Source organism: Rhodococcus sp. BL-253-APC-6A1W (genome assembly GCF_012843405.1).
Lineage (GTDB): Bacteria > Actinomycetota > Actinomycetes > Mycobacteriales > Mycobacteriaceae > Rhodococcus.
The window spans coordinates 1-56,982 of the sequence record NZ_JABAFB010000012.1; the positions used below are offsets into that span (position 1 = coordinate 1).

Sequence of the window (56,982 nt, forward strand, 5' to 3'; positions counted from 1 at the left end):
CGCCGATGGTACTGCACTCGACAGGGTGTGGGAGAGTAGGACACCGCCGAACACCCGTTTGCTGGAGGCCCCCAACTGTGTTGGGGGCCTTCAGTGTTTGGTATGCAGTTTTTTTCTGTATGCAGTGTTTTGCAAGCCGGCTCAGCCGGAAGGTGTTGTCGAGGGGGCCACGAAATGTGGCCCCCTCGACTGCTTTCAGGCGGGATTACGCCTTGGGCTTCGGCCGGGCGACCGGGCGGGGCAAGGCGCGCGTGAGGCGCGGCGCCCATCCGTGCGACGGCCATCGCTTGAGCCCCAAGCGATCCGGACTGAGGCGTGTATCGACGAACTTGGGCTCGAGGTCCGGATCGGATTCACCGAAGAAGCGGTAGAGAACGGTGCCGCCGTTCTCCTCACTGCGCCCCGCGGCTTCCCACCGCGTCGCCCGGTATACCGCGCGAACGATGTTGTCGGCCACCACGATGATCGGCAAGCCGTCGATGCCGCGCGCTGCCGTACCGGCCGGCCACGGCTTCGATGCCAGGGCGCGAACCTGCGCCGCGTCGGCGTTCTTTGCCTCGTTGATGCGGAGGACGACGCACGGTGTCGGTAATTCCGGTGCGGGAGTCGCCGAATACTGGCGTACAAGTTCGGAGATCGGGATCGCGGTGCGGTCCGCCTCCGAAACATCCGTCGTACCCGCGAGATTGGTGAGAATGCACTCACCCCTGTGCGGCTCGATCAATCCGAGCGCAGCGATCACTGCCTGCGCGGTGACGTCCGCCGTGTGGTCGGCGTCGGACTTCGGGTCGAGCCGGTCGGCCACTACGTAGTGGTCCACGGAGTAACCCGAGTCGTAGATGGCCTTGATACGGCGGAGTGCCGCCTCGGTTTCCGGGGTCGCCGGTGGTGCTTTCTCCCCGGCTTCGGCGAGTTTGTGGGTTTCTCCGAGGGCTGACCAGACCAGAGTGAAGATCCGATTTCCACGTCCGGTTCCGATGTAGACGATGCTGCGATCGCGCGGATCGAGCAGGGCGTAGACATACGCACCGAGCTGGTCGATCACAGGCTGCGGCATCTGCTGGGGAGTCGGGGTGCGGTCGTCTACCTGAGCGACGATCGCGCGCAGCACGGTGAGGCGGAGCGACACGGGCACCCTGCCGGCGGAACCGCCGAACAGTTCGCGGTTGGCCGCATCAACGGTGCCGAAGGTGCGCCCGGCGTGCTTGCTGAGCGCGCCGAGAGCCAGAGTGAACTCTTCGAGCCTCTGGCGGGGATCGTCTGCGGTGTCGGGCAGCTCATTGCTGGTCAGAAACATCTGGATCTCGGGAGATTCCAGCAAAGTTTGGGCAATGTTCAGAGGAACTGTCCACACGGTACGCATGGTGCGACTCTAGGCCAATACCGATGGCCGAGTGCCCCTCCGCGCACAGTCCACAACAGTCGATGCTGCCGGTCCACGCGCCACCGACGACGCCGAGGCCACGTTCGATTCCCCAGGGCCTCTAGCGGCGTCCGGATTGCCCGAACTTGTCGTACGCGGGAAAAGGGGCGCGCCGTCGGCGCGAGGATTTGCGCCGGTCGAGGAGATTCGCGCGGGCGCGGGAACCCTCTGAGGTGCCCAATAACGGCACCGCTGCCTCCCCGCCGACGGTCGTCGCTTAACGTATAGCTCGTGAGCATCCCAGCCTCTGATGCCGCGGGTTCTGCGGCGAGTACAGCGTCGGCATGGCCCGCGCTTCTCACCTGGCGAGCGCTGGACGCGCCCCGTATGGAATCTGTGCGCGTGCAGCTCAACGGCCGCCGGATCAAAGCGTCCGGTCGCATCGTGGGTGGCGCGTGCGACGACCATCCCGCATTCAGCGCGTCCTACGACCTGGTGACCGACGAAAACGGCGTCACGCGCCGGCTGTCCGTGCGGACCACCGTCGCGGCGGGTGAGCGACACATGTCGATCAGCCGTTCCGAAGAGGGCATCTGGATGGTCGACAACGGCACCCAGCACCAACGTTCCACGTTCGGTGGGGCGCTGGACGTCGATGTCATCCTCAGCCCGTTCTTCAATGCGCTGCCGATCCGGCGATACGGACTGCAGTCGGGCTCCGCCGACCTCGAGGTCCCGGTGGTGTACGTGAACCTCGTCGACCTGGGCGTGCAGGAAGCTGCCGTGATGTACAGCAGCGCGTCCGACGGCATCCATGTGCTGTCGCCCGTCTCGACCTCGTCGGTGACCGTCGACGCGGACGGATTCGTCGTGGAGTACCGCGGGCTGGCCGAGCGGATCTAGCCGTCGGCTGTTTCCACCGCGAGCGCGACCGCGAGCGCGGTGGACTCGGCGGGGTGGCTCCCGTGTCCGGCGGTTCCCGCGGTGAGTCCGACCACCTGCAAGCCGATCGGTCTCGTGCCGCCGCCCGGTGCGGGTACCGACAACGCGGGTACGCCGAGGACGCTGAAGGGAATGCAGTGCTCGAGCAGCGGCCTCCGCAGAGCCAGCGGATCGCTGTTCTGGGGTGCCGAACGGATGCCGGTCGTCGCGGTGACCAGCGCGTCGAGTCCTTCCGCTTTCCGCAGGCGATCCAGGACGTCGCGGCGCAGGCGTGAGACCGTCCGTACCGCGCGCACGTACTCGTAGGCGGGCCGGTCCCGCTGGGCTGCCAGTAGCGACGCCGTGGCGGGCTGGTAGCGCTCAGGGGTCGACTCGAACCACTCGCGGTGGGTGTCGTAGGCCTCCGAGCCGGTGACGACGGGATACACCTCGAGAAGCTCCTCGGTTTCCGGGAGCGTCACCTCGACTACCTCCGCACCGAGGTCGGTTAGTGTGCGGCACGCGGCGTCGACTGCTGCCTCGAAGTCCGGGTCGGGGAAGTCCCAGATGCTGCCGCGGAGACGACCGATGCGGAGCCCGGACACCGGGGTCCGCAGGTGCGCGATGCCCGGGATCGCACCCCACGCGAGCGCGACGTCCAGCGTGTCCGCGGCGAGCAGACCCACGTGATCGAACGTCGTCGACAACGGGAATGCCCCGTCGACGGGTAGTGCTCCGTGACCCGGCTTGAAACCGGCGATTCCGCACAAGGCGGCCGGGGTGCGCACACTGCATCCGGTGTCGGTGCCGAGGGCGACGGGGACGATCCCGCGCGCCACCAGAACCGCCGACCCCGACGACGAGCCGCCACTGATGAGCCCGGGTTCGTGCGGATGCGCAGCGGGCCCGGAAGCATTGACGAGACCCGTCGGACCGTAGGCGAATTCGTGAAGGTGGGTCTTCGCGACGATGATCGCGCCCGCCTCCCGCAACTTACGAATGATGCGGGCATCGGTCGTCGCGGGCGGCGCATCGTCGAGCACGGCGCTGCCGCAGCGGGTGGGCATGCCGGCGACGTCGATGTTGTCCTTGACCGCAACTGCGACGCCGTGCAGCGGGCCTATCCAGTTCCCGGCCGCAATCTCCGAGTCGGCGCGTGCCGCAGACTCGAGGGCGGCCGCGTCGTCGCGGGCCGCGACGATGTTGTGCCACGGCGTGCCGTCGAGCGCGTCGAGGTCGGCCAGTACCTGTCGTACGTGTTCGGTCGGCGTCAGCTTGCCGGTCGTGAGCGCGGAGGCGACGTCGCGCAAGGTCATCGGGTCCATACCTCTCCGCGACGCCCGGCCTCGCGGAGCACGGTCAGCCAGTCACCCTCCCCGGGGACGACGCCGGTGACAGAGACGCGCTTCTGCTGGTCGTACCGGGCGCGGGCGTCGAATCCGGCCCGGGTGAGGTCGGTGGTGCTGCCGTCGGCAAGCTGTTCCCGCGCGGCCGACAGCACCTCGAGGGTCTCGTCGAGTGCCACGAGCAACGCTGAGGCGTTGGCCTCGCACATCGCGTCGACGAGTGCCGGAGCGGTCGCTGCCACGCGGGTCCCGTCGCGGAACGAGCCCGCAGCCAATCCGAGGGCCAGATCGCCACCGGCGGCCCCCGCCAGCGCGAGGGCTTCGGCCAGCACATGCGGCAGGTGCGAGATCCGGGCGACCGCCGCATCGTGTTCGGCGGACTCGGCCGGCACGACGACCGAGCCACAGTCGAGCGCCAGGTCCGCGACGGCCTGCCACACCTCGGGGTCGGTGCCGTCGTCGACCGTCACCACCCACACGGCGTCACGGAACAGCTCGACGGTGCTCGCGGCCCAGCCCGACTCGGCGGTGCCGGCCATCGGGTGACCGCCGACGAAACGCCGGGACAGGCCGTGTGCGGCGACGGCGGCCGCCACTTCCGACTTGACGCTGACGACATCGGTGAGCGCGACATCCGGTGCGTGTTCGGCGATCGCCTCGAGGATGCTCCCGACCGCCGGCATCGGGACCGCGATCACCACGATCGCGTTCGCATCGGCAGCGCGCTGGAGCGTCGCGGCCAAGTCCGTGCTCGCGTCGAAACCCAGATCGCGGGCCGCGTGCACGACTTCCGGCGAGCGGTTGTACCCCCATGCGTGGCGGCCGGTCGCTGCCGCTGCGCGGAGAAGCGATCCACCGATCAGGCCGAGGCCGAGGACACATACGGGCGGGGCGAACGTAGCGGTAGGCACCGCTCCAGGTTGGCATATTCGGGCGCGGGCTTCATTCGCGGGACGAGGCAGACTACCGTTGCGCGCATGGCTGCACAACGCGTAGGGAACAAGAGCCCTTCGGTGAGTTCGATCGAGGACCTCGACGGTTTTGCCGTCGCCGTGACGCGTGAAGACGGACTCTGGAAGTGCCGCGCACTCTCGGATGCTGCACTGACGAGCCTCGAGACGGCCGTGACGGAGTTGCGGGAGCTCCGCAGCTCCGGCGCCGTGTTCGGCTTGCTGAACGTCGATGACGAGTTCTTCGTCATCATCCGGCCCGCACCGTCCGGAACCCGGATCCTGCTGTCCGACGCCACGATGGCGATCGACTACGACATTGCGGCCGACATTCTCGACGCACTCAACGTCGACATCCCGGACATCGATCCGGACGAGCTGGACGACGTGGAGCCGTGGGAAGAAGGTGACCTGGGGATCCTCAAGGACATGGGTCTACCGGAACCCGTGCTGTCCGTGATCCTCTCCGAGACGGATCTCTATCCCGACGAACAACTCGAGGAGGTCGCACAGCGCCTCGGGTTCGACGATGTGTGGGCCGCTGCGCTGGACAAACTGCGTTAGATGGGGCCGCGCGACGACGAGAAACTGATTCGGGTCGCGCTGGACGCTGCGACCGCTGCGCCTGCCGGGGACGTTCCGGTGGGCGCGGTCGTGTTCGCGGCCGACGGCACCGAGCTGGCCCGGGCCGCGAACTCGCGTGAGGCCACAGGGGACCCCACCGCGCACGCGGAGATCCTTGCGCTGCGGGCGGCGGCGCGCGTGCACGGAGACGGCTGGCGTCTCGAGGGCACAACCCTCGCGGTCACCCTCGAGCCCTGCACGATGTGCGCCGGTGCGGCTGTCCTGGCGCGCGTCGAGCGGATCGTCTTCGGCGCATGGGAGCCCAAGACGGGCGCCGTCGGGTCGCTGTGGGACGTCGTGCGGGATCGTCGCCTCACCCATCGCCCGCAGGCGCGCGGCGGGGTGCTCGAGGACGAGTGTGCGGCGGTTCTGGAGGAGTTCTTCCACGGCCGGCGCGACCCTCGTCCGGGACTCTGACCTGCCGATTTCAGTCCAGGCGCACCATCCGGTAGAGTCTTTTAGCGGTGGCGTGTCCGAGCGGCCTAAGGAGCACGCCTCGAAAGCGTGTGACGGGTAACCCCCGTCCGAGGGTTCAAATCCCTCCGCCACCGCCATAAAGTCCCTCACCTGCATGCAGGTGAGGGACTTTTTTATTGCGGGGCTGCCGACGTTTCGACCGCGGCGGTGCGAAACCCGGATCCGCGCCAGGTCGGCATCTCCCGAAGGCCCGCCGCGACTTCCAGCGCCGCGCGCCCGCCGAGCCGGGTGGAATCCAGAATCGGAAGCGGCGAGAGGTCAGGAGGCACGAGGAGTGGGATCTCGGTGCAGACCAATGCCACCGCATCACACTCGAAGTCCGCGAGTCGTCCGATCAGGTCGATGAAGGAATCCCTCGTCTCGTCCCGGAAGGTTCCGTGTACCAGTTCGTCGAAGATTGCCGAGTGGACCATGGCCTGATCGTCGTCGGCGGGGCTGACGGCTTGGATGCCTCGCGCTGCCAATTCGCGGGGGTAGAGAGGACCCTGCATCGTGTAACGGGTTCCGAGAATTCCCACGCGTGTGTACTCGGCCCGTTCGGCGGCCGCTGCGACGGTGTCGACCAGGTGAAGGCCCGGAAGTGCGAGGTCGGCTCCTGGAGCCTCGAGCGCGAGGTGCGCGGTGTTGTCGGGACATATGAAGAAGTCGCATCCTGCCCGTGCGAGGCGGTCGACGCTGGTGGCGAGCACCGCGCGCACCGACTCGTAGTCCGACGCCTCCCACGCCGGCATGCAGTGCTCGAACGAGATGCAGTCCATGGTGAGATCGGGGTGCGCCGGCAGGCCCTGCGCGGTGCTGTAGCCGCATATCTCCCGCCAGCAGAGAGACGCGCCCTCCCAGCTGTGGGCCAGGATTCCGATGTGTTTCGGATGAGTGCCTTCCATGAGTTCCACCTTGCCGGAATTGCATCCGGGCGGTCAGGGGCGTCCGAAAAAAAGCCGACGCCGCAGTGGGGGAGCCGCCACTCCTGAATCCCACATGCGGCGTCGATACCACACCCGAAAGGAACCGCGGTGATGCTAACCCGGCAACAGTCACATCGGGCAACTGGCTCCCGTTGACGGCTCGCGGTATCGGTGGGGAAGCTCTGAGAAGGGCGAACAGTGCGGCGCTACTTGCTCGTGGGGACCCACCGCGTCGTCTCGTCGTCGAACCGGATCAACCCGCGCCCGGCGAAGGCGTCGAGCCAGCCACGCATCGGCCACCATCCCCATCGGTCGTGAAAGACGGTGGCGTTGGCCAGGATGTCGTGCAGTCGCTCGACCGGCGGATCCGACACCGGGTGATGCTGATGAAAAGCGTGGGCTCCGCCGACCCAGCGAAGCCCGACGCCGCGCTGCGCCGCGACCTGCCCGAAGTCGGTGTCCTCCCCGCCGTATCCCGAATAGTCGGTACAGAATCCGCCCACGCGGTGCCAGGTCGCCGCGGTGACAGCGAACGAGAGTGACCAGAAGAGCGTGTAGTCCTCACCGGTGACGACGTCACCGGCGCGCGGGTGGGGACGGGCGGGATGCGGATCGATCAGCGCGTCCAGTGCATCCAGGTCGTACCCGCCGACCGGAGGCGGTGGCAGGTAGGTCACCGGACCGCACAGCAACGCCACCTGGTGACGCGGATCGTTGCCGACCTCCTCGTAGCGGCTCACCAGATTCGTGGCCGGGATGCAGTCGACGTCCAGGAACACCAGTAACTCGGCGCCGAGTTCGAGTGCCCGCCGGGCGCCGAGGTTACGGGCTTCGGCCAGAGGCAGACGGCCTTCCGTCGGCTCCATCCACTGCGCGTCCGCACCGGCGGCCCGGGTCAGCGAGAAGACCTCGCGATCGCCCATGGACACGACAACGTGCTGGTCGGGACGCCGGGAACCGCGTGCGAGCGCCGTCATCTGCCTGCGCAGGTGAGTGGTTCGGTGCGCTGCGATGGTCACCACGCCGACTTTCACGTCGGTGCCTCCTCCTCGGCGATCCGGTCGACGATTGCGGCGGCGCGCGCCGCGGCTCCGGAGGTCTGCCAGCGTGCCCACTGCGCGGGGTCCTCACCGCGGGCCCGCTCGATCAACTCCGGCCACCGGTCGGGGTCCGGCCACTCCGGCAACCCCACCGACAATCCGGCGCTGTGGAGGGCGGCCGTCGTGGCGTGCTGCTCGTCGTAGGGACGCCGCTCGGCGACGAGCACCGCGGGGCGCCGAGCCGCTGCGATGTCGGCGACGGTGTTCTGTCCGGCGTGGCCGATCACCACGTCGGCCCGGCACAGCGAGGGCCACGGATCGTCGGCCCAGACGCCCCCGGGAACTCCCAGGCCTTCCCACCGGTACCGGGTGTGGCGACTCTTCCAGGACCGAAAATCACCGGACGACAAGGCCGAACCACCACTCCCGCCCATCACCAGCACGGTGGGACGGTCATCGGAATCGTCCGCATCGGGGGGAGTGCGGCGCCCGTCGAATCGGCTGATGCCACCCACATACGACGTCTTGTGCGCGTACGGGTGCAGCCACTCGGGGTCGTACACCTCCTGCGCCCACGCGGCGATCAAGTGGTCTGCCGAGCGGTAACCGAGAGTGTGCGGTGCGTCGGTGCGGGTTCCGGGCATGGCCATGACCACGACCGGGATGCCGAACAATCGCGCCAGCAACGTCACCTCCACCGACACATCCACCACCATTACCCGGGGCCGGGCGCGCGTGATCCACTCCGCCAGCGCCGCCATCCGTCTGCGCAGTCCGTCGTCGTGGCGGGGAACCCAGTGGAGCAGTCCGTGAGCGGTGGGGTCGACGGCTGCGTCGACAGCCTCGTCGTCGCGGGGTAACTCGACCACTTCGTCGAACACCGCGGCGTTCCGGCCCGGCAGGGTCGCCGACGACAGCGCGGTCACCGGATTGCGAAGGTGCGCACAGATACTCGTCGCGCGGGCGAGATGGCCGTGGCCGTGGTGATGGATGTAGTACCCGATCATCGTGGCCGACCGGCGGACACGGGTTCGGCGGCAGGGGCGACGAGGCGCTGGTACAACGCCACGTACGACTCGACCATCGCCCGTTCGGAACAGTACTCCAGGGCACGTCGGCGAGCGTGACTGCGGGACAGTGCTGTTGCGGCGGGCACGGCAGCAGCCATCGCGTCGGTGTCGCCCGCGGGGACCAGCACTCCCGACCCGGAGTCGACGATCTCGGGAATCCCGCCGCGAGCGAACGCCACCACGGGGGTGCCGCAGGCAAGGGCTTCGGCGACGACCAGGCCGTACGGTTCGTCCCAGCACGGCGTGATCAGGACGGCAGCGCTGTGGCCCACCCGGGCAGCCAGTTCCGTGCGCGGCAGATGTCCGAGGTATTCGACTTCGCCGCCGAGTCGGGGGGCGATGCGGTCGTCGAAATACTTCCGGTCGGAGATCGGTCCCGCAAGGGTGAGCCTGCGGCCGCTTCGGCGCGCGACCTCGATCGCGAGATGTGCGCCTTTTTCCGGCACGAGGCGTCCGAACCACATCAGGTCGGTGCCGCCGGGGCCGACCGGCCAGCCCGAGAGGTCCACCCCGTTGGGGATGACGGTCGCGGGAGCCTCGAGCGCGTGCCGCCACGCGTGCGCCGTATGCCGGCTGACCGCGACGAAGGTCGCCGGGACCTGTGCCGTCGCGGCCAGGGCCGACTCGAGCCAGGGGGTCGGCGGAGTGTGCAGCGTGCAGACCATCGGGATGCGCAGTGCCGGTGCCATCGCCACCGGCAGGTAATGCAGGCTGTGGTTGTGGACGACGTCGAAGGAGTCGGCCAGCGGACCCGCCAGGTTCAGCATCAACGACAGGTACGCGTGGTGGTCCTCGAGGAAGCCCTTCGGTGCCATGGACGGGTCGTGGCGCGCGGTCGCGCTGGGGGAGAAGGACCGGACCTCCAGATGTGAGGCACCGAGGGACTCGTCGGAACCGGACGCCGCGAACAGTGTGACGTGGTGACCGGCTTCTCCGAGGGCACGCGCCAGATGCCAGACGTGGGACTCGAGGCCACCGGCGAACGGCTGGCGGATGGGATACCGGTTCGACGCGACGAGCGCGATGCGCAGCGGTCGGGCGGTCATGCCGAGGCCCGCTCGTAGATGTCGCGTGGGCCGCGGCGAGACGTCGGCGTTGCTCGAGTCGTCGCGGCCACTGTGCCCGCGGAATGTGGTGCCGGCGTTCGTACAGCGACCGGATGCAACGGTCGAGGGAGGCCGGGTCGAACCGGTCCTCGTCCAGGGTGAACACGTCGCAGGACTGTTGCTGACGATAGAAACCGCAGCTCGGAGCAACCACCGCGGTTCCGAGATCGTGGCAGGCCTCCAGCCAGCCCGAATGGGTCCCGAATCGGTACGGGAGCACCGACACCGTCAACTCCGAGAGGTATTGCCACAGTTCGTCGTCGTCGAAATACGGGTGCACCCGGACGTCCACCGCGGGATTCTCCCCGAGCGCCAGCAGCGCGGCTCCCATGTCCGGGGCGTACCAATGGTTGGACGGAACGAAGATCTCGTCGTGCAGATCGATCTGCAGCCGGGCCTCGGGCAGGTCGGCGACCGTTCGAGCCAGCGCGGTCACGACCGGCAGCACATCCATATTGGCTCGCAGGCTCTTCGCATGGACACCGACGACGAACGGGTCCGGCGGGCGGTGCGGCGCGTCGAACCAGTCCCGCTCGAGCACGTGCGGGTGCGGCAGGACCGTCGAGGTCCGTCCCCAGCCGGCCCGGATTCTCGCGGCAGCGCCGGGGGTGAGGGTGATCAGTTCCCGGGCCGCCGGTATCAGCACGTCGAGGTTCTTCAGATGCGCGCCCGGGGTGGGGTGGTGAGGGTTTCTCAGGTCGTGCACGGTGTAGACGAGGGGGATCCGGTGGGTGTCGAGGGCGCCGACGACCTCCTCGAGCACTTCGGGTTCCACCGCGTCGAACCCGAAGTGGATGTGGAAGATGTCGAATTCATCGTGGTGATCGTCGATCCATCCGGGCTCGAGCATCATCGGTGGCCACCATCCACCGGGGACCTTTCGTCCGTCGGCGGGTACCGGGTCGGGCAGCCGGATCACTCCGTCGTCGCCGTCGGGTGACGACAGATGCCGCACGTAGACGTGCGATGCGGGGACCGACGCGACACGCAGTGTTCTCATACGCACCTTCCTCGGGCACGGAGTCGTCGGCCGAACCCGGCCGACCCTCGGTAATCGCCGGGGTATACCCGGTTTCGAGCGGATGACACCGATGTCCGAGCCGAGCGCGTCATCGTTCCGGAATCGTCCATGGCGGCCGCTCGTACCGAGTAGGTTCCTGCTCGGAAGGGGCGCCGATGACTCGAGCCGGCAGCAAGCGCGATCGGGGTCTGTTCCGAGTGAAGTCGGTGGAGCAATCCATCCGCGATACCGACGACCCGGATTCGAAGCTGCGCAAGGATCTCACCGCGTGGGACCTGATCGTGTTCGGTGTCGCGGTCGTCATCGGCGCCGGCATCTTCACCCTCACCGCTCGCACGGCCGGGAATGTCGCGGGACCGTCGGTGTCGCTGGCGTTCGTCCTCGCCGCCATTGCCTGTGCTCTCGCCGCGTTGTGTTACGCGGAGTTCGCGTCCACCGTGCCTGTCGCGGGTAGCGCATACACCTATTCGTTCGCGACATTCGGCGAGTTCGTCGCCTGGATCATCGGCTGGGATCTCATCCTGGAGTTCGCGCTTGCCGCGGCGGTGGTCGGCAAGGGCTGGTCGCTGTATCTCGGCGAGGTGATGGGAGGGCTGTCGTCGAGCGTGATGGTCGGACCGGTCAAGGTGGACTGGGGAGCGGTTCTGATCGTCGTGGTGATCGGCGTCGTCATCGCGTCCGGAACCAAGCTGTCCTCCCGGGTGTCGCTGGTGATCACCTCGATCAAGGTCGGGGTGGTCATCTTCGTCGTCGCGCTCGGGGCGTTCTACATCAAGGCGGAGAACTACACGCCCTACATCCCGCCGGCCGAGGCCGCGGAGACCGACAACGGACTGCACCAGTCGCTGTTCTCTTTCGTCACCGGAGCGGGAGGCAGCACGTTCGGCTGGTACGGCCTGCTCGCCGCGGCGAGTCTCGTCTTCTTCGCATTCATCGGCTTAGATGTCGTCGCGACGACTGCCGAGGAGACGCGGACTCCGCAGAAAGCCGTGCCGATCGGGATCCTCGGTTCGCTCGCGATCGTCACCGTGCTCTATGTCGCTGTGAGTCTCGTCCTGACGGGCATGGTGAACTACCAGGAACTCGAGGGCGACGAGTCGACCCTGGCCACCGCCTTCGCGATCAACGGCATGGATTGGGCGAAGAACCTGATTTCCATCGGTGCCCTCGCAGGCCTCACCACCGTGGTGATGGTGCTGATGCTGGGTCAGACGCGTGTGCTGTTCGCGATGGCACGCGATGGCCTCATGCCTCGTCGACTCGCCCACACGGGCAAGCGGGGAACACCGGTGCGGACGACGGTCGTCACCGTGGTGGTGGCTGTGCTCGCCGGCCTGGTTCCGCTGGGCACCCTCGAAGGGATGGTGAACATCGGCACGCTCTTCGCGTTCGTCCTGGTATCGATCGGAGTGCTCGTGCTGCGCCGTACCCGGGGCGATCTCGAACGCGGGTTCCGGGTGCCGTTGGTGCCGTACGTGCCGATACTCGCGGTGCTGGCCTGCCTGTGGCTCATGGTGAACCTCTCGGTGGAGACGTGGATCCGCTTCGTCGTGTGGATGGCGATCGGGGTCGTCATCTACTTCGTGTACAGCCGACGTCATTCGGTGCTGGCAGGCACTGCTGACCCCGATCCGCCGGTATAGATCCGGGGAGCACAGCGTTCGACCTCTTCTCGCGTTCGACCCCGCACGGCGTTGAAGCCTCAACTACTGTCGGGGCATGCGCAAGCTCGGATGGTCCCTCGCTGCCATTGTCGTGATCGCGATTGTCGGGTTCTTCGTCGCGCCGTGGGTCTACGGCAACTTCATCGCCGAGGACGACGCGCCGGCAGCATCGGTGTCCGAATCCGGTGCCGAAGCCGCCTCCGGTGAGCTGAACGGTTCCTGGACGGTGACTGCGGGGACCGACCCGAACCGCACCGCCGCGGGCTACACCGTCGAGGAGATCCTGCGCGGAGCCGATGTCACCGTGGTGGGCAGTACCGACCAGGTGACCGGCACCGCCACCATCGAGAACGACACGCTCACTGCCGCCGAGGTGACGGTCCGGGTGGACTCGGTCACCACCGACAGTTCCCAGCGCGACGGGCAGTTTCGCGATCGGGTGATGAACACCGGGACCTATCCGACGGCGACGTTCGTCCTGACCGAACCGGTGGACCTGACGGCGCTCCCGACGGATGGAACGGTGACGACCTTGCCTGCGACCGGGACGCTGACGTTGCGGGGGCAGGAGCGACCGGCCACGCTGGAGGTGCAGGTGCTCCGCACCGGTGACGTGATCGTGGCGTCCGGAAGCATCCCGACGGTCTGGGCGGATTACGGTGTGGAACCGCCGAATCTCGGGTTCGTGACCGTCGACAGCACCGGAAGCATCGACTTCCTGATCACGCTCGAGCGGAGCTGACGGTCTCCGAATCCTCCCGGCCGTGTGCGGGAGTCCACCCGGGCGGCCCGAACACGTAACCCATCTTGTCCCGCAGGGCCGTTGCCGAACGCCAGTCGCGGGCGATCGCTTTGTATTCGTGGGTCTGCAATTCCCAGATCTTGTAGGTGCCCACGGGTTTCGTCAGGCCGTACGTCGGCCGGTGTGTCTCCGGCTGGAACGTGCCGAACATCCGGTCCCAGATGATGAACATGCCGGCGTAGTTGCGGTCGAGGTACTCGGGGTCGCAGCCGTGGTGGACCCGGTGATGCGAGGGGGTGTTGAAGACGAACTCGACGGGCCGGGGCAGGGTGCCGACTCGCTCGGTGTGCACGAAGAACTGGTAGACCAGGTTCACGGAGAAGCCGACGAACACCATCCACGGCGGGATTCCCAGCAGCGGAAGCGGCAGCCACATGATGATTTCGCCGCTGTTGTTCCACTTCTGGCGCAGAGCGGTCGCGAAGTTGAAGTACTCGCTCGAATGATGAGCTTGATGGGTCGCCCACACGACGCGGACCCGGTGCGCTGTGCGGTGGTACCAGTAGAACAGCAGGTCCACCCCGACCAGCAGGATCACCCAGGTGTACCAGGCGTCGGCGGGCAGGTGCCACGGCGCGAGGTAGACCCAGATCGCGGAGTATCCGACGAGCGCGAGCACCTTCCAGAGTGCGCTGGTGACGATCGACACCAGTCCCATCGAGAGGCTTGCGCGTGCGTCGCGTACTTCGTAGCCGCCTTTCGGCGGGTGCGTCCGGCCGTCGGGCCCGGGTTCGACGTGTTCGAGCGTGCGAGCCGCAACCCATTCCAGGACCAGGAACAACACGAAAGCCGGGATCGCGAGCGCGACCGGATCGTGCAGGGGCTCGAGCAACGACCCCCAGGAGTCGAAGAGGGTCTCCCGCATGGCATCACTTTCGGTAGGTGTGAACAACGGTTCAATCTACTCGTGATGTGGTGTGTGTCACCAGTAGCCTTGGAATCGCGAACGGCCGTTTCCGCAGTTTGCTGGTAGGAATTGGGGGTTCCGTCGGCAGCGTAGTGAGAGGCGTGGAATGCACATCACCGCGAGGGTCGACTATGCCGTCCGTACCCTCCTCGAACTCGCGGCCAAGGGCGACGGCCGCCCGGTGAAGGCCGAAACCCTCGCGACCGCGCAGTCGATCCCGCACAAGTTCCTGGAGGCGGTGCTCGCCGATCTGCGGAGGGGCGGTCTGGTGTGCAGCAGGCGCGGCCCCGAAGGGGGTTATTGGCTCGCTCGTCCTCCGGGGGCGATCTCGATAGCCGATGTCATCCGGACGGTCGAGGGTCCCCTCGCGTCGGTCCGGGGTGAGCGGCCCGAGGATGTCGTCTACACCGGCGCGGCCGAGAAGTTGCGCGACGTCTGGATCGCGGTGCGGGTGAATCTGCGCGCGGTCCTCGAAGAGGTGTCGCTCGAGGATGTCGTCGCCGATAACCTGCCCGCGTTCGTCGAGGAACTCACTCGCGATCAGGGCGCCTGGGAGCGCCGCCGAGTATGACCTGCGTTACTGCGAGCGCCCCGATGTGGGTAATCGCATAATCTTGCACTCTTCTGCAAACTTACCGAGCTCTGCAATTTCTGTACGGTCGATGGAGTGAGTCTTCCCTCCTCAGGTCTGCGCGACCGCAAGAAAGCGGCGACGCGGGCGGCGCTCGCCGAAGCGGCCGCCGAACTCGCCCGCGAGCACGGTGTGCACGCGGTCACCGCTGATGCGATCGCCGCACGCGCAGGCGTCTCGACACGCACGTTCCACAACTACTTCGCCAGCAAGGAAGAAGCGGTCTTCGTTCATCTCGAGCGTGTGATCGAGGAATGGATCGAGATGTTGCGGCAGCGCCCGGCCGACGAACACATCCTCGATTCCCTCCGGGAATGCGCCGTCGGTCTCGTCACCGACCCGAAGTGGTCGTTCGACGAGATCGGTGCGTGTGTTTCGGTCGTGGAGGAATCTTCGGCACTGCTCGTCCGGGGCATCGAGGTCGAGCGACGGTCGACGCGGATGCTCATCGACGTCATCGCAGAACGCACGGGCACCGATCCGGGCGTGGAACTGTTTCCCAACCTGATCCACCACGTGGCTCTCGGCGCGATCAAGGCAGCGATCGAGATGCATCTCGCGGGAGTCGGCCGGTCGCCCGAAGACCTCATCCGCGACGCCTTCGGCCGGTTGCGTCTCGGTTTCCCGTAACGCGCGAGTACGCCCCACAGCGGTCGACTCGACCCCTCCCTCCGCAAGAAATGTCCGAACGAAAGGGTGCCTCGTGGCGACCTACCTATATCGGATCGGCAAGTTCGCCTACCGGCGAAAAGGCACGGTTCTCTCCTTCTGGCTGGCGATCCTCGTCCTGTTCGGTGTCGGTGCCGCGACGCTGTCGGGTCCGACCACCGATTCCTTCTCTCTGCCCGGTACCCCCGCGCAGAAGACACAGGACCTGATGGCCGAACGCTTCCCGTCGGCCGAAGATCCGATGAATCAGCTCAGCGCCCGGTATGTGTTCGCCGCCCCCGACGGACAAACGCTCGACGAGCCCGCCAACATGCAGGCCATCGACGACGTGCTCGCCGCAGTGCGCGACATCGACCGCGTGGCGCCGCCGGCCAAGGTGGATCCGGCGACCGCGACGCCCGAGGAGCAGGCCGGTGTACTGGCCAACCCGGTTCTCGCCGACGCCGGCCTCGTCGAACAGATGAAGGCTGCCGGTGCGGAACAGGGACTGCCCGAGGACGCCGCTCTCGCGAACGCCGCCGCACTGTCGCCGCTGAGCTCCGACCGCACGGTCGGCTTCGTCACCGTCCCCTTCACGGGCGAGATGAGCGACGTCGACGACACGATGCGTGACCAGATCGCGGCCGCAGCGGACATCGGCCGCGACGCCGGCTTGACCGTGGAGGTCAGCGGGACCGCTGCCAGCGCGGTCGAACTCCCCGGCGGTACCGCCGAACTCGTCGGCATCGGCATTGCCGCGATCGTGCTCGCCTTGACGTTCGGGTCCCTGGTCGCGGCCGGTCTGCCGCTCATCACCGCCCTGGTCGGCATCGGCATCGGCAGCATGGGCATCACCATCGCGACCGGCTTCACCGACCTCAGCTCGATGACGCCGACCCTCGCGATCATGATCGGTCTCGCGGTCGCGATCGACTACTCGTTGTTCATCGTCTCGCGCTTCCGGCACGAACTCACCGTCACCAGCGACCGTGCCGAAGCGGCAGGTCGCGCGGTGGGCACCGCCGGTTCGGCGGTCGTGTTCGCGGGTCTGACAGTCATCATCGCGCTCGCAGCCCTGCAAGTCGTGGGTATCCCGTTCCTCTCCGCGATGGGATACGCGGCCGCCTTCACCGTCTTCATGGCCGTGCTCATCGCCATCACTCTGCTCCCCGCCGTCCTCTCGCTCTTCGGTGAGAAGGCCTTCGCGGGACGCATCCCCGGCCTGAAGGCCGGTGCGGGTGACGACGACAAGCCCGGTGCCGCTCCGAAGTTTGCCGCCGCGCTCGTGCGCCGCCCGCTCGTTCCGCTCGTCGCGGGTGTGGTGCTGCTCGGCGTGCTCGCCCTTCCCGCGACCGGCCTGCGACTCGCCCTGCCGAGCGAAGCCACCGGCGACCCCGCAACCAGCGCACGCCAGGCCTACGACCTGATCGACGAGGGCTTCGGCCCGGGACGCAACGGCCCGCTCGTCGTCGTCGCGGACGCCCGTGAAGCCGAGGTGGACGCACCCGCGGCGTTCGGTGCGGTCGTCGCGTCGCTGTCCGAACACGACGAGGTCGTCAACGCGCAGATCGTGTCGGTCAACGAGGCCGGTGACACCGCGCAGATCCTCGTCACGCCGCGCAGCGGCCCGAGCGACGAAGCGACCATGGATCTCGTCTCGTCCATCCGTGACGACGAGTCCCGGCTGCAGGACGAGTTCGGAGTCTCGTACGGCATCACCGGGCAGACGGCGCTGGAAGGCGACGTGTCCGAGAGCCTCCAGAACGCTCTGGTTCCGTACCTCGCCGTGGTGGTCGGACTCGCATTCATCCTGCTCATGCTGGTCTTCCGCTCCATCCTTGTGCCGCTCACCGCGACGCTCGGCTTCCTGCTGAGTGTGCTCGCGACGTTCGGTGCCACCGTGGCGGTGTTCCAGGAAGGCTGGGGCGGGCTCATCTCCAACCCGCAACCCATCGTGAGCTTCATGCCGATCTTCCTGATCGGTGTCGTCTTCGGCTTGGCGATGGACTACCAGGTGTTCCTGGTGACCCGAATGCGCGAGGAGTTCGTGCACGGCGCGTCGGCGAAGGATGCTGTGGTGTCCGGCTTCGGCCACGGCGCCCGCGTCGTCAGTGCGGCGGCGGTCATCATGATCTCGGTGTTCGCGGCCTTCATCGCGGAACCGAACTCGCTGATCAAATCGATGGGCTTCGCGCTCGCCGTCGCCGTGTTCTTCGACGCCTTCATCGTGCGCATGGTCATCATCCCGGCGGTGATGGCGCTGCTCGGCGACAAGGCGTGGTGGCTGCCGAAGTGGCTCGACAAGATCCTCCCGAACGTCGACGTGGAGGGCGAGAAGCTCACTCGCGAACTCACCGCCGGCGAGGCGGAGACGGAGACAGAAACGGCCCGGGTGTGACGACCCGGTCGGCGGTCACCGGTATTCGTGCCGGTGGCCGCTCCGCCGGTTCCGCGGTGACCGGTCCCGGGCAGGGCTCCGCAATCCGGGATCGTCGCGCCACGCAGGTAGCGTGTTGCCCATGCTGATACAGCTGTTGCGGCGGTTTCTCGCGCCATACAAGGGCGCGCTTGCCGCAGTGGTGCTGCTCCAGCTTGTCGCGACGGGCGGGATGCTGCTCCTGCCGAGCCTCAACGCCGACATCATCGACGAGGGCGTGGCGGCCGGGGACGTCGACTTCATCATGCGTACCGGCCTGGTGATGCTGGCCATCAGCGCCGTCGAGATCAGCGCCGCGATCGGCGCGGTGTACTTCGCCGCGCGGGCCGCCATGTCGTTCGGCCGGGACGTCCGGCTGGCGATCGTGCGGCGTGTCGGCGAGTTCTCGGCGCGGGAGTTCGGCACCTTCGGCGCGGCGTCGCTGATCACCCGCAACACCAACGACGTGCAGCAGGTCCAGATGCTCGTCCTCATGACCTGCACCATCGTCGTGACTTCTCCGATCATGGCCGTCGGCGGCATCATCATGGCGTTGCGCGAAGACCCCGGAACATCGCTGGTTCTCGTCGTAGCGGTACCGGCACTCGTCTTCACCATGGTGGCGCTGATCCTGCTCATGCTGCCCGGTTTCCGGGTGATGCAGAAACGCATCGACGGGGTGAACAGGGTCCTTCGCGAACAGATCACCGGTATCCGGGTGGTGCGGGCCTTCGTTCGCGACGACACCGAACGCGCCCGCTTCGAGCGGGCCAACGACGACCTCACCGCGACTGCGCTGCGCGTCGGACGGGTCAACTCCCTGCTGTATCCGGCGGTCCTGCTGATCGCGAACGCCAGCACCGTCGCCGTGCTGTGGGTCGGTGGCCAGCGCATCGACGCCGGTGAGATGCAGATCGGTTCGATCACCGCGATGATCACCTATGTCGCACAGATTCTCATGGCGGTGCTCATGGCTTCGTTCATCGCCATCATGGCGCCGCGCGCCACGGTGTGTGCGGAACGCCTGCTCGAGGTGCTCGACACCGAACCCACGGTCGCATCGCCGCCCGAACCGGTCCGGCAACTCCCCGCCCGCGTCTCCGTAGAGTTCCGCGCGGCGGGATTCTCCTATCCCGGCGCCGACGCACCGGTGCTCCGCGACATCTCGTTCCGCGCCGAGCCCGGCACCACCACCGCCGTCATCGGCGGTACCGGGTCCGGAAAGAGCACGTTGATGCGCCTGCTACCGCGGTTGATCGATGCAACGGAAGGTCAGGTGCTCGTCGCCGGCACCGACATCCGCACGCTCGATACCGAGGTGCTGCGCTCCCGGATCGCCGTCGTGCCGCAGAAGGCGTATCTGTTCTCGGGCACCATCGCCGACAACCTGCGCTACGGACGGTCCGACGCCACCGACGACGAGTTGTGGCGCGCCCTGGAGATAGCGCAAGCCGCGGACTTCGTCCGGGCCACGTCGGACGGGCTGAACACCGAGATCTCGCAGGGCGGCACGACCGTCTCGGGTGGGCAGCGACAGCGCCTCGCGATCGCCCGCGCACTGGTTCGCCGTCCGTCCATCTACCTGTTCGACGACGCGTTCTCGGCGCTGGACCCGGCCACGGACAGCCGGTTGCGTGCGGCCCTCGAGCCGGAAACCCGCGATGCGTGCGTGCTGATCGTCGCCCAGCGCGTGTCGACGGTGCAGGACGCCGACCGCATCGTGGTGCTCGACAACGGCACGATGGTCGACGTGGGTACGCACCTCGGTCTCCTCGGTCGCTGCCCCACGTACGTCGAGATCGTCGAGTCCCAGAGGATGGCGTCGGTATGACCACCCCGGAGGAGAGCGCGCCGTCGCGCATTCGCACCGTCGCCCGTGTCCTCGGGATGCTGCACCCGCACCGATACGCCGTCTACTCGGTGTTCCTCGCCGCAGTGCTCGGTGTCGTGAGCGTGTCGATCGCCCCGTTCGTTCTCGGTCGCGGCACCGACGTGATCTTCAACGGTGTGATCGGAAAGCAACTCCCCGCCGGCGTGTCCAAGGAAGAGGCGGTCGCGGGGCTGCGGGCGGAGGGACGAGACCAGTTCGCCGACATGGTGTCCGGCATGAATGTCGTGCCGGGTGTCGGGATCGATTTCGGGAATCTCGGCCGGATCCTCGTGATCGTGCTCGCGCTGTACCTGTTGTCGTCGGGCCTGATCTGGATGGCTGCGTACGGTCTCAACGAGATCGTGCAGCGCGTCGTGCGCGACATGCGGTCGCGGGTGGAACGCAAGATCCACCGGCTGCCCCTGAGATACTTCGACACCCATTCGCGCGGCGACATGCTCAGTCGCGTCACCAACGACATCGACAACGTGTCGGCGGGCATGCAGGAATCCATTTCGCAGCTGGTGCTGGCGGTGCTCACGCTCATCGGGCTCGTCGTGATGATGCTGTTCATCTCGCCGGTGCTCGCCGTCGTGGCGATCCTCACCGTTCCGGCGTCGGTGCTCGCGACGGTGATCGTCGCGCGCCGATCCCGCAAGCATTTCGCGTCGCAGTGGGAGGCGACGGGCACACTGAACGGGCAGATCGAGGAAGCGTTCACCGGCCACGAGCTCATCACGGCGTACGGCCGCACCGCGGAGGTCCAGAAGCGTTTCACCGAGACCAACGAATCGCTCTATCAGGCGTCGTACCGGGCGCAATTCGTCTCGGGCCTGGTGATGCCGCTCGTGACGTTCCTCGGGAACGTGGGCTATGTCGTGATCGCCGTCCTCGGCGGGTTGCGTGTCGCCTCGGGTACCGCCACCCTCGGCGAGATCCAGGCCTTGATCCAGTACTCACGACAACTGGTCCAGCCTCTCGCCCAGATCGGCGCGATGGTCAATCTGCTGCAGTCGGCGTCGGCATCGGCCGAGCGGGTATTCGCGGTGCTCGACGAACCGGAGGAGGAGCCGGAACCCCCGGCACCCACGATGCCGTGGAGCCGTCACGGTCTCGTCGAGTTCGAACACGTCTCCTTCTCGTACGTGCCGGATCGTCCGCTCATCGAGGATCTGTCGCTGCGCGTCGAGCCCGGTCAGATGATCGCGATCGTCGGCCCCACGGGTGCCGGCAAGACCACGCTCATCAATCTCATTCTCCGTTTCTACGAAGTGAACTCGGGCCGCATCCTCGTCGACGGGGTGGACATCACCCGGATGTCGCGGGAGGAATTGCGTTCGCGTATCGGAATCGTCCTCCAGGACACCTGGCTCTTCGGCGGCACGATCCGCGAGAACATCGCGTACGGCAATCCGCACGCCACCGAGAACCAGATCATGTCGGCCGCGCGGATGAGTTACGTGGATCGCTTCGTGCGTGCGCTGCCCGACGGCTACGACACGGTGCTCGACGAGGAGAATGGCAGCCTCAGCGCCGGTGAGCGCCAGCTCGTCACGATCGCTCGCGCGTTCGTCGCGAAGCCGTCGATCCTCATTCTCGACGAGGCGACCAGTTCCGTGGACACCCGCACCGAACTGCTCGTCCAGCAGGCGACCGCCCGGTTGCGCGACGAACGGACGAGTTTCGTCATCGCACACCGGCTTTCGACGATCCGGGATGCCGACCGGATCGTGGTGATGGAGGACGGACGTATCGTCGAGCAGGGCACGCACCACGGGTTGCTCGAGGCGGGCGGTGCGTACGCGCGCCTGTACGACGCCCAGTTCAAGGTGCTGGTCGACTGAGATCTCGCCCGAATCCCGCTACCGCAGGACTTCCCGGGCGGTGCGTCGTACAGCCTCGGTGAGCGAGTCGAGAACCGGCGATTCCAGTTTCCATCGCTGCCAGTACAGCGGCACATCGAACGGCCGGCCGGGGTCGAGGCGGACCATGCCCGTCGTGTCGGTGAGCATGGGTTCGGGCAGCATGCCCCAGCCCAGGCCGAGGCGGACCGCGTCGACGAACTCGAGGGCGCCCGGGACATAGTTGCGGGGCGGTTCGAGTCGCGCGCGTGTCACCCTGCGCAATGCGCGGTCCTGCATGTCGTCCTTGCGGTCGAAGCTGAGCATCGGTGCAACGCGCAGGGCGGCAGGGGTGGTCCCGTCGGGAAACCAGTGTTCGGCGAAGTCGATGCTCGCCATGGCGTAATACCGCATGGCACCGAGCTTTTCGGAGGTGCAGCCCTGGACCGGTTCGGGTACCGAGGTCACCGCAGCCATCGCGGTGCCGTCCCGCAGCAGTTCGGTGGAATGGAACTCGTCCTCGCGGTGCAACTCGAACAGCGCGCGGTGCCGTTCCGGCATGCGGGCGAGTGCGCGCAACATCCACGTCGACATGGAGTCGGCGTTGACGACGAGGGACATCGTGACGTGATTGTCGTCACCGGGTGCGAGCCCGAGTGCATCCTCGGTGTCTTCCTCGAGGCGTGAGACCTGCCGGGCCAGTCGCATGATCGCCTCGCCGGCGGTGGTGGCCGTCACGGGGCGGGTGCGCCGCAACAACACCTGGCCCACATGGTGTTCGAGCGCTTTGATCCGCTGGCTCACCGCGGACGGCGTGATGCGCAGGACCGCGGCCGCACCGTCGAACGTGCCTTCGTCGAGTACGGCGGCGAATGTGCGCAGTTGTGCGAAGTCGACGTCCATATGAAGCAACTCTAATGGTACTGAAGAAAAATCACCTGTTCTTCATAGTCTCGGATTCCTACGGTGGACGGCATGCATCTCGTCGTCGCCGGATTCGGCATGGGCATGTCCCTCATCGTTGCGATCGGCGCGCAGAACGCCTTCGTGTTGCGAATGGCCATCGCGCGCCGGCACGTGCTGCCCGTCATCGCCGTCTGTGCGATCTCCGACGCGATACTCATCACCGCCGGCATCGCCGGTATCTCCACCCTGCTGGACCATGCGCCCGGAGCAGTGGACGTGATCCGCTGGGCCGGAGCGGCGTTCCTGATCGTCTACGGACTGCTTGCCGCGCGGCGTGCCCTGCGGCCGGCGGCGCTCGCGGCCGCGCCCGGTGGCGCCGTCACCATCGGGGCGGCCCTGGCCACGTGTCTCGCCCTGACCTGGCTCAATCCCCACACCTATCTCGACACGGTCCTCATGCTCGGATCGGTGGCGAACCACTACGGCAACCCGGGCAGGTGGTGGTTCGGTGTCGGCGCGATCGTCGCGAGCGCGGTCTGGTTCGGCGCGCTCGGTTACGGCGCCCGGCACCTCCAGCGATGGTTCGCGAAACCGAACTCGTGGCGTTTTCTCGACGGTGGCGTCGCGGTGCTCATGCTCGGCCTCGGTGCAGGGCTCGTGACGGCAGGAACGTAGCGACCGGCCACCGGACTCAGGGTTCGGGAATGTCGAGTCCGAAGTTTTCGCGGGTGATGGCTTCGGGTTCGGGTCCGCCCCGCACTCCGGTGTCGAGGTCGTCGATCGCCGCGAGTTCGTCCGCGGTGAGATCGAAGTCGAAGACATGGAAGTTCTCGGCGATCCGCGATGGGGTCACCGATTTCGGGATGACCTGGCGGCCCTGCTGCAGATGCCACCGCAACATCACCTGAGCAGGGGTCTTGTCGTGTGCCCGAGCGATACCGCCGATGACGGGGTCGTCCAGGGTGGATCCGTGAGATCCGTTCCGATAGAAGGTGATTCCTCCAATCGGTGACCACGCCTGCGAGACTGTGCCGTTCTCCGCATCGGCTTCGAGCACAGCGGACTGGCGGAAGTAGGGATGCACTTCGATCTGGTTGACCGCCGGAACGATCGAGGTCGCATCCATCAGCCGGTCGAGATGGTCCGGCATGAAGTTGCTGACTCCGATCGCACGCACCTTGCCGTCCGCGAGCAGTGTCTCGAGCGCCTTGTAGGCGGCGAGGGTGAGGTCGAACTCGCCGGGCAGCGCCTGGTGCAGGATGAGCAGGTCGATCTGCTCGACACCCAGTTTCGCGGCGCTCTTGTCGAACGCATGCAAGGTCGCGTCGTATCCGTAATCGGTGATCCAGACCTTGGTCTCGAGGAAGACATCGGACCGGTCGACCGAGGACCGGGCGACGGCCTGACCCACTTCGCGCTCGTTCAGATACGCGGCGGCGGTATCGATGTGCCGGTAGCCGATGTCCAATGCGGTGGTCACCGCCGCGAGAGTCTGTTCGGGTGGGGTCTGGAAGACACCGAAGCCCAGCGCGGGGATGGTGACTCCGTTGTTCAAGGTGATCAGCGGTGTGCCCATCACTCCACGCTAGGCGCCCGTCACCGTCTCCGGGGTTCGTCTGCCGAAACCGCCACAGCCGGCCGGATCGGTTCGAGATGCGTGAAGACCGTTGTTCCGGGCAGAGCTTCACGGAGATCGGCTTCGAGCCGGTCGAGCAGATCGTGGCCCGCCCGGACCGTCCAGTCACCCGGCACACGCACGGTCAGGTACACGAAGCGCTGCCGCCCGGACTGCCGGGTGCGCGGCGGAAGGATCACGACGGAACCGCCTTGCCGGTACCGCTCGAGGACCGCATCGACCGCGGCGACATCCTCCGGGGGGAGCACGACGTCGAGCATGCCGATGACGGACTGCTTCACCAGCCCGTACCCGATGCGCAGGATGTTGACTGCCACGAGGATTGCCACGACCGGATCGAGCACGTCCCATCCGGTGAGTACGACGAGTCCGACACCGGCGAGCACACCTACCGAGGTCCACACATCGGTCAGCAGGTGATTGCCGTCGGCGACGAGCGTGATCGAGCGGTGCCGCCGGCCCGCCCGGATGAGGGCGAGACCCACGGCAAGGTTGACGACGGACGCGGCGGTGGACAACGCGAGACCGATACCGGGCTGCTCCACCGGTTGCGGATGCACCAGGCGGTCCACCGACGACCACAGGATCGCGGTGGCCGCGACGAAGATCATGGTTCCCTCGACGGCCGCCGACAGGTACTCGGCTTTGCCGTGGCCGAACTGGTGGTTGTAGTCGGCAGGCTTGGCAGCGACCCGCAGTGCGATCAAGCCGACCACCGCCGCGACGAGGTTGACCCCGGACTCGAGTGCGTCGGACAGCAGGCCCACCGATCCGGTGAGCCACGCCGCGAGCACTTTCATCGCGATGGTGACCAACGCGGCGGCGACCGACAGCAGCATGAACCGCATCAGCAGGCGGTTCTCGTCCGCGTGGGTCATGAGGGCGGTGTTCGACCGAACGTCCGTGTTCGACCAGTGATCAGTGCTCGACCAGGGCGAACCTTCGACCTGTGGTTTCCGCGGCGACCAGCTCGACGTAGTTGAATTTCGAATCCGGAACCCAAGGGGTCAGGCCCAGCGCGTCGACAGCCTGCACGTCGCTGAAATGCAGAAGGATATGGGCGCGCCCGTGGATCACGACGCTCCATGCTTCGCTTGCCTCGATGTGGTCGACCTGGAACGCCACCTTGGGATACACGGTCAATTCCGCGAGTTTGCTGCCTTCGGCGCTTCGGAAGTACACCTTCCGGTCGCGCACCGCGTAGTTGACCGGATAGATCTCCGGATAGCCGTCCACCACGACGACGAGACGGCCGACCTTCTCGGTCGCGAGCAGTTCCCAGCTTTCCTCGTCGCTCAGAACGGTGGTGGGTTCGCCGGTATTCGGGCTGTCGCTCACGGCATACTCCTCGAACTCGATGAGTCTTTCCCCTAGCTCACCACGAACGCCGGACGGGTGCACTCGAACCCCGTGACTGTCTGCTCACAGTACGGTGAGAACCGACCGATTTCCGACACCGAGGAGCCGTCATGCAGGTGGCAACCGCGCAGCCCTGGCACACCGCTATGGCTCCCGAGGTGACCGGCGCGCTGGGCGTCGACACGCAACGAGGGCTCTCCACCGCCGACGTGGAGCAACGACTGGCGGAGCACGGACCCAACCTGATCGCCGAGACGGCAGGCACCCCCGCCTGGCGCAAAGTGCTCTCGCTGCTCGCCGACAAGATGACCCTGGTGCTCGTCGTCGCCGCGGTCGTGAGCGCAGTGGTGTCCCGGGAATGGGAGACCCCCGTCGTCATCTTTGCGGTGATCGCGCTCAACACGGTGCTGAACTTCGTGCAGGAATCGCGGGCGGAGAACAGCCTGCAGGCGCTGAAGAAGATGTCCGTGTCCACAACGCGGGTGCGGCGCGACGGCCGCGAACAGTCGTTGCCCCGGGAACAACTCGTCCCCGGCGACATCGTCCTGCTCGAATCCGGCGACTCGGTGCCCGCCGACGGCCGCCTCGTCCATGCCGTGCGACTGCAGGTGGCCGAGGCCGCGCTCACCGGTGAATCGCACCCCGTGGACAAGTCGATCGACCCGGTGGATGCCCCGGACGCCCCGCTCGGCGACCGCACCGACATGTTGTTCATGAACACCGAGGTCACGCGCGGACGCGCGGAAATGGTCGTGACCGCGACGGGTATGGCCACCGAAATGGGCGCCATCGCCACCCTTCTCGGTAGCGCAGGCGTGGAACAGACTCCGCTGCAGCGCCGGATCGGCCAACTCGCCCAGACGCTGACCATCGTCGCGATCGTCACCGTCGCGCTCGTCTTCGTTCTCGGTCTGCTGCGGGGGCAGACGTGGTCGGACCTGCTCGTCACCGCGGTGTCGCTGGCTGTCGCGACCATCCCCGAGGGGCTCACGGCGGTGGTCGCGTTCACCCTCGCCATGGGAGCCTCCCGCCTCGCGGCCCGCGGGGCGATCGTCAAGCAACTCGCGGCAGTCGAGACGCTGGGCAGCACGTCGCACATCGCCACCGACAAAACCGGAACGCTCACCCTCAACGAGATGACGGTGCAACGTCTCCTGATACGCGGGCGCACGTTCCGTGTCACCGGCTCCGGCTACGGGACGGACGGGAAGATCCTCGTCGGCGACGGTCAGCCGGCCCCCGACCTCACCGACGCGTTGCTCGGTATGGGTCTGTGCAACGACGCCACGGTCAACGACGGTGTGCTCGTCGGAGATCCGACCGAGGGTGCGCTCGTCGTGCTGGCCGAGAAGGGCGGCATCGACGTCGACGGTGCGCGCGCCGCACTCACCCGGATAGCCGAGGTCCCGTTCGACTCGGCCTACAAGTACATGGCGACCTTTCACACCGTGCCCGACGGCGGGTTCCGTTGCTTCGCCAAGGGGGCGCCGGGTGCGTTGCTCGAGCGCGCATCCACCGCGCAGGGCGCGGACGGGACGATACCGCTCGACGACGCGGCGCGCCGGAAGATCCGCGACGCCGTCGACGGACTCGCCGGCGAGGGGTTGCGAACGCTGGTGATCGCCGGACGCGACCTCGACGCGGTGCCGCGTGGGGATTCGGATGCGCTCCAGGCACTCGTATCCGACCTCACGATCTATGCGGTGGTGGGCATCGTGGATCCGCCGCGGACGGAGGCGAAAGCGGCGATCGAGGTGGCACACGAGGCGGGTATCGCGGTGCACATGATCACCGGCGACCACTTGGTCACGGCATCCGCAATCGCGGCACAACTCGGAATCGGCGGGAACGCCGCGTCGGGCGCAGACCTCGATGCCCTCGACGACGAGGAGTTGCGTGCCCGGGCCGAAGGGTTCGGTGTGCTCGCGCGGGTGGCACCCGAACACAAGATCCGGTACGTCAAGGCCCTGCAGGCAGACGGGCAGATCGTCGCGATGACGGGTGACGGCGTGAACGACGCGCCCGCGCTCGAACAGGCCGACATCGGCGTCGCGATGGGCATCACCGGCACCGACGTGTCCAAGGGCGCCGCGAACATGATCCTCACCGACGACAACTTCGCCACGATCGTCGCTGCCGTCGCCGAAGGACGCGGCATCTACGACAACATCGTCAAATTCGTGAAGTTCCAGTTGACCACCGCGTGGGGATTCGTCTTGATCTTCCTCGCGGCCGGTGCACTCGGGCTCGCGGGCGGCGCCCCGTTCACCGCGCTGCAGATCCTGTGGGTCAACATCATCATGGACGGCCCGCCCGCCCTCGCCCTCGGTGTGGACCGGACGGAACCGGACGCGATGAAGCGGCCCCCGCGGCCGGCCAAGGAAGCGTTGCTCACCCGGTCGCGGATTCAGCGGATCCTGGGCCTGGGCATCGTGATGGCCGTCGGCACCCTCGCAGTGCTGCGCTTCGGACCGGACTTGTTCCCCGACAGCGCGGGCGATCCGCTGTTCGCCACGACGCTCGCCTTCACCACATTCGTGTTCTTCCAGGTCTTCAACCTCTTCAACGTGCGCTCGAACGTCGGATCGGTGTTCTCGCTGCAGACGCTGACCAACCACACCATCTGGATCGCGATCGTCGTCGTGATCGTGCTGCAGGTCTGCGTGGTGCAGACGAGCTTCCTGCAGGGTCTGTTCGATACCACCGCCCTGACCGCACCCCAGTGGATGCTGGCGATCGCGGTCGGTTCGGTGGTGTTGTGGGTGGACGAAATCGGGAAGGCGATCGCGCGTGCCCGGCGTCGGGACTGAACGCCGCCTCGGCGGGCCGAGTGCCGGGCGGTCGTCGGGGAGGTAGCGGTGACCTGCCACAATCGTCGGGTGAGTGTCCTTCGCAGTACCGATTCCGCGCTACCGGTTCCGCCCGACCCGTTCTTCACCGTCGGGGCCCGACTCGACAACGGACTGGGCCGCACCGGCACCATCCACACCCCGCACGGCGACATCCGTACGCCCGCGTTCATCGGTGTGGGGACCAAGGCGACGGTCAAGGCGGTTCTGCCCGAGGCGATGAAGGACCTGGGTGCGCAGGCGCTGCTGGCGAACGCCTACCACCTCTACCTGCAGCCGGGATCGGACATCGTCGACGAGGCCGGTGGGCTCGGCAAGTTCATGAACTGGGACGGCCCGACGTTCACCGACAGCGGCGGCTTCCAGGTCATGTCGCTCGGCGTGGGATTCAAGAAGGTCATCGCCATGGAGGCGGTCGGCGTCCAGAACGACGATGTCATCGCGCATGGCAAGGAACGGCTGGCCCGGGTCGACGACGACGGCGTCACCTTCAAATCCCACCTGGACGGATCGCGGCACCGGTTCACTCCCGAGGTGTCGATGCAGATCCAGCACCAACTCGGCGCCGACATCATGTTCGCGTTCGACGAGTTGACGACATTGATGAACACGCGCGGCTATCAGGAACGCTCGATCGAACGTACCCAGGCGTGGGCGGTGCGCTGCGTCGCCGAGCACGAGAAGCTCACCGCTGAGCGCTCGCACCGTCCCTACCAGGCCCTTTTCGGTGTCGTGCAGGGAGCGCAGTACGAGGACCTTCGCCGGCAGGCGTGCCGTGGCCTCGAATCGATCGTGGGGGAGTCGGGCCGGGGCTTCGACGGATACGGAATCGGCGGAGCGCTCGAGAAGCACAACCTCGGCACGATCGTGCGCTGGTGCTGTGAGGAACTCCCCGACGCCAAGCCGCGGCACATGCTCGGTATCAGCGAGCCCGACGACGTCTTCGTCGCGATCGAGCACGGTGCCGACACCTTCGACTGCGTCAATCCGTCGCGGGTGGCGCGCAACGCGGCGATCTACCACCCGGACGGCCGGTTCAACATCAACACCAGCCGGTTCCGCCGCGACTTCACCCCGATCGACGAGAACTGCGATTGCTACACGTGCACCCACTACACCCGGGCGTACATCCATCACCTGTTCAAGGCGAAGGAGATGCTCGCGTCCACGTTGTGCACCATCCACAACGAACGGTTCACGGTGCGCCTCGTCGACGAGATCCGGTCGAGCATCGAAGGCGGCTACTTCGAGGAGCACAAGGCCGAAACCCTCGGCCGGTTCTACGCGAAGAAGCGTCAGGCGGAGTCCGACGCCGGCGCGTAGGTCGGCTCGCGCCTCTTCACGTACGCGATCACGCGGTAGGTGACCGGCAGGAGCACGATCTCGATCACGGTCTTCCAGAGGAAACCGATGATCACGAAGTTGACGAAGTCGCTCCACGTGGTGATGCCGATCGCGCCGGCCGCGATGGAGCAGAACACGAGGGTGTCGGCGAACTCGCCGACCACCGTCGACCCGATCAGGCGCGCCCACAGATGCTTCTCCTGCGTGCGCTCCTTGATCCGCACCAGGATGTACGAGTTGAGCAACTGGCCGACGACGTAGCCCGCCAGGCCCGCGAGCAGCATCCTCGGCACCACCCCGAGAACGGCCTCGAACGACTCCTGGTTGGCGTAGAACTCCGCCGCGGGAAGCGACTGGGCGACCCAGAAGCAGAGTGCGGACAGCGCCACGGCTCCGAACCCGTACAGCACGGCCCGGCGGGTCGCCGCGAACCCGTACACCTCACTGAGCACGTCGCCGAGGATGTAGGCGAGCGGGAACAGGAAGAACCCGCCGTCGGTGATGATCGGCAGGACCTGCAGTGGACCGAGCGAGACCTCGGCGTCACCGAAGAACGCGATGCCCTTCGTCGCGCAGATGTTGGAGATCATCAGCACCGCGGTGAACAGGACGACGATCCCCGGGTAGGAACTGCGCCCCACGCTGGCGAATGCCGCGTGATGCGTGGTGGATGACGGGGAACTCGTTTCGTGCTGTGTCACCCGGCCATCCAAGCATCACGCGACGATGATCGCGAAGTTGTTCAACGGCAGCGGGCCCCGTCCTGGAGGACGGGGCCCGCTTCGCAGAGTGCGGCGTCAGGACTTGACGACCCGCGTGCCACCGGCGAACTTGTCGTGGAAGCCCTGCTTGCCACTGTCCTGCTCGATGGTCACGGCGATGCCGATCCAGGCGACGAAGGACGCCAGGCTGACGAGCCAGCCGAGGAACGGGATACCGCTGAGGATCTGCAGTGCGACAAAGGCGTTGCGCTTCGCGGCCTCCTCACGGGTCGGGAGTCCGCCGCCGGGTCCGACGACCGACAGACCGAGCAGTTTCTTGCCGATCGTGGCGCCCTTGGTCGACTCGAAGTAGGTCCAGTACGCGAACGCTGCGACGCCCGAGAGCACCGACATCACGAACGCCATGAACCCGCTGTCGCTCCCGAACACGACGATGCTCGTGAGAATCGCCATAGGGATGCCGACGATCAGCGCGTCGATGATGCGGGCGCCGAGACGGGGCAGCAGTTCCCCCGGCCGCGTGGGGCCGAATCCGGCTCCGGGCGCGGGCGGGAAACCGGGTGCGCCGTACTGCGTGGCGCCGTACGGCTCGTTCTGGGGAGCCCCGTACTGGGGGACACCCTGCTGGGGTCCTCCGTACTGGGGTGCTCCGTACTGGGGAGCCCCGTACTGAGCGCCACCCTGCTGCGGTGCTCCGTACTGAGTGGCACCGGCGCCGTGCTGCTGAGCGCCGGGCTGCTGCCCGTACTGAGGCGCGCCGTACTGGGGAGCCCCGTACTGCCCGCCCTGCGACGGGTCGTTCGGGTTGTACCCGGACTGGATGGGGTTCTGGAACTGCTGGGTGTAATCGGCGGGCTGGCTGCCGTACGGCTGGTCACCGTGCGAGGGAGCACCCGGGTAGCCGCTGTGCTTGCGCGGGTCCTGCGAAGGGGGTGGGTATCCACCGGTGGTCATATGACTCCTTGTCGATCGGCATGGCAACGCGCCACGGTACAACGTAACCGTGGCGCATCGACAGCGATGTAGCGATGTGTAACGGACGGGCAGAAGACGAGCGGTTCAGGCGACGACCGGACCTCCCGTGGTGATCCGGTAGGCATACGTCGACGCGATGATCGAGACCGGAATGCTGACGAGAAGTCCGAGACCACAGAGCAACGCACCGAGGATGTTGATACCGATCAGCGCCAGCGCCAGCAGGATCAGCGTGCCCGCATTGGATTTGATCGCAGTGAAACTGGATTTGATGGCCGTGATCGCGTCTTGGTTCCGGTCGACGACGAAGGGCATCGCCCACCACGTCAGGAACGCGAAGACCAGTCCGGGCAGGATGCACAGCACGAGACCCACCGAGGTGCCGATCCCGACGAGCAAGCCGGTCAGAATGACCGCGCCGATCGGGCCGACCTGCAGGAACGTCCCGAACGCGGGCTTCCGGCCGTCGACCTCGCTGAGCGCTCCGCGCACGAATGCGGCCTCGATGAGATAGCCGACCACTGCGGTGACCAACGTGCCGATCAGGTTCGTGGCGGAGAAGGCGGTGGTGAACGAGATGTTGTCGGAATCCTGCGTGTAATCGAACCCGTTGAAGATTCCGTTGATCAGGGCCTGGATGACGAAGGCGATGACGACCAGCACGATCCAGACACCTGGATTCGCGCTGAATTTGCGCCAGCCGAAGGAGATCGCGTCGCCCACGCTCAGCCGGGTCGGTCCGGGCGCTCCGAAGCCCCCGGAGCCGAAACCGCCGGGAGGGGGCGGGTAGTTCCCACCGGGTGGGGGCGGGTAGTTACCGCCGGGAGGGGGCGGGTATCCGCCCGGGGGTGGATAGTTTCCGCCGGGTGGGGGTGGGTAGTTGCCGGGCGGGGGATAGTTGCCGGGCGGGGGATAGTCGCCTCCCGACGGAGGTGGGGGATATCCGCCCGGGGGCGGGTAGTTCCCACCCTGCGGCGGATAGGGATCGCCACCCGGATTCTGTGGGTCTTTGCTCGGGTCGTAACCGCCGGTAGTCATCGGTGCCCTCTCCGCAGGAGTGGATGAACGCCTGCTCCACCGCAGAGTACGTGTCCTTCAGCCGAAAAGCACCACTTCGGTCCTCCGTTCACCCCGCCTCACACGCCACGATCGGGATGGAAAACCCACGGCTCGCGGGGCATTCGCGCGGGGTCCCAGCGGTCCAGCAGCAACGGCAGTGTCACGGGTTCACCTGGGTCCGCCAGACGCAGCGACACGGCGATCGTGCCCAGCACGTCTGCCGCGGACCGGCCCGCTGCTTCCTGGTCGGAGAGCGTCACCGCACCGTCCCGCTTCGCGAGCCGCTTGCCTTCCTCGTTCAGTGCGAGCGGCACGTGCGCGTACTGCGCCACCGGGAGGCCGAGCAGGGTGGCCAGATACGCCTGCCGCGGAGCCGAGGTGAGCAGATCGTCTCCGCGTACCACCTGGTCCACGCCTTGGGCGGCGTCGTCGACGACGACGGCGAGGTTGTAGGCGGGAGTCCCGTCGTTGCGGCGCAGTACGAAGTCGTCGACGATCCCGGTGAAGTCGCCGTGCAGGACGTCGTGGACGGTGAACCACTGCTCGGTGGAACGGAGTCGGATCGCCGGTGGGCGATCGGCGGTACGTTTTGCGTTCCGCTGGTCCTCGGTGAGGTCACGGCAGGTGCCGGGGTATGCGCCGGCCGGGGCGTGCGGAGCCGATGTGGCCTGCTGGATCTCCCGTCGCGTGCAGTAACACTCGTAGGTGAGACCGGCACGGGTGAGGCGGTCGATTGCGTCCTCGTACAGACGGATTCGACGGGACTGGTGCACAACCTGACCGTCCCAGTCGAGACCCAGTGCCGCGAGATCCGCGAGTTGCCGTTGTTCGGCGCCGGGGCGGACCCGGTCGAGATCCTCCACGCGCAGCAGGAACCGCCGATCCGTCGAGCGTGCGAACAACCATGCCAGCACGGCGGTCCGGAGATTGCCGAGATGCAGGTCGCCCGACGGGCTGGGCGCGAACCGGCCCGCCCCTGCGGTGGCGGGCTCCGGTCGTTCTGTGGGATGTGACATCGGTGTACTCCGCCGAGCCGGGCTCAGTGCGCGTCCGCGCCGTGCAGGGCGAGCTGGATCTGCGTGTGCAGGGCGTGCGTCAGGTATTCGCGCGGGTAGAGATCCGGGCTCGATGCGGCATCGAGCGCGAGACCGTGCACCGCGGCGAGGAGGAGCGTTGCGCGCGTCTCCGGGTCTGGGGCGCCCAGCCTGATCAATACGGTTGCGATGCCGGTGCGAACGGTGAACAGCGTCGAACTGCGGATCCCGCTCAGCGACGGGGACGTGACTGCGCGGACGGCGAACGCAGCCATCACGTGGACCTCGCTGCCGCGTTGCTCGTCGAGCGGCAGCAACTGGCTGAGCGCGGCGAACAGCGTCCGCGCCGGGTCGATGTCGGGATCGACGTTCGCGAGGCGGGTGAGTACCCGGTCGGATAGGGCGCGGAACGAATAGGCGAGCATCTCGTCTTTCGTCGGAAAGTGATGCTGCACCGCGCCGATCGATACGCCGGCCTCGTTGGCGACTTCGCGCACGCTGGCCGCTTCGAGTCCACTGCGTGCGGCAACTTCGAGCAGTGCCGCAGCGAGCCTGGTGGGGCTGGTGGTGGCGTAGGGGCGGGCGCGCATGGATGCACCGTAGCGGAGCGGGCGACCGTACGAACGTACGGGGATAACGCTCCGCGCCGATCCGGATCTCGCTGTCACGCCGTCTTCTTCACTTCCGGCGAGCGAAGGAACCGCACCGCCACGGCGAGCGCGGCGGCGACCGCGGTCGCGATCCAGAGGGCGTGCAGGCCGAACAGATGATGCGCGAGGGCTCCGAGCAACCCTCCCGCCACCAAGCCTCCCCATCGGCCGAGGTAGGGCAGCCAGCCCCAGCGTGGGCCGCCGAAGAATGCGGACGCTATCTCGTGCCCGATCTTCACGAGCGCACCGGTCATGTAGGTGAGGGCAACGGTTGCCTCGCCTTTGCGCCGGAACACGGAATTCTCGACGCCCATCGCCAGCGTCATCGCCGTCACTGCCACCGGTATCCACCCGGGTATCGCGCTCAGCGAACCGATGGCGAGCAGCACCGCGACGGTGACGAGCACCGCAGTTTTCCGCGTTCTGCGGTCGCGGTCGGTGAGTTCCGCGATGACGCCACCCAGAATCACCCCGATCACGAAGAGGACAACGATGCCCCCGATCAGAGCAGCCGTGCGCCATGAGGCGTCGGCCGTTTCGACGGCGAACCGTGTGGAGTTGCCGCTCATGAAGGAGACGAACACACCACCGAGGGTGATGAACCCGAGAGCATCGACGAACCCCGCAAGTGCCGACAGGGCCACCGTGAGTGCCTGCAGTTCTCTGTTGTTTTCGGGCACGGGGCAATAGTAGGACCGAACCCGTCGCCGGGACCCCGTTGTAACGGCACAGCGTCCGGTCGGCGATGAGCAGGGGGCACCCGGCCTCACCTTTCTCAGGAGTTTCTGCATGGCATCACCCCGCACGTCGTCCGGCTTTCGCGCGCTTGTCGCGGCGACGGTCGCAGGGTTCGTTCTGGTGGGCTGCGGTGGGGTGGAGGAGGACACCGCGTCGGCCGTCCCCGCCGTCGCGGCCACAGACCGGTCGACGACGGAACGGGTCGCGCCGGCCCCGACCACCCCTCCAGCGCCGACCGCGCCGAGCACCGCGCCGCCGGCCGTGTCCGAGGACACCTCGTCGATGTCGGCGGCCCTGTCCCGGTTGACAGAGATACCGATCAAGGGACGCGCCCCGAAGACGGGCTACGACCGTGACCTGTTCGGTCAGGCGTGGAGTGACGATGTGTCGGTCGAGTTCGGGCACAACGGCTGCGACACCCGCAACGACATCCTGCGCCGTGACCTGGTCGACATCGCCTACAAGCCCGGCACCCGCGACTGCGTCGTCGCGTCCGGCACGCTGCACGATGTCTACACCGGCACCACGATCGCGTTCACTCGTGGTCAGGACACGTCCACCGCAGTGCAGATCGACCACGTCGTTGCGCTATCGGATGCCTGGCAGAAGGGTGCGCAGCAACTGGATCCCGAGACGCGCGCGAACTTCGCGAACGATCCACGGAATCTTCAGGCGGTCGACGGTCCCACCAACTCGCGCAAGGGCGACGGCGACGCCGCGACCTGGCTGCCGCCGCATCGCCCGTACCGCTGTACGTATGTCGCACGTCAGGTCCAGGTCAAGGCCGAGTACGGGTTGTGGGTGACTCAGGCCGAGCACGATGCGATGGTCAGAATCCTCACCGAATGTGGCGGCACGGCAACAGGAGTCGCAGCCGGTTCCGCCGGGACCGACACCGCGACGCCGGTGCCGACGACGGTCGCTCCCCAGCCCCAGCTCCAGCCCCAGCCCCTCGCGCCGGCTCCCGCTCCCGCGCCGGAACCTGCACCCGCGAGCGCGTACTACAAGAACTGCTCGGCCGCCCGCGCTGCAGGAGCAGCGCCGCTCTATGCCGGTGAGCCCGGCTACCGGGCCGAGATGGACCGTGACAAAGACGGGGTCGCGTGCGAGTGAACCCCGCGAAACGGGTTGCCGCCCCGGGAGTCACGGCGTGCGTGACTTCCGGGCCTTCTCGATCGTGAGTTCGATCGAATCGAGGAGTCGTTCGAGGCTCGGTTCGAACGGCCCGTCCGGTTCGTCGAAGGCCCCGGCTTCCCAGACACGGGTCATGGTCGGGTAGCGCTCGACGTCGAACCAGTCTTCCCAGAAACTGTTCATCGACATCCAGTACGCGTCGCGGTCGAGTCCGGTGTTCTCCCTGTCCCGGTTCTCCGCGATCGCGCCGCGTGCAAGCCCTTGGACGAAATTGTCCACGACACCGATGATTTCGACGACCTGACGCTCCGTGGTGCCCTCGTCCACGAGGATGCGGAGGCCGGCTTCCTGTGCGTCGAGAACGTGTGGAGCGAGCGGTGCCCGCCACATGTTGGTCTGCAGGATCCAGGGGTGCCGGAGGTACAGGTTCCAGTGCTCGCGCGCGTACGTGGCGAGCGCGGGACGCCACGGGGTGCCCGGTGCCGGCAGGTCGAGTTCGGAGTAGGCGCGGTCGACCATGAGATCGATCAGTTCGGTCCGCCCGGGGACGTACGTGTAGAGCGACATGGCGCCGACGCGAAGTGCGGCCGCGACGCGCCGCATCGACAGTGCGTCCAGTCCGCCCTCGTCCGCGACAGCGATTGCGGCCCCGACCACGTCGTCGCGGGTGAGGCCGGCTTTTCTTCCCCGGGTCTTGGGTTCGGTCGGTGCCCACAACAGCGCGAGACGACGGGTCGCCTCGGCGGTGCGGTCCGATTCTCTGTCTTCTTCGTTCTGCCGGTCGGGCGGCAACGACGATCCTTTCTCCGGGTTTATTTCCGTACATCGTATGATAATCTGTTCCCGCCTATTCCGGTACGACGTACGAATAGAGAATCGGATGATCCGAGCACGCGGACTTACCAAGACGTTCCGTCGCAAGAAGGACACGATCCAGGCAGTGGACGACGTCGACGTCGACGTTGCGGAAGGTGAACTCGTTGCCTTCCTCGGCCCCAACGGGGCCGGAAAGTCCACCACCATGCGCATCCTGACCAGCCTCCTGACACCGACATCGGGCACGGCGACGGTCGCCGGGTTCGATGTCGTCCGCGACCCCGACCGGGTACGCGCCCACATCGGTTACATCGGACAGGGCAACGGCGGTGGCTACTCCTACAAAGTGCGCGACGAGCTGTACAACCAGGGCCGGTTCTACGGCCTGCCCGCACGCCGATACCGCAGCCGCGCTGCGGAACTCATCGAGGCGCTGGAACTCGGTGGGCTCGAGAAGCGCGGCATCCAATCACTGTCCGGCGGCCAGAAGCGCCGGTTGGATGTCGCACTCGGTCTCATGCACGAACCGCCACTGCTGTTTCTCGACGAACCCACCACGGGTCTGGACCCACACAGTCGAGCCAATCTGTGGGAGCACATCCAGGAACTCCGCCGGCGCACCGGTATGACGATCGTGCTCACGACGCACTACCTCGACGAAGCGGACAAGATGGCAGAACGAGTGGTGGTGATCGACCACGGCCGGATCGTCGCCGACGCGTCGCCGGGCGATCTCGAACGCGAGTATGCCGACGACGTCATCACCGCACGCGTCGCCTCGCCGGCCGTACTCGACGCCACCGAGGCGGCCGGGCTCGTCCGCCGGGCTCTCCCGCCGGACATCGGAGCCGTGGACACCGAGGTCTCGGGCGATGTCGTCACCGTCGTCATTGCCACAACCCACGGCGCCGAGCGGCTTCCCGCCGCGCTCGAAGCGATGCGTCTTGCCGGCCTGGCGGTGCTGTCCGCCTCGCTCACGCAGGCGAGCCTCGACGACGTCTTTCTCAACCTGACCGGTCGCAGCCTGCGAGAGGAGATCGCGTCGTGAACGTGCAGACCGACGTCCCACCGGTTCGTTCCCGCCCCGCCGACGTAACGGCACCACGGGCTGGGGCCGCAAAATTCACCGCCGACACCGCAGCGGTGTTCATCCGCGAGATACTGCTGCTGCTCCGCGACCCGTTCAGCCTTACGTTCTCGCTGCTGCAACCCCTCGTGTTCCTCGCGCTCTTCGGCCCGCTCCTCACGGGTGCACTCGGCGTCGGGTCCACCGCCGAGACGTTGCAGTGGTTCGTGCCCGGCGTGATCGTCATGATTGCGCTGTTCGGCACCTCGATGACGGGTTCGAACCTGTTGTACGAATTGATGACGGGATCCTACGAACGCGTACTCGCGACCCCGCTGTGCAGGTCTTCACTTCTCGTGGGACGAGCGCTGAAAGAGTTCGCGCCGCTCATGATTCAGGGTCTGCTCATCGTGATCGTGTGTGTGCCGTTCGGTTTCGAGTTGTACCCGTTCCATGTACTTGCGGGACTGGCGCTGCTCGGTGTGTTCGGAATCGGGGTGGGCGCACTGTCCTGTGCGCTTGCCCTCGCCGCCCAGAACCGCGAGTGGATGTTCTGGACCGTGCAGCAGACTCTGTTGTTCCCGCTCCTGATCCTGTCGGGAATGATGCTGCCGCTCGATGCGGGCCCCGCATGGATGCGGACGGTCGCGCTGCTCAACCCGCTGACCTACATCGTCGACGCCGAACGGGCGTTGCTCGGAGGTGCGGTTGCCGATCCGGCTGTCGCACGCGGCGTCCTTGCGGCAGTGCTGACCTGCGTGGTGGGGCTCGTCGTCGGGATCCGCCGGACCCGCCGAACCGTATAGCTCCGAGGTTCCCGCTACTCCGGAGTCCACCGGATGCAGAAAACCCCCGCGGGCCGCTTTCGCGTCCCACGGGGGTTCCTGTGGCGGAGGATAGGGGATTTGAACCCCTGAGGGCGTTAACCCAACCCGCGTTCCAGGCGAGCGCCATAGGCCACTAGGCGAATCCTCCGTGGGGAAGCATAGCGAATGTCCGGCCATAGTTACCAAACGGGCAGGTCGAACTACGGATTTCCGCCCCTGGGAGGGGGGTGGTGCGCGGCGTGCCGTACGTCCTCTACACTTGCCGATGGATCCCGCGCGGCGCGCATCCTGTGAACTCCCCCAGGGCCGGAAGGCAGCAAGGGTCAACGGGCTCTGCCGGGTGCGCGGGGTCCTCTTAATCTCCGCCGATGCCCGTGTCACCGTGCACGGTGAAAGGTCCTTCCGCATGCCTAGGCAGACCCAGTTCGGGTTGATGAGCCATGAGGAACTCGTCGCAGAGCACGAGCGCCAGTCCTCGAATTACGAGCGCTTGAAGACCGAGAAGCTGACGCTGGACCTGACGCGCGGCAAGCCGTCGCCCGAACAGCTCGACCTCTCTGCGGAGTTGCTGTCGCTGCCCGGGCATGACGACTACCGCGATGCGAACGGCACCGACACCCGTAACTACGGCGGTCTCACCGGCCTGCCCGAGCTGCGCGCGATCTTCGGCGAACTGCTGAACATCCCCGCCGAGAACCTGCTCGCGGGCAACAATGCGAGCCTCGAGATCATGCACGACCTCATCGTCTGGTCGATGCTGCACGGTACGGTCGATTCCCCCCGTCCCTGGTCGCAGGAGCCGGTGGTCAAGTTCCTGTGCCCCGCACCGGGGTACGACAGGCACTTCGCGATCAGCGAGTCGCTCGGCATCGAGATGATCCCCGTTCCGGTGCGCGACGACGGACCCGACGTGCGGCTGATCGCCGATCTCGTCGCGAACGATCCGCAGATCAAGGGCATGTGGACGGTGCCCACCTATTCGAACCCGACCGGCGCGGTGTACAGCGAGGACGTCGCACGCGAACTCGTGTCGATGCCGACCGCGGCACCCGACTTCCGGATCTTCTGGGACAACGCGTACGCGGTGCATCCGCTGACCGAGAACCTGGCCCCGGCGATCGACATTCTGGGACTGGCCGCGCAGGCCGGACACCCCAACCGGGTCTTCGCGCTGGCGTCGACGTCGAAGATCACGTTCGCCGGGTCCGGTGTCAGCTTCTTCGGTAGCTCCACCGAGAATCTCGCGTGGTACCAGAAGCACCTCGGCATCAAGACCATCGGCCCCGACAAGGTCAACCAGCTCCGGCACCTGCGCTTCTTCGGCGATGCGGCGGGCGTGCGAGCCCACATGGCCAAGCATCGCGAGATCCTCGCGCCGAAGTTCGCGCTCGTCCGCCGCATCCTCGAGGATCGGCTGGGTGAGTCGAAGGTGGCGTCGTGGACCGACCCCAAGGGTGGCTACTTCATCAGCCTCGATGTCGTGGACGGCACCGCCAAGCGGGTTATCTCGCTCGCGAAGGACGCCGGCATCGCACTCACCGGTGCGGGCTCCGCGTTTCCGTACAAGAATGATCCCGACGACAGGAACATCCGGCTCGCGCCGAGTTTCCCGTCACTCGGTGAACTCGAAAAGGCCATGGACGGCGTCGCGACATGCGTCCTGCTCGCCGCCACGGAGAAAGCGCTCGAGGCGTAGCTCCACCGGCTCGACGACGGTCGGCGTCCGCCGCAGACCGCGTGCCGGTCTCCGCCGGTGCCGGGGTCCGAACGGAAAGGCCCGGTTCACGCTTGTTCCCAAGCTGTGGACAACCCTGTGGAATTCCGGTGGACCGAACGTGGACAACTGCGAGCGCAGCGCTCTGACCTGTGGTTCTCGGAGGGGCCTGCGAATTCCACACCCTGTGAGAAATGTCCGTTTCTGCGCGGCGTGGTTCGGTACGGTGCTCGGAGCCGGTCTAAGGCCGTCACGCCGGGCTGTGGCGTCGGCTGGGCCGACCGGGGCATGATCGACCCATGGACGCAACGCTGAATCTGGTGGGAGACCCCGACGCCGACGCTCTGCTCTCGCAGAATCCGGCGGCGCTGCTCATCGGGATGCTGCTCGATCAGCAGGTCCCCATGGAAACCGCGTTCGCGGGCCCGAAGAAGATCGCGGATCGGCTCGGCCGGCTCGATGTCCATGAGATCGCCGCGATGAAACCCGACGAGTTCATCGCGGTGTGTGCGCAGCCCCCCGCGGTGCACCGGTTCCCGAAGTCGATGGGGGAACGTATCCAGTCGCTGTGCACATACCTCGTGGAGCACTACGACGGCGACGCCACCGCGCTCTGGACCTCCGGTGAACCGGACGGCAAGGAAGTGCTGAAGCGGCTGAAAGCGTTGCCGGGATACGGCGACCAGAAGGCACGCATCTTCCTCGCGCTGCTCGGCAAGCAGGTCGGTGTGGAGCCGACGGGCTGGCGAGCAGCGGCGGGCGCCTACGGTGACGAGAATTCGCGCCGGTCGATCGCCGATGTCGTAGATCAGCAGTCGCTTCTCGAGGTGCGTGAGTTCAAGAAGGCGGCCAAGGCCGAGGCGAAGGCCGCGAAGAAGTAGCCCGGCTGGGTCACCGGGCTACTTCGTTGCGAGATCAGAGTTCGCGGAACCGCGGGATGAGATGCTCCGCGACGTGCTTCGCCTCGTCGATCAGCGGCCATCCCGCGAGGATGAGGGTGGTCAATCCGGTTTCGTCGCGCAGCGTGCGCACATGCCCGGTGATCTCGTCCGGTTCGCCGACGTAGTACACCGCCGACGATCCGGTGGCGAAGATATCCAGCGGCGACCAGGCGGTGATGCCCGCGTACAGACCGTCGCCGAGGTACAGGTCCTCGGGCTCGGGCAATTTGCCGGCGTTGATCGTGTCGACCCAGCCCTGTCGCTGCGCGTCGCGAGCGGTGAACGTCTCCAAGGTCTGCTGACCACCGGTCCGGCGGCGCACCGCATTGTCGAGCACCTCGCGGATCCGCTCGATCCCGGTCTTCTCGAACAGCGAGCGGAACCGGTCGAGCGCCTCGGCGCGATTCGGGCGCACGATCACGCCCGACAGGCCACCGAAGTCGCTGAACTCGCGCCCCTCGGCGGCAGCGGATTCGCGCGCTGCGGTGAACTTGTCTCGGACGAAAGCGTTTTCGCGCAGCATCACCAGGTAGGCGTCGAGCACCTTGCCGGAGTTCTGCAGGCCGGCGGGGGAATCGCCTGTGCCCCAGAGGGGCACCGTGTGCCCGGTTTCGGGCGGATCGATCCGCAGCGGGGTGTTGGGAAAGTTCGACTCCGTGCCTTCGGCGTAGATGCGGCGGAAGTCGGCCCAGTACTGCTCACCGAGTTCGTAACGCCGATCGTGCTCGACGTTCATGTCGTACTTGGTGAGGATGTTCTCCCGGCCGTTGACGGAATTGATCATCAACCGGCCACCGCTGAACGCGTCGAAGGTCAGCGCCTTTTCGGCGAGGAGCCGCGCGGGTGTCATGTTGGCGTAGACCGCGACGAGGAACTTCATCCGGCTGGTGTGCGCCGCGGCCCACGTGGCGGAGATGAACGGGTCGTTCGGCCAGGTCGCCACGAGCGCGCCGTCGAAGCCGCCGTCGTCGATGGTCTTGGCCAGCTCGATCTGTCGCTGCCCGTCGACCGGGTACAGCCCGTCCGGGCTCCAGGGATAGTCGCCGTCCGCCTGGGTGAGATACCAGAAGGTCTTGATGCCCATCAGTGTGCGTCCTTCGTCGGGAGATCGAGAGTGTCGATGCGTGCGCGGGCGCGAAGCGCCGCCGCATCGACGGTGAACAGTGCGTCGAGGTAGGCCACCGCGAACGAACCGGGACCGGTGGAGTTCTCCTCGGCGATCTCCGACGCGACCGCGACGTGGGTGTGGGCGGCCGCGAGGCCGATCAGCGGCGTCGGAGCAACCGCGAGGTACGCCGCGACCAGGCCGCCGAGCGAGCATCCGGTGGAGGTCACGCGGGGGAGCATCGCGCTGCCACCGCCGATGCGCAGTCCGGTGATCTCACCGTTGCGGTCGCGGCCGACCAGGTAGTCGATCGGCCCCGACGCGGACACGGCGTCCGCGTGCTCGAGCAGAGCCAGCGCGGCAGGCAGGGCGGCTGCGGCCTCGTCGGCACTGTCGACACCGCGGGTGTCGCCGCCGAGTCCGGCGAGCGCGATGATCTCGGATGCGTTGCCGCGGACCGCGGTCGGCCGGAACTTCAGCAGATCCGCGGCGAGACCGGTGCGCCAGGACAGGCCGCCGACCCCGACCGGATCCAGCACCCATGGGGTGCCGGCATCGTGTGCGGCTTCGGCGGCGCGGGTGAAGGCGACGGCGGTCCCGTCGTCGGGCGTCCCGAGGTTGACGAGCACACCGCCGGCGATGCGCGCGAACTCTCCGGCTTCGTGTGCGTTGTCGATGTGCGCGTTGCTGGCGCCGGCCGCGAGCAGCACGTTGGTGAGGAAGTTTGCGGAGACGATATTGGTGAGCGACTGCACCAGCGGCACTCGCGCGCGGAGCGCGTCGAGGGCAGAGACGAGATCGTCGACGGTGGGAGCATTCGTCGTGGTAGTCACAGAAATCCTGTCGGAGAAGGGCATTCGGGGCAGGGTCAGGACCGGGGACATCGCGTCATGCGTCGCCCTTCCCTTCCGTGACGGTCGATTCGGTCGCGGTCGTGCCGGTGACCATGGGCAGGGCGGGATCTGCGGCCCACTCCTCGAGCGACCCGTCGTAGACCGTGATGTCGTCGCGTCCCGCCCGGACCAGCGCGAGCGCGACCAGGCACGCGGACACGCCACCACCGCAGTAGAGGATCACCGGACGTGCAGCGCCGGCGAGTGCCGCATCGGCCAGTTCGGCCACGTGCGACGCGGACCGCAGGGTGCCGTCGTCGAGCAGGCTCTTGGCCGAGAGGTTGAGGCTTCCCGGGATGTGCCCGCGACGCGCGTAGCGGGTGGTCGCGGTGCCTGTGAACTGCTCGTGGTCGAGGGCGCAGACCAAAGTGCCGGGGTTGTCTCCTCGGACGACGCCGATGACGTCCTCCCGATCGCGCCACAGTCCGCGGTCGGTCAGGTCGGTACGGATTCCGGTGGTGTGCCGATCTGCGGCGTCGCCGGTCTCGACGGGAAGGCCGAGCGCGGTCCAGCGTGCAAGACCGCCGTCGAGCACGCGGGCAGGGATGCCGACGTTGCGCAGCATCCACCACAGGCGGGAAGCCCACGTCATGCCGCCGTCGTCGTAGACGACGATGTCGGCGCCGGGAGCGACTCCGAGTTCGGCCAGGGCTCGGGCGAGTTCGTCCGGAGTCGGGCGGGAGAAGTGCAGGGTGGGATGGCCGGCGCTGAGATCTCCGAGCAGATCGGCGTGCACCGAACCCGGCAGATGGGCGCCGCGCCAGGCTGCGTATCCGGATTCGGGGCGGTAGTCGCCGTCGAATCGCGGCTTGGGGAAGGACACCGTGGCGTCCAGGATCGTGTAGGTGCCGACGTCACGTGCCAGTGTTTCGGCGCTGATCAGCACCTGCTCGGAGGGTGAAGCCTGGTCGGGCACGCGTTCGTCCTTTCGTGGAACTCGTTTGCGACGCTAAACGACCACGAGCGTATACGCAAGTATTCGTGTGTCATCAATGGCATAATCGGCGGACACACCGGGATCAGCACACGGGGGCACACATGACCGAGCAGGACACTGCGGCAGAGTTGGGGAGTTCGCTCCTCGTAGTGCCGCCGACCGGGCGCGACGACCAGACGTCCAAGCAGTACCTGCGTCTGCGCTCGGACATCCTCGCCGGCAAGTTCCCGCGGGGTGCGGCTCTGCACGAGACTCAGCTCAGCGAGACGTACGGCGCGTCGCGCACGCCGATCCGGGAAGCGCTGAACTGGCTCGCCCACGACGGTCTGCTGGAACGCGCGAATCGCGGTTTCCGGGTGCGTTCGGGCACGCCCGAGGACGTGATCGAGATCTACGCCGCGCGAGTGGCGCTCGAGTCGGAGGCTGCGGGTGCCGCTGCCATCCGGCACACCGACCTGGATCTGGCCCGTCTGGAGCGACTTCACGACTCGTGTTGCCATGCGACGGGCGAGGTCGCGGTGCGAACGGGAAACTTCCGGTTCCACGAGGCGCTGTGGCAGGCGGCGCACAACTCCACGATCACGGCGCTGCTGGTGAGGTTGACCACCCAACTCCGGATCTACGATTCCGGCCCGCCGTCGAACTACGGCGAGCCCGACCTGCTCAACGACGAGCACGCCCAGATCCTCGACGCACTCCGGGCGCGCGACGAGACCGCGGCCCGCGAACACATGCGCGCGCATCTCGAGCGCAGCCGGGAGCAGCGCATCCGGATGTTCGCGGGGAGCTGAGCGCAGGCCGCGTCGAACTCGGTCACCGTCGAACTCAGTCGCTCTCGGGCGACGCGGTCGTACCGTCGTCTTCCGCCAGAATGCGGTAGAGCGCCTTCTTGGCATCGGTGAGCACCTTGTGGGCCGCGGTGACGTCCGCGTCGGTCCCGGTCACGGCGACAGACCGTGCCGCGTGCTGCAACCCGTGCAGGGCTGCACGCAGGTCCGGTGTCTCAGCTTCGCGGGTGTGGCCTTCGAACGGGTCTGTGGGGACGTTCTCCGGGTCTTCGACGAGAGCGCGGCCCTCGTCGGTGAGCGAGACGAGCTTGCGTCCGCCGTTCTTGTCGACGACGACGAGTCCTTCGTCCTCGAGTTGGGCGATGGTCGGGTAGATGGCACCCGGGCTGGGCCGCCATGCCCCGCCGGTGCGTTCGGCGATGGCCTGCATGAGCTGGTAGCCGTGCATCGGCTCGTCGGTGAGCAGCATCAGGACGGCGGCGCGCACGTCGCCGCGCTGAGCACGGCCCCTGCGTCCGCCGCGGGGTGGGTGTCCGCCGCGATGCGGCCGGGGATGAGGCCCTCCTCCGGGGTGTTGCGGCGTGCCCCGCTGCGGACCGTCCGGACGGAACGGGCCGTCGGGGAAGAAGTCGTGATCGTGTCCGGCGCGACGCGCGCCGTGGGGGAATCCGTGGATGCGCATGAGGTGCACTCCCTTCCTGTGGATACGATCAAGATAGAACGCGATATATCGTTACGTCAAGGGTCGGATATGAACTGACCCACGCAACGCCTCTCCCGCGCGGCCGGGACCAGGGGATGTGCCGGCGACGCGGAGACCGACCTGCTCATGTGTCGGCCCGCGCCGGTACTCTCGGCGCGTGGCCCTGTACCGGAAATATCGACCCGCGACCTTTGCCGAGGTGGTGGGGCAGGAGCACGTCACCGTTCCCCTCGGCACCGCCCTGGATACCGGCCGTATCAACCACGCCTACCTGTTCTCGGGTCCGCGCGGATGCGGCAAGACATCGTCCGCCCGCATCCTTGCCCGTTCGCTCAACTGCGAAAAGGGACCGACATCCACGCCGTGCGGTACCTGCCGGTCGTGCATCGCGCTCAGTCCGGGCGGGGGAGGCAACCTCGACGTCACCGAACTCGACGCCGCGAGTCACGGCGGCGTGGACGACACCCGCGAACTCCGCGACCGCGCGTTCTATGCGCCGGCCGAGTCGCGCTACCGCATCTTCATCATCGACGAGGCGCACATGGTCAGCACGCAGGGCTTCAACGCCCTGCTCAAGATCGTCGAAGAGCCGCCCGAGCATCTGATCTTCGTCTTCGCGACCACCGAGCCCGAAAAGGTGCTGCCGACCATCCGGTCGCGTACCCACCACTATCCGTTCCGGTTGCTCGCTCCCACCGCCATGCGCGGCTTGCTCGAAGAGATCTGCACGCGGGAGAACGTCCCGGTCGCCGACGCGGTCTACCCGCTGGTGATTCGTGCCGGGGGCGGTTCCCCACGCGACTCGCTGTCGGTGATGGATCAGCTGCTGGCCGGTGCCGGACCGGAGGGCGTGACCTACGAGCGGGCCCTGTCGCTTCTCGGCGTCACCGACGTCGCGCTCATCGACGAGGCAGTCGATGCCCTCGCGGCCGGAGACGGCGCGGCGCTGTTCGGCACCGTCGAGAAGATCATGGACGCCGGTCACGACCCGCGGCGATTTGCCGTCGACCTTCTCGAGCGGTTCCGCGACCTGATTCTCATGCGCACCGTCCCCGATGCTCCCGAGCGCGGCCTGATCGACGTTCCGGGTGACGTCCTCGAGCGGATGCGCGACGAGGCGTCGCGGATCGGACCGGCCACGCTCACCCGCTACGCGGAGATCGTCCACGCCGGACTGGGGGAGATGCGAGGTGCCACCGCGCCGCGTCTGCTGCTCGAAGTGATGTGCGCCCGCATGTTGCTTCCCGCCGCCTCCGATACGGATTCGGCTGTGCTGCAACGACTCGAACGGCTCGAGCAAGGCATGGTCGCGGCGCGGCCCGCCGCCGCACCGGCCCGCGGCACCGCTCCGGAACGAGAGACGCCGGCAGATGCCGTCGTCCCGCCGCAACCGGCGGGAGCGCCGGACGAGGCCGCGACCCGATTCCGGCGGCCGTCCCAGCGCCAGGCGACGCCGCCTTCGCAGCCCGACACCACGGTCCCGGCATCCCCGCCTGCTCCGTCCGAGCCCGACCCGGTGTCGCCCCCCGTGCGGGACCGACAGCCGGCCCCGCCGGTTCCCGCGCAAGATGCGGTCCGGGCCGGAGACAGCCCGTCCGGCACGCCGGAACCCGACGCCGTTCCGGAACCCCGGCGTACTCCCGAGCCGGATCCGGCTGCGGCACAGCCGCTGTCGCCGGAGGTGTCCGAGGTCCCCGCGCCGGTAGCGGCAGGACCCGACGCCGCCGCGATCCGCGCGGTGTGGTCCGAGGTCCGGGCGAAGGTGCGAGACCGCAGCCGCACCGTCGAGGTCATGTTGTCCGGTGCGACGGTGCGCGAAGTCGACGGTAACCGCGTCGTCCTCGTCCACGACTCTGCGCCGCTGGTCAAGCGACTGGCCGAGCCTCGCAACGCGTTCGTGATCGCCGCCGCCCTCGGCGACGTCTTCGGCGGCACGTTCGAAGTCACATGCCTGCACGGGTCTGCACCGGCCGCCCCGGTCACAACCGCTCCCGCACAAGCACAGTCGAAGCAGTCCGGGCAGCCTCGCTTTTCCCGTCCGAGCCAGGCGAAGCAGACACCTGCCCCCTCCCCGGCGCCGTCCGGACCGCAGGGGTCTCCGCAGAATGCCTCCGCGGCGCCGCCCGACGACGACATCCCGCCGCCCGAAGCGCCCGACCTGCCCGACGACCCCGGACTCGAGCCGGGCTACGTGCCGCTCCCGCCCCCGGACCCGTCTGTGGTGACACCCGAGGACGTCGAGCAGATGTTCGCCGAGGCTGCCACCCCGGGCGATCCCTCGGCGCGGCGCGACCCCGAAGATGTCGCGATCGAACTGCTCGAGGACATCCTGGGAGCGAAGCGACTCGACGAGAAATAGCGGCGGGTCAGACACCTTCCTTGGTCTCGAGTCCCACGGCCCGCTGCAATTCCTTGCGATCCTTGGTCAGCTCCGGCCGCTGATCGGCGAGTTGTTCCATCAGATCGGCGAGCGCGTCCGCGATGGCGTTGAGCTTGTGCTGAACGGCGTCGTCGGACCGCTTCTGGGTGTTCTGCAGCAGGGCCACCAGGAGAAACGTGATGATCGTGGTGGCGGTGTTGATGATCAGTTGCCAGGTGTCGATATTCCCCAGCACGAGGAACGACGGCGCCCACACGAGCACGAGGACGACGCAGAACGCAAAGAACCATGCGTGCGCCGTGAGATCCCCGACCCGGGTGGCGAAGCGGTCGAAAATCGACAGCCGGCCGGACACCGCGGACGGCATCCGGGGATTGCGACGGGTGGTTTCTGTTGCGGACACGGCGCCTCCTGACATGCGAACTCGATCTCGCGGTTACCCGTTTCCGGTCCGTCGAACCGCCCGCGGGGCGGTTCCACGGAACTGGGAACACCGCGGAATCGGTCCGGAGGTGAGCCGCCACGTCACCCCGGCGACACCGTGCTCCAGAACGATTCGAGCTTTTCGGCGGTGACTACGGTGCCGAAGTTCTGTGCGACGACGGAGACGGACGCATCGTGTGCGGCTCGGCTGTATGTGGCGGCGCAGTCGTCGACGAGCGAGACCCAGTACTCGTGGAACAGCGCGCTACGCAGGCTCGACTCGACGCAGATTTCTGTAGCAACGCCCGTGAACAGCAGCGAATCGATCCCGAGGGAACGCAAGGTGAGGTCGAGATTCGTGCCCACGAATGCGCTGAAGCGGTTCTTCGTGACCACCACGTCCCCTGAGCGCGGCGTCACGCCGTAGTAGTCCGCCCCGGCGGTTCCTGTACGGCAGGTGATACCGGTGCGGGCCGTGTCGGGGCCGTCCCCCACCCTTCCGAGCCACTGGCGGGTGTCGGTGGTCTCGTCGTGTTCGGTACGTACGAAGATCACCCGTACCCCGGCCGTCCGTGCCGTGGCGATGAGTTGGTTCAGCCTCGGCGTCATCGCGACCGCAGCGGTGACGTCGAAACCCGCGTGCGCCAAGGAGCCCTCGGGGGAGCAGAAATCGTTCTGCATGTCGATGACGACCAGTGCGCACCGCGCCGGATCGTAGCGAAACGGGACGGAGTCCATGAGTATGCCTTTCGTCTCGAAATCTATGGGTGCGAAGTGTTCGGTTACCAGATGACGACCGCGACCCCGGTGGCGAGCAGAAGGCTGGCCATGACGGGCACGACGAGGTGGCGCACCAGTTCTGTCACCGGTATCCGGCAGAATCCGGCGACCACGACCAACGACGACCAGATCACCAAGGTCCCGCCGCCGGTCCAGGTGGCGCCGTTCTGCGCGATCGCAGCCAAAGTCGCAGTGTCCATGCCCGATTGCGGGGCAAGCGCAGCAGCGAGTCCACCTGTGAGCGGAAGGCCCGCCCATCCCGAACCGTCGAGTCCGATCGCCATGCCGATGAAGAGCATGCTGAAGGCTACGAATGCACCGTTGTCAGGGATGTACGGCTGCACCATTTCCACGGTGTCGAAGAGGAACGCAGGCGGCGTGACGTCTTCACCCAGGCCGAGCACGGCACCCGAGTAATCGGGAATACCGATGTACACGAAACCCGCGATCGGGAGGATTATCCCCATGGCCTTGAACGCGTAGGACAGGCCGTCGATGAAATGTGTGGCGCAGAATTCGAGAGCCTCGGACCGGCGGGAGGTGATCGTCACGAGCGCCATTAGCACGAGCGCTGCGCCGCCGACGAGTGATGCACCCGCGCCGTCTTCCCAGGGCACGAGATCGGTGAAACGCCCGACGAGCATGTAGACAAGTACCGCTGCAAACGCCGCCGGTACGCCGATAGCCCACGCGCGGGTGAGTTGCGGGCGATCGGTGAGTCGTGTGCCGTCGTCCTCCATGCCCGGAAGTTCCACCTCGAGGACGTCTGCGGAGGTGGCCGACCCGGCCGGACCGGACGTGTCGGTGAGGCTTCGTTCCGGTCCGCCACCGGACGGTGCTTCGGCGGGCGCATTTCCGGAGCCGCCTTCGGCGTCGTCGCTTTCGCCGTCCGGTTCGGCGTCGGACATCGCGCGCGCTCGCATCTGGGGGCGCACGGTCAGCATGTACGCGAGCACTGCGGCGGTGAGTCCGACGACAAGTGAGATCACCAGGGCACGGTCGGCGATGTCGTCGGCGGGGACGCCTGCGCCACTTGCGGAAATAGAGGGTGCCAGGCCGATCACGTAATCGGACGCGATGGACATTCCCTGTCCGGAGATCGCGAGGGCAACGGCGGCGCCGAGCGGTGGCAGGCCGACCTTGAGCGCGGCGGGGAGAAGAACCGCACCGATCAGGGCCAGTGCCGGGGTGGGCCAGAAGAACAGCGAAAGGAGATACGTGAAACCGAACAGCACGATGTACGCGACGCGGCCGTTCACCATCCACCGGCTGACAGGACGCACCATCAGGTCGTCGGAGCCGATCGCGCGCATCGCTGCGAGGAGCGATGTCACGGCAGCGATGACGATGAAGATCTCGAACAGTGCGGTACCGGCTGTGATGGTTGCCCGGAAGACCGACATGATCGCGTTCGGGACGCTCCCACTGAATGCGAAGGCCGTCGCCAACGTCGCGACTATCGCTGGGATCATGACGTTCTTGCGTAGCGCCATCGCCACGATCAAGGACGCGAGGCCCAGCAGAAACACGAGGTGCGCAGCGGTCACGTACGGCTCCTTCTATCGAACTCGCACAGCGAGTGAGGAAATGGAGGCCGGGCCGTACAACGACGTTCCCGTCGATCACGCGTCGCCCCGGTGTCGCACGATACTGATCCCCGGCAAACCCCTCGTCAACAGCGAAAACGGCTATGGGGAGGCAGCTTTGATGTGCACCTTGTAGGGAATGTGACGCTCGTGTTGCATGCGGGTCAGCGAACGGTGGCGGTGAGGGAGATTTCGACCGGCGCGCCTCCGGGGAGGGTATATACCCCGATGGCACTGCGTGCCGGGAGATTCTCCGGGCCCAGCTCCTCGGCGATGACATCCGACGCACCGTCGGCTACCGCAGACAACGCAGTGAACCCATCGTCTGCGGCGACGTAGACCACCATCTCCACCGGACGAAAGCTGCTGCCGGAGGGCAGCACCGACCGTACGGCGGAAAGTGCGTTGCGCACGGCCACGGCTGCCGCAGCCCGTGCCTCCGCTACCGTCAGATCCGTGCCGACCTTCCCCGTGACGGTCAGTGCTCCATTGCGGCGCGGCGTCATTCCCGCAGTCCTGACGGTCCCGCCGGCAAGGACCGCCGCGACGTAGCGGCCCTGCGGCGCCGGAGCCGAACTCGCTTCCGTTTCAGTATCGTTCGACACCGAGAGCAACTCCTTCCTGCCGTGGATCGCTGCCGCCGAGCAGAACTCCCCGCTCGTCGAACGAGATGATCTGTGCGCTGCCTTCGGCGCCGTACGCGTCGAGAACTCTCAGTCGGTGGCCCTTGTTCTCCAGCGACCGCCGAACGTCGTCGGGGACGCGCGCTTCGATGCGCAATTCCGGAGCCTTCCCGAGGGTGTCTGCGTCGGAGCCGGGGAACACCGTGAATCGCGGGGCCTCCACTGCCTGCTGCGGATCGAGTCCGTAATCGAGCAGATGGGAGAGCAACTGCATGTTCCATTGCACCTGGCCGTCGCCGCCCGGCGTATTGCCGGCGTGCATCAGCCGCCCGTCGGTGCCGGTGACGATCCATGCATTGAGCGTGTGCAGAGGTTTTCGTCTCGGGGACACCTCGTTCGGATGACCGTCGATCAGATACGCACCGCGTCCGAGCCGGTTGTTGAGGACGATGCCGGTTCCCGGCACGGTGAGCTTCGCCCCGAACGTGAACGCGAGCGAATGGATGAAGGACACGGCTCGTCCTTCGCCGTCCACGGCGACGAGCGATGTCGTATCGCCGTCCGATACGGAGAATGCACCCGTGGGTTCGCGCTCTGCGAGCCGTGCCCGGCCCGCACTGATGTTCGCGGGAGCCAGCGCTCTCTCGGCGCCGTCGTTCTCGGAACTACACCAGCGCAAGCGGTCTTCGAAGGAGATCGCCGCCGCTCGTGCCATCCGGTCGATCGCCGAGGTGCCCAGCCAGCGCTCCGGGTCCAACCCGCCGTCACACAGCGCGGCTTGCTGCAGCACCATCCATCCAGGTGTGGGCAGTGGAGTCTGGTGCACAATCGCGTCCGCATACGTCCCGGTCAGTGACGCTTCGGCGGGCGCCACGGCACATGCTTGCCATTCGTCGCCTGTGAACGGCGCCCCGGAATCCGTGACAGCAGCGACACACCGTTCGGCCAGGTCTCCGCTGTAGAAAGACCCGGGGTTCCGGGCAAGTGTGCGGATCGTCTGCGCCAGGTCCCGCTGAGGCAGACGATCACCGACGCGTGGGGCGGCACCTGCCGCGGTGTATACCGACGCGAGCCCGGCGTCGGCGCGGATAGCCTGCAGTGCGGCCTGTACGTCGGCGCGGGTCTTCGCGGAACAGGGGAGTCCCCGTTCGGCGATCCGTGCGGCCGGTTCCCACAGATCGGCCAACGGGATGGTCGCCCCGCGCTCGTGGAGCGTGGCAAGGGCCGCGGGTGCACCGGGCACAGCGACGGCGAGCGCGCCGTCCAGCGGAATTGCCGAGAGGTCCCGGTCGCGGTAGAAGTCCGGTGTCCCTCCGTCCGGTCCGTACCCGCTGCCGTTGACAGTCCATACGGAACCGTCCGGCTCACGCACCACGGCGAATGCGTCGCCGCCGATCCCGCACTGCCCGGGCAAGGTCAGCCACGTGACTGCGGCCATCGCGAGAGCCGCATCGACCGCGTTGCCGCCGTCGGCGAGCACTCGTGCCCCCGCCTGGCTTGCGAGCGGATGACTCGAGGCGACCATACCGCCGGTCGCCAGCGTCGCCGGGCGGATGCTTCGCGACGTCATGCCGACCGCATCCGGCGCCGGCGGGGGCCCTCCGGGGGCTCGGCGGGATCGATGCCGACGAAGATCTCGCCGTCACGTTCCTCACAGGGGTACGTCTTGATCGGCTCGGTCGCCGGCGGACAGATGGGTTCACCGGTTTCGAGATCGAACGCGCTTCCGTGACAGGAGCATCCGATTCCATCCTGAACCAGCTTCCCGGACGACAACAGGCAGTCGAGGTGGGAACAGTAGTTGGACGTCGCGTATGCCTTGCCGTCGAGCCGGGAGATGGCGAACTCGTAGTCGTCGGCGTAGAACCGGCGAACGATGCCTTCGGTTACCTGCCCGGAACGGGCCACTCGCTTGAACTCCATGGTCTTCCTCCAGGCATGTGGTGTACGCCGTGCTGTGCCGTCAGGCGTCGGGCGAGAGATATACGGTCTTCTCGGATTGGTAGAACTGCATGAGGGTTGGGCCCGCCTGCTCCTTGAAAGTCTGGGTGCTCGACTGTTTGTATCCTCCGAACGGAGCGTTCATCGCCATTCCGGTGGTGGGCTGATTCACCTTCACCAACCCCGTGCGGGATCCGGCAACGAACCGGTGAGCGTCGGAGAGGTTCTTGGTGACGACCGAGGCACTGAGCCCGAACGCTACGTCGTTCGCCAGGGTGAGGGCTTCGTCGAACGATGCGGCGCGCTGGAACGCCAGTACCGGACCGAATATCTCGTCGGTCAGCAGTCGCATCCCGGGGGAGGTGTTCGCAAACACCGTCGGCCGGACGAAGAACCCGTTGCGGAGAATGCCCACCTCACAACGCGTTCCACCGCACACCAGGTCGGCGCCCTCGTCGACACCGATTTTCACGTATTCGAGAAACTTGGCCAGCTGAGACGAACTCGCGAGGGGCCCCATGGCGGCGTCGGCACCGATCCCGACGATCAGTGCCTCGGTGCGCGCTACGACCTTGCCGAGCAGCGCGTCATGGATTTCGTCAACGGCGACGACCCGGCTGGTTCCGGTGCAGGCCTGACCCGACAACCCGAATGCGCCCTTGACGATGAGTGCCGCAGCAGCATCGAGATCGGCGTCGGCGAGCACCACCACCGGGTTCTTGCCTCCCATCTCCAGCTGCACCCGGCGCTCCGGGCCGACGCTGCGGTGTATCGACCGCCCGACAGCAGTGGACCCGGTGAACGTCACTGCTGCGACTCGAGGGTCTTCGACTACGGCAGCACCCGCTGCCCCTCCGCCCTGGACGAGAGCGATCGCGCCTGCAGGAAGACCTCCTGCGAGCAATGCCTCGACCAGGCGCTGCCCCATCAGCGGTGTGATCTCGGAGGGCTTGAACAGCACGGTGTTTCCCGCTGCGAGCGCAGGACCGAGTTTGCGGGACGGGATGTTGAGCGGGAAGTTCCATGGCGTGATGGCACCGACTATCCCGATCGGTTCACGCACGGTGTACACCGTTGTCGGTGCCGGCGCAGGGAATGTCGCACCTGTCGCGCGGGTGGCCTCGCCGGCGTAGAACCGGAGATTCATCGGTGTGCGGCTCACCTCCATGGTGGCTTCGGTCCGTGTCTTGCCTTCCTCGCGGATCAGTTCTTCCACGAGGGAGCTCGCCTGGGCTGTGAGGTGGTCTGCCGCGGCCTCGAGGATCGCGGCGCGGCGCTCGGGGGCGGTCGCAGCCCACTCGGGCGCGGCTTTGTCGAGCGCGTCGACAGCGTTGCGTACGTCGACCGCATCCGAGTCGGGAAACACTCCGACGAGGTCGGATTCGTCGGCCGGGTTGCGCCGCTCGAACACTGCGCCCGACGCTGCCGGTACCCAGCGTCCGTCGATATGGTTCAGTCCGGCGATCGTCATGCGGGCTCCACTTCTTCGTACATCTCCCAGAGGTCGGTGTCTTCGTCCGCGAGGCGCGTGGGGTCGACCTGTCGCCCGAGTAGTTCGCGGGCAGCCATGATGTCTTCGCCGCGGTCCATGGCGAAGGCGGCGGTGAGAGTGTCACCGGCAAGGTAGAAGACGGAGAACTCACCCGTCTCGGCGTCGCCGCGGAACACGAAGTCGGTTGTACCCACCGGTGTTCCGGCGAATTGGATGTTGGTGTCGTACTGGTCGGACCAGAACCAGTGCGGGTCGTCGGAGAGTGATGTCCGTCCGACGATCGTGTCGGCGACCACAGCGGATTGGCGGTTGGCGTTGTCGAAATGTTCCACGCGAATGTGTCGCCCCGCCCGGGGTGAGAAGCGATTCGCGACGTCACCTGCGGCGTAGATGCTCGGGATCGAGGTGCGGCCGTGTTCGTCGACCACGATGCCGTTGTCGACGGGCAGGCCGCTCGCGGCGGCGACCTCGGTGTTCGGGACGATGCCGATGCCGACGACCGCTGTGTCGGCCTCGATCGTGTCGCCGTCCGTCGTGGTGACGCACACGCCCCGGTCGGACGTGGTCACGGTGACAACGCCGGTTCCGGTACGCAGGTCGATGCCGTTGCGGCGGTGCAGTTCTGCGCAGCAGCTGCCGACCTGCCGGCCCAGCACGCTGCCGAGAAGATTCGCGCTTTGCTCGACCACGGTCACCTCGACCCCGAGCGACCGTGCGGTCGCCGCGATCTCGAGTCCGATGAAGCCGCCGCCGACAACGATCAGCCGGGATCCGGGGACGAGGCGCGGGGCGAGGGCGAGGGCGTCGTCGAGGGTGCGCAGGTAGTGGACGAGGTCGGGCCGGGGGCCTGTCGACTCGATGGTTCGGGGCCGTCCTCCGGTCGCGAGGATGACGGCGTCGGCTGCGACGGATCCGCCGTCGAATTCGACGGTCCCGGTCGTGGTGTCGATGCGGCGCACGGTGACACCGGTCCGGATGTCGATGTCGTTGGTGTCCAGCCACCGGGGTGTGAACAGCGAGAGCGACTCGGCCACCTCGCGGCCCGCGAGGAATTCCTTGGACAGCGGCGGGCGCTGGTACGGCGCGTGAGGTTCGTCGCCGAGCAGGACGATGCGGCCGTCGAAGCCCCGGCGACGGAGGGTGCGTGCGGCGCCGGCGGCCACCTGGCCGGCGCCGACGGTTACCACGGTGCGAACGGTCATGTGGTGCCTTCCTTCTCGGAGGTGCCGGCGCCGCGTCGCGGCACGGGGGCGATGTGGACGGTGTCTCCGTCGACGAGCACCGGGTATGTCGGTTGGCAGAGGTCCTGGTCCTCCTCGTACCCGGTGTCGAGGTCGAACCGCCATTGATGCCCGGGGCAGATCACCCGGCCGTGAAGCAGGGTGCCTTTCACGAGAGAGCGGTCCTGATGCACGCACAGGTCGGCGAAGGCGTAGACGCGGCCCTCCGTGTGGAACAGCGCGATCGCGAGGCCGTCCACTTCTACGCGCAGTTTGCGGCGGCGGGTCAGTTCTTTCATCGTGGCGACGGCAACCCACGTCTGTGGGCCTGTGCCGGTGCTCGTGGCGTCGGTGGACATGGTTCTCCTGTCGCTCGTGCAGAGGAGAGCGGGAGTCCGGTGGAGGCTCCCGCTCCCCGCTCGCGGTCGTGCGTCACCGTCCGCCCGCCGGTAGTGGGGTCAGACGGATGCCAGTTCGAGGTCCGGCGCGACGTAGGAGTCGTACAGGCCCTTGGTGTACGAAAAACGCATCTCCGCACCCCACCGCACGAGCTGCAGGCAACGCTGCTGCAACTGGGGTGTGTCGGCGCAGTCCAGGACGATCTGGTAGCCGCGCTCACCGTGCACGACGTCGGACGTGATGTGCAGATCGAAGAATTCGATCTCGTCCTCGGTGAACCCGTAGACCTCGCGGAGCGGGACGATCTGCTTCTTGTAGATGCTCGGCACCTGGGACTCGA

At 67.1% G+C, this 56,982-nt stretch carries 53 protein-coding genes, 2 tRNA genes, 1 other RNA gene and 1 pseudogene (1 of these 57 only partly in view); 22 read left to right on the top strand and 35 right to left on the bottom strand.

From position 1 onward, the window contains the following. Positions 1-205: 205 nt before the first annotated feature. Entirely contained in the window at positions 206-1,363 is a 1,158-nt protein-coding gene (locus HF877_RS17770) for a GIY-YIG nuclease family protein (RefSeq protein WP_169622528.1), read from the bottom strand. 291 nt (positions 1,364-1,654) lie between these two features. On the opposite strand from HF877_RS17770, the gene HF877_RS17775 reads away from it, so the two are divergent. After that, the gene (locus HF877_RS17775; RefSeq protein ID WP_169622529.1) at positions 1,655-2,266 is read left to right on the top strand and encodes a putative glycolipid-binding domain-containing protein; all 612 of its coding nucleotides are present in this window, start codon (positions 1,655-1,657) and stop codon (positions 2,264-2,266) included. On the opposite strand, the gene HF877_RS17780 is transcribed toward HF877_RS17775, so the two are convergent. Together HF877_RS17780 and HF877_RS17785 are read right to left on the bottom strand one after the other, a co-directional pair. Continuing rightward, entirely contained in the window at positions 2,263-3,609 is a 1,347-nt protein-coding gene (locus tag HF877_RS17780; RefSeq protein WP_169622530.1) for an amidase, read from the bottom strand. The genes HF877_RS17775 and HF877_RS17780 overlap by 4 nt on opposite strands. After that, on the bottom strand, positions 3,597-4,541 hold the full coding sequence (locus HF877_RS17785) for a prephenate dehydrogenase (protein WP_169622531.1): 945 nt from the start codon (positions 4,539-4,541) through the stop codon (positions 3,597-3,599). Before HF877_RS17785 ends, HF877_RS17780 begins: the two co-directional genes overlap by 13 nt. A 66-nt stretch (positions 4,542-4,607) precedes the next feature. Here HF877_RS17785 and HF877_RS17790 point away from each other — a divergent pair, with 66 nt between their 5' ends. The 3 genes from HF877_RS17790 (at position 4,608) to HF877_RS17800 (ending at position 5,758) form a co-directional block, all read left to right on the top strand. Beyond that, a complete protein-coding gene (locus tag HF877_RS17790; protein ID WP_169622532.1) occupies positions 4,608-5,144 on the top strand; it encodes a tRNA adenosine deaminase-associated protein in 537 nt (178 codons plus the stop codon). Further along, positions 5,145-5,621 (top strand): nucleoside deaminase, encoded by a 477-nt coding sequence (locus HF877_RS17795; RefSeq protein ID WP_169622533.1) that lies wholly within the window; start codon positions 5,145-5,147, stop codon positions 5,619-5,621. It begins immediately after the preceding gene. 46 nt (positions 5,622-5,667) lie between these two features. Next, positions 5,668-5,758: transfer RNA gene (locus HF877_RS17800), tRNA-Ser, on the top strand. Between the two features lie 36 nt (positions 5,759-5,794). On the opposite strand, the gene HF877_RS17805 is transcribed toward HF877_RS17800, so the two are convergent. From HF877_RS17805 to HF877_RS21405, 5 genes and pseudogenes are all read right to left on the bottom strand, one after another. Continuing rightward, positions 5,795-6,565 carry an amino acid racemase gene (locus HF877_RS17805; protein ID WP_169622534.1) on the bottom strand — a complete coding sequence of 257 codons (771 nt, stop codon included), beginning with the start codon at positions 6,563-6,565 and terminating at the stop codon, positions 5,795-5,797. A 227-nt stretch (positions 6,566-6,792) separates the two neighbouring features. Continuing rightward, a complete protein-coding gene (locus HF877_RS17810; protein WP_169622535.1) occupies positions 6,793-7,620 on the bottom strand; it encodes a galactosyltransferase-related protein in 828 nt (275 codons plus the stop codon). Further along, positions 7,617-8,633, bottom strand: a complete 1,017-nt coding sequence (locus HF877_RS17815) for a glycosyltransferase (RefSeq protein WP_169622536.1) — start codon at positions 8,631-8,633, stop codon at positions 7,617-7,619. Before HF877_RS17815 ends, HF877_RS17810 begins: the two co-directional genes overlap by 4 nt. Continuing rightward, positions 8,630-9,742: a glycosyltransferase gene (locus HF877_RS17820; RefSeq protein WP_169622537.1), complete on the bottom strand. Its 1,113-nt coding sequence runs from the start codon at positions 9,740-9,742 to the stop codon at positions 8,630-8,632. The genes HF877_RS17815 and HF877_RS17820 overlap by 4 nt, the downstream gene beginning before the upstream one ends. Next, positions 9,739-10,802: pseudogene (locus HF877_RS21405) on the bottom strand (glycosyltransferase family 1 protein). The gene HF877_RS17820 and the pseudogene HF877_RS21405 overlap by 4 nt, the downstream one beginning before the upstream one ends. A 176-nt stretch (positions 10,803-10,978) precedes the next feature. On the opposite strand from HF877_RS21405, the gene HF877_RS17830 reads away from it, so the two are divergent. Together HF877_RS17830 and HF877_RS17835 are read left to right on the top strand one after the other, a co-directional pair. Then, on the top strand, positions 10,979-12,466 hold the full coding sequence (locus HF877_RS17830; RefSeq protein WP_169622539.1) for an amino acid permease: 1,488 nt from the start codon (positions 10,979-10,981) through the stop codon (positions 12,464-12,466). Between the two features lie 76 nt (positions 12,467-12,542). Beyond that, positions 12,543-13,229: a YceI family protein gene (locus HF877_RS17835; protein WP_169622540.1), complete on the top strand. Its 687-nt coding sequence runs from the start codon at positions 12,543-12,545 to the stop codon at positions 13,227-13,229. Here the strand turns inward: HF877_RS17835 and HF877_RS17840 are convergent. Then, positions 13,210-14,154, bottom strand: coding sequence for a sterol desaturase family protein (locus HF877_RS17840; RefSeq protein WP_169622541.1), 945 nt, complete (start codon positions 14,152-14,154; stop codon positions 13,210-13,212). The genes HF877_RS17835 and HF877_RS17840 overlap by 20 nt on opposite strands. Before the next feature lie 148 nt (positions 14,155-14,302). Between HF877_RS17840 and HF877_RS17845 the strand changes: the two genes are divergently transcribed. The 5 genes from HF877_RS17845 (at position 14,303) to HF877_RS17865 (ending at position 21,605) form a co-directional block, all read left to right on the top strand. Then, the gene (locus HF877_RS17845; RefSeq protein WP_169622542.1) at positions 14,303-14,767 is read left to right on the top strand and encodes an Rrf2 family transcriptional regulator; all 465 of its coding nucleotides are present in this window, start codon (positions 14,303-14,305) and stop codon (positions 14,765-14,767) included. Positions 14,768-14,863: 96 nt separating this feature from the next. Next, positions 14,864-15,457 (top strand): TetR/AcrR family transcriptional regulator, encoded by a 594-nt coding sequence (locus HF877_RS17850; protein ID WP_169622543.1) that lies wholly within the window; start codon positions 14,864-14,866, stop codon positions 15,455-15,457. Between the two features lie 73 nt (positions 15,458-15,530). Further along, complete coding sequence (locus HF877_RS17855) at positions 15,531-17,873, top strand: MMPL family transporter (protein WP_169622544.1); 2,343 nt, start codon at positions 15,531-15,533, stop codon at positions 17,871-17,873. A gap of 121 nt (positions 17,874-17,994) precedes the next feature. After that, positions 17,995-19,722, top strand: a complete 1,728-nt coding sequence (locus HF877_RS17860) for an ABC transporter ATP-binding protein (RefSeq protein ID WP_169622545.1) — start codon at positions 17,995-17,997, stop codon at positions 19,720-19,722. Then, complete coding sequence (locus HF877_RS17865) at positions 19,719-21,605, top strand: ABC transporter ATP-binding protein (RefSeq protein WP_169622546.1); 1,887 nt, start codon at positions 19,719-19,721, stop codon at positions 21,603-21,605. The genes HF877_RS17860 and HF877_RS17865 overlap by 4 nt, the downstream gene beginning before the upstream one ends. Before the next feature lie 18 nt (positions 21,606-21,623). Here the strand turns inward: HF877_RS17865 and HF877_RS17870 are convergent, their stop codons facing one another. Further along, entirely contained in the window at positions 21,624-22,505 is an 882-nt protein-coding gene (locus HF877_RS17870) for a LysR family transcriptional regulator ArgP (RefSeq protein WP_169622547.1), read from the bottom strand. Positions 22,506-22,577: 72 nt separating this feature from the next. On the opposite strand from HF877_RS17870, the gene HF877_RS17875 reads away from it, so the two are divergent. Then, a complete protein-coding gene (locus tag HF877_RS17875; RefSeq protein WP_169622548.1) occupies positions 22,578-23,183 on the top strand; it encodes a LysE/ArgO family amino acid transporter in 606 nt (201 codons plus the stop codon). A gap of 16 nt (positions 23,184-23,199) precedes the next feature. On the opposite strand, the gene HF877_RS17880 is transcribed toward HF877_RS17875, so the two are convergent. The 3 genes from HF877_RS17880 to HF877_RS17890 are packed head-to-tail and all read right to left on the bottom strand — an operon-like array spanning position 23,200 to position 25,482. Beyond that, positions 23,200-24,084 (bottom strand): aldo/keto reductase, encoded by an 885-nt coding sequence (locus HF877_RS17880; RefSeq protein WP_169622549.1) that lies wholly within the window; start codon positions 24,082-24,084, stop codon positions 23,200-23,202. 20 nt (positions 24,085-24,104) lie between these two features. Next, positions 24,105-25,022 carry a cation diffusion facilitator family transporter gene (locus HF877_RS17885; protein WP_240952657.1) on the bottom strand — a complete coding sequence of 306 codons (918 nt, stop codon included), beginning with the start codon at positions 25,020-25,022 and terminating at the stop codon, positions 24,105-24,107. Positions 25,023-25,062: 40 nt separating this feature from the next. Next, the gene (locus HF877_RS17890) at positions 25,063-25,482 is read right to left on the bottom strand and encodes a pyridoxamine 5'-phosphate oxidase family protein (protein WP_169622550.1); all 420 of its coding nucleotides are present in this window, start codon (positions 25,480-25,482) and stop codon (positions 25,063-25,065) included. A gap of 131 nt (positions 25,483-25,613) precedes the next feature. On the opposite strand from HF877_RS17890, the gene HF877_RS17895 reads away from it, so the two are divergent. Together HF877_RS17895 and tgt are read left to right on the top strand one after the other, a co-directional pair. Next, positions 25,614-28,313: a cation-translocating P-type ATPase gene (locus tag HF877_RS17895; RefSeq protein WP_206037302.1), complete on the top strand. Its 2,700-nt coding sequence runs from the start codon at positions 25,614-25,616 to the stop codon at positions 28,311-28,313. Between the two features lie 69 nt (positions 28,314-28,382). Then, a complete protein-coding gene (tgt, locus tag HF877_RS17900) occupies positions 28,383-29,675 on the top strand; it encodes a tRNA guanosine(34) transglycosylase Tgt (RefSeq protein ID WP_169622551.1) in 1,293 nt (430 codons plus the stop codon). On the opposite strand, the gene HF877_RS17905 is transcribed toward tgt, so the two are convergent. The 6 genes from HF877_RS17905 to HF877_RS17930 all read right to left on the bottom strand — a co-directional run bounded on the left by HF877_RS17905 (position 29,648) and on the right by HF877_RS17930 (position 34,816). Next, on the bottom strand, positions 29,648-30,397 hold the full coding sequence (locus HF877_RS17905) for a queuosine precursor transporter (RefSeq protein ID WP_169622552.1): 750 nt from the start codon (positions 30,395-30,397) through the stop codon (positions 29,648-29,650). The two genes, tgt and HF877_RS17905, sit on opposite strands and share 28 nt — an antisense overlap. A gap of 96 nt (positions 30,398-30,493) precedes the next feature. Further along, positions 30,494-31,372 carry an RDD family protein gene (locus HF877_RS17910; RefSeq protein ID WP_169622553.1) on the bottom strand — a complete coding sequence of 293 codons (879 nt, stop codon included), beginning with the start codon at positions 31,370-31,372 and terminating at the stop codon, positions 30,494-30,496. Positions 31,373-31,477: 105 nt separating this feature from the next. After that, a complete protein-coding gene (locus tag HF877_RS17915) occupies positions 31,478-32,431 on the bottom strand; it encodes a hypothetical protein (protein ID WP_169622554.1) in 954 nt (317 codons plus the stop codon). A 98-nt stretch (positions 32,432-32,529) separates the two neighbouring features. After that, complete coding sequence (gluQRS, locus tag HF877_RS17920) at positions 32,530-33,468, bottom strand: tRNA glutamyl-Q(34) synthetase GluQRS (protein WP_169622555.1); 939 nt, start codon at positions 33,466-33,468, stop codon at positions 32,530-32,532. Positions 33,469-33,491: 23 nt separating this feature from the next. Continuing rightward, positions 33,492-34,076, bottom strand: a complete 585-nt coding sequence (locus HF877_RS17925) for a TetR/AcrR family transcriptional regulator (protein ID WP_169622556.1) — start codon at positions 34,074-34,076, stop codon at positions 33,492-33,494. 74 nt (positions 34,077-34,150) lie between these two features. After that, a complete protein-coding gene (locus tag HF877_RS17930) occupies positions 34,151-34,816 on the bottom strand; it encodes a YoaK family protein (protein WP_296550908.1) in 666 nt (221 codons plus the stop codon). A gap of 109 nt (positions 34,817-34,925) precedes the next feature. Here HF877_RS17930 and HF877_RS17935 point away from each other — a divergent pair, with 109 nt between their 5' ends. Beyond that, positions 34,926-35,987 carry a DUF1524 domain-containing protein gene (locus HF877_RS17935; RefSeq protein ID WP_169622558.1) on the top strand — a complete coding sequence of 354 codons (1,062 nt, stop codon included), beginning with the start codon at positions 34,926-34,928 and terminating at the stop codon, positions 35,985-35,987. 30 nt (positions 35,988-36,017) lie between these two features. On the opposite strand, the gene HF877_RS17940 is transcribed toward HF877_RS17935, so the two are convergent. After that, complete coding sequence (locus HF877_RS17940; protein WP_169622559.1) at positions 36,018-36,800, bottom strand: TetR/AcrR family transcriptional regulator; 783 nt, start codon at positions 36,798-36,800, stop codon at positions 36,018-36,020. Positions 36,801-36,888: 88 nt separating this feature from the next. On the opposite strand from HF877_RS17940, the gene HF877_RS17945 reads away from it, so the two are divergent. Continuing rightward, complete coding sequence (locus HF877_RS17945) at positions 36,889-37,872, top strand: ATP-binding cassette domain-containing protein (RefSeq protein WP_169622560.1); 984 nt, start codon at positions 36,889-36,891, stop codon at positions 37,870-37,872. 95 nt (positions 37,873-37,967) lie between these two features. Further along, positions 37,968-38,696, top strand: coding sequence for an ABC transporter permease (locus HF877_RS17950; RefSeq protein ID WP_296550915.1), 729 nt, complete (start codon positions 37,968-37,970; stop codon positions 38,694-38,696). An 81-nt stretch (positions 38,697-38,777) separates the two neighbouring features. Here the strand turns inward: HF877_RS17950 and HF877_RS17955 are convergent. Beyond that, positions 38,778-38,865, bottom strand: a tRNA-Ser gene (locus tag HF877_RS17955). A gap of 116 nt (positions 38,866-38,981) precedes the next feature. On the opposite strand from HF877_RS17955, the gene ffs reads away from it, so the two are divergent. The 3 genes from ffs (at position 38,982) to HF877_RS17970 (ending at position 41,312) form a co-directional block, all read left to right on the top strand. Continuing rightward, positions 38,982-39,076, top strand: an RNA gene (gene ffs, locus HF877_RS17960) — signal recognition particle sRNA small type. Positions 39,077-39,123: 47 nt separating this feature from the next. Then, positions 39,124-40,413, top strand: coding sequence for an aminotransferase class I/II-fold pyridoxal phosphate-dependent enzyme (locus HF877_RS17965; RefSeq protein ID WP_169622561.1), 1,290 nt, complete (start codon positions 39,124-39,126; stop codon positions 40,411-40,413). A 317-nt stretch (positions 40,414-40,730) separates the two neighbouring features. Next, positions 40,731-41,312: an HhH-GPD-type base excision DNA repair protein gene (locus tag HF877_RS17970; protein WP_169622562.1), complete on the top strand. Its 582-nt coding sequence runs from the start codon at positions 40,731-40,733 to the stop codon at positions 41,310-41,312. 34 nt (positions 41,313-41,346) lie between these two features. Here HF877_RS17970 and HF877_RS17975 read toward each other — a convergent pair whose 3' ends face one another. From HF877_RS17975 to HF877_RS17985, 3 genes are read right to left on the bottom strand one after another with little or no spacing between them, the layout of a single operon-like run. Then, positions 41,347-42,456 carry an LLM class flavin-dependent oxidoreductase gene (locus tag HF877_RS17975; protein WP_169622563.1) on the bottom strand — a complete coding sequence of 370 codons (1,110 nt, stop codon included), beginning with the start codon at positions 42,454-42,456 and terminating at the stop codon, positions 41,347-41,349. Continuing rightward, entirely contained in the window at positions 42,456-43,310 is an 855-nt protein-coding gene (gene thiM, locus HF877_RS17980; protein ID WP_346765225.1) for a hydroxyethylthiazole kinase, read from the bottom strand. Before thiM ends, HF877_RS17975 begins: the two co-directional genes overlap by 1 nt. A gap of 55 nt (positions 43,311-43,365) precedes the next feature. Then, positions 43,366-44,286, bottom strand: coding sequence for a rhodanese-like domain-containing protein (locus tag HF877_RS17985; RefSeq protein WP_169622565.1), 921 nt, complete (start codon positions 44,284-44,286; stop codon positions 43,366-43,368). 122 nt (positions 44,287-44,408) lie between these two features. On the opposite strand from HF877_RS17985, the gene HF877_RS17990 reads away from it, so the two are divergent. Next, positions 44,409-45,098, top strand: a complete 690-nt coding sequence (locus tag HF877_RS17990; RefSeq protein WP_169622566.1) for a GntR family transcriptional regulator — start codon at positions 44,409-44,411, stop codon at positions 45,096-45,098. 34 nt (positions 45,099-45,132) lie between these two features. Here the strand turns inward: HF877_RS17990 and HF877_RS17995 are convergent, their stop codons facing one another. Further along, positions 45,133-45,777: a PadR family transcriptional regulator gene (locus HF877_RS17995; protein WP_169622567.1), complete on the bottom strand. Its 645-nt coding sequence runs from the start codon at positions 45,775-45,777 to the stop codon at positions 45,133-45,135. A gap of 178 nt (positions 45,778-45,955) precedes the next feature. Here HF877_RS17995 and HF877_RS18000 point away from each other — a divergent pair, with 178 nt between their 5' ends. After that, complete coding sequence (locus HF877_RS18000; RefSeq protein WP_169622568.1) at positions 45,956-48,157, top strand: DNA polymerase III subunit gamma and tau; 2,202 nt, start codon at positions 45,956-45,958, stop codon at positions 48,155-48,157. A gap of 7 nt (positions 48,158-48,164) precedes the next feature. On the opposite strand, the gene HF877_RS18005 is transcribed toward HF877_RS18000, so the two are convergent. From HF877_RS18005 to HF877_RS18050, 10 genes are all read right to left on the bottom strand, one after another. Next, positions 48,165-48,545, bottom strand: a complete 381-nt coding sequence (locus HF877_RS18005; RefSeq protein WP_169622634.1) for a low affinity iron permease family protein — start codon at positions 48,543-48,545, stop codon at positions 48,165-48,167. Positions 48,546-48,703: 158 nt separating this feature from the next. Further along, on the bottom strand, positions 48,704-49,339 hold the full coding sequence (locus HF877_RS18010; protein WP_169622569.1) for a cysteine hydrolase: 636 nt from the start codon (positions 49,337-49,339) through the stop codon (positions 48,704-48,706). A gap of 44 nt (positions 49,340-49,383) precedes the next feature. Then, the gene (locus HF877_RS18015; RefSeq protein ID WP_169622570.1) at positions 49,384-50,928 is read right to left on the bottom strand and encodes a permease; all 1,545 of its coding nucleotides are present in this window, start codon (positions 50,926-50,928) and stop codon (positions 49,384-49,386) included. Between the two features lie 203 nt (positions 50,929-51,131). Next, complete coding sequence (locus HF877_RS18020; protein WP_169622571.1) at positions 51,132-51,572, bottom strand: RidA family protein; 441 nt, start codon at positions 51,570-51,572, stop codon at positions 51,132-51,134. Then, positions 51,556-53,160 carry a gamma-glutamyltransferase gene (locus HF877_RS18025; protein ID WP_169622572.1) on the bottom strand — a complete coding sequence of 535 codons (1,605 nt, stop codon included), beginning with the start codon at positions 53,158-53,160 and terminating at the stop codon, positions 51,556-51,558. The genes HF877_RS18020 and HF877_RS18025 overlap by 17 nt, the downstream gene beginning before the upstream one ends. Continuing rightward, entirely contained in the window at positions 53,157-53,513 is a 357-nt protein-coding gene (locus HF877_RS18030; RefSeq protein ID WP_169622573.1) for a non-heme iron oxygenase ferredoxin subunit, read from the bottom strand. The genes HF877_RS18025 and HF877_RS18030 overlap by 4 nt, the downstream gene beginning before the upstream one ends. Before the next feature lie 40 nt (positions 53,514-53,553). Further along, positions 53,554-55,002: an aldehyde dehydrogenase family protein gene (locus tag HF877_RS18035; protein ID WP_169622574.1), complete on the bottom strand. Its 1,449-nt coding sequence runs from the start codon at positions 55,000-55,002 to the stop codon at positions 53,554-53,556. Further along, complete coding sequence (locus tag HF877_RS18040) at positions 54,999-56,225, bottom strand: FAD-dependent oxidoreductase (protein WP_169622575.1); 1,227 nt, start codon at positions 56,223-56,225, stop codon at positions 54,999-55,001. Before HF877_RS18040 ends, HF877_RS18035 begins: the two co-directional genes overlap by 4 nt. After that, entirely contained in the window at positions 56,222-56,602 is a 381-nt protein-coding gene (locus HF877_RS18045; RefSeq protein WP_169622576.1) for a Rieske 2Fe-2S domain-containing protein, read from the bottom strand. Before HF877_RS18045 ends, HF877_RS18040 begins: the two co-directional genes overlap by 4 nt. A 99-nt stretch (positions 56,603-56,701) precedes the next feature. Further along, a protein-coding gene (locus HF877_RS18050) for an iron-containing redox enzyme family protein (protein ID WP_169622577.1) crosses the window boundary here: on the bottom strand, positions 56,702-56,982 show its end. Its footprint extends 439 nt past the window's final position; 281 of the gene's 720 nt are visible here — the last part of the coding sequence; its start codon lies off the right edge, out of view; the stop codon is at positions 56,702-56,704.

Coding starts and splice junctions, on each gene's coding strand:
- HF877_RS17770 (WP_169622528.1), bottom strand. CDS start 1,363: ATGCGTACCGTGTGGACAGTTCCTCTGAACATTGCCCAAACTTTGCTG.
- HF877_RS17780 (WP_169622530.1), bottom strand. CDS start 3,609: ATGGACCCGATGACCTTGCGCGACGTCGCCTCCGCGCTCACGACCGGC.
- HF877_RS17790 (WP_169622532.1), top strand. CDS start 4,608: ATGGCTGCACAACGCGTAGGGAACAAGAGCCCTTCGGTGAGTTCGATC.
- HF877_RS17795 (WP_169622533.1), top strand. CDS start 5,145: ATGGGGCCGCGCGACGACGAGAAACTGATTCGGGTCGCGCTGGACGCT.
- HF877_RS17805 (WP_169622534.1), bottom strand. CDS start 6,565: ATGGAAGGCACTCATCCGAAACACATCGGAATCCTGGCCCACAGCTGG.
- HF877_RS17815 (WP_169622536.1), bottom strand. CDS start 8,633: ATGATCGGGTACTACATCCATCACCACGGCCACGGCCATCTCGCCCGC.
- HF877_RS17820 (WP_169622537.1), bottom strand. CDS start 9,742: ATGACCGCCCGACCGCTGCGCATCGCGCTCGTCGCGTCGAACCGGTAT.
- HF877_RS17830 (WP_169622539.1), top strand. CDS start 10,979: ATGACTCGAGCCGGCAGCAAGCGCGATCGGGGTCTGTTCCGAGTGAAG.
- HF877_RS17835 (WP_169622540.1), top strand. CDS start 12,543: ATGCGCAAGCTCGGATGGTCCCTCGCTGCCATTGTCGTGATCGCGATT.
- HF877_RS17840 (WP_169622541.1), bottom strand. CDS start 14,154: ATGCGGGAGACCCTCTTCGACTCCTGGGGGTCGTTGCTCGAGCCCCTG.
- HF877_RS17845 (WP_169622542.1), top strand. CDS start 14,303: ATGCACATCACCGCGAGGGTCGACTATGCCGTCCGTACCCTCCTCGAA.
- HF877_RS17860 (WP_169622545.1), top strand. CDS start 17,995: ATGCTGATACAGCTGTTGCGGCGGTTTCTCGCGCCATACAAGGGCGCG.
- HF877_RS17865 (WP_169622546.1), top strand. CDS start 19,719: ATGACCACCCCGGAGGAGAGCGCGCCGTCGCGCATTCGCACCGTCGCC.
- HF877_RS17870 (WP_169622547.1), bottom strand. CDS start 22,505: ATGGACGTCGACTTCGCACAACTGCGCACATTCGCCGCCGTACTCGAC.
- HF877_RS17875 (WP_169622548.1), top strand. CDS start 22,578: ATGCATCTCGTCGTCGCCGGATTCGGCATGGGCATGTCCCTCATCGTT.
- HF877_RS17880 (WP_169622549.1), bottom strand. CDS start 24,084: ATGGGCACACCGCTGATCACCTTGAACAACGGAGTCACCATCCCCGCG.
- HF877_RS17885 (WP_240952657.1), bottom strand. CDS start 25,022: ATGACCCACGCGGACGAGAACCGCCTGCTGATGCGGTTCATGCTGCTG.
- HF877_RS17895 (WP_206037302.1), top strand. CDS start 25,614: ATGCAGGTGGCAACCGCGCAGCCCTGGCACACCGCTATGGCTCCCGAG.
- HF877_RS17910 (WP_169622553.1), bottom strand. CDS start 31,372: ATGACCACCGGTGGATACCCACCCCCTTCGCAGGACCCGCGCAAGCAC.
- HF877_RS17915 (WP_169622554.1), bottom strand. CDS start 32,431: ATGACTACCGGCGGTTACGACCCGAGCAAAGACCCACAGAATCCGGGT.
- gluQRS (WP_169622555.1), bottom strand. CDS start 33,468: ATGTCACATCCCACAGAACGACCGGAGCCCGCCACCGCAGGGGCGGGC.
- HF877_RS17925 (WP_169622556.1), bottom strand. CDS start 34,076: ATGCGCGCCCGCCCCTACGCCACCACCAGCCCCACCAGGCTCGCTGCG.
- HF877_RS17935 (WP_169622558.1), top strand. CDS start 34,926: ATGGCATCACCCCGCACGTCGTCCGGCTTTCGCGCGCTTGTCGCGGCG.
- HF877_RS17945 (WP_169622560.1), top strand. CDS start 36,889: ATGATCCGAGCACGCGGACTTACCAAGACGTTCCGTCGCAAGAAGGAC.
- HF877_RS17965 (WP_169622561.1), top strand. CDS start 39,124: ATGCCTAGGCAGACCCAGTTCGGGTTGATGAGCCATGAGGAACTCGTC.
- HF877_RS17970 (WP_169622562.1), top strand. CDS start 40,731: ATGGACGCAACGCTGAATCTGGTGGGAGACCCCGACGCCGACGCTCTG.
- HF877_RS17975 (WP_169622563.1), bottom strand. CDS start 42,456: ATGGGCATCAAGACCTTCTGGTATCTCACCCAGGCGGACGGCGACTAT.
- HF877_RS17990 (WP_169622566.1), top strand. CDS start 44,409: ATGACCGAGCAGGACACTGCGGCAGAGTTGGGGAGTTCGCTCCTCGTA.
- HF877_RS17995 (WP_169622567.1), bottom strand. CDS start 45,777: ATGCGCATCCACGGATTCCCCCACGGCGCGCGTCGCGCCGGACACGAT.
- HF877_RS18005 (WP_169622634.1), bottom strand. CDS start 48,545: ATGCCGTCCGCGGTGTCCGGCCGGCTGTCGATTTTCGACCGCTTCGCC.
- HF877_RS18010 (WP_169622569.1), bottom strand. CDS start 49,339: ATGGACTCCGTCCCGTTTCGCTACGATCCGGCGCGGTGCGCACTGGTC.
- HF877_RS18025 (WP_169622572.1), bottom strand. CDS start 53,160: ATGACGTCGCGAAGCATCCGCCCGGCGACGCTGGCGACCGGCGGTATG.
- HF877_RS18030 (WP_169622573.1), bottom strand. CDS start 53,513: ATGGAGTTCAAGCGAGTGGCCCGTTCCGGGCAGGTAACCGAAGGCATC.
- HF877_RS18035 (WP_169622574.1), bottom strand. CDS start 55,002: ATGACGATCGCCGGACTGAACCATATCGACGGACGCTGGGTACCGGCA.
- HF877_RS18040 (WP_169622575.1), bottom strand. CDS start 56,225: ATGACCGTTCGCACCGTGGTAACCGTCGGCGCCGGCCAGGTGGCCGCC.
- HF877_RS18045 (WP_169622576.1), bottom strand. CDS start 56,602: ATGTCCACCGACGCCACGAGCACCGGCACAGGCCCACAGACGTGGGTT.